Annotated in this window: 48 protein-coding genes (1 of these 48 only partly in view); 23 read left to right on the top strand and 25 right to left on the bottom strand. The window is 60.3% G+C overall.

Annotation, left to right across the window (positions count from 1 at the left end):
* The first annotated feature begins 163 nt into the window (after positions 1-163).
* The gene (locus ACXAIC_RS05375) at positions 164-1,345 is read left to right on the top strand and encodes a YbfB/YjiJ family MFS transporter (RefSeq protein WP_475174438.1); all 1,182 of its coding nucleotides are present in this window, start codon (positions 164-166) and stop codon (positions 1,343-1,345) included.
* A gap of 31 nt (positions 1,346-1,376) precedes the next feature.
* Here the strand turns inward: ACXAIC_RS05375 and ACXAIC_RS05370 are convergent, their stop codons facing one another.
* Positions 1,377-2,234 carry a branched-chain amino acid aminotransferase gene (locus tag ACXAIC_RS05370; RefSeq protein WP_475174435.1) on the bottom strand — a complete coding sequence of 286 codons (858 nt, stop codon included), beginning with the start codon at positions 2,232-2,234 and terminating at the stop codon, positions 1,377-1,379.
* Between the two features lie 384 nt (positions 2,235-2,618).
* Between ACXAIC_RS05370 and ACXAIC_RS05365 the strand changes: the two genes are divergently transcribed.
* Together ACXAIC_RS05365 and ACXAIC_RS05360 are read left to right on the top strand one after the other, a co-directional pair.
* The gene (locus tag ACXAIC_RS05365) at positions 2,619-3,035 is read left to right on the top strand and encodes a VOC family protein (protein WP_475174433.1); all 417 of its coding nucleotides are present in this window, start codon (positions 2,619-2,621) and stop codon (positions 3,033-3,035) included.
* Between the two features lie 140 nt (positions 3,036-3,175).
* On the top strand, positions 3,176-3,838 hold the full coding sequence (locus tag ACXAIC_RS05360) for a haloacid dehalogenase type II (RefSeq protein WP_475174431.1): 663 nt from the start codon (positions 3,176-3,178) through the stop codon (positions 3,836-3,838).
* A gap of 82 nt (positions 3,839-3,920) precedes the next feature.
* On the opposite strand, the gene ACXAIC_RS05355 is transcribed toward ACXAIC_RS05360, so the two are convergent.
* Entirely contained in the window at positions 3,921-4,532 is a 612-nt protein-coding gene (locus ACXAIC_RS05355; protein ID WP_475174428.1) for an outer membrane protein, read from the bottom strand.
* 341 nt (positions 4,533-4,873) lie between these two features.
* Here ACXAIC_RS05355 and ACXAIC_RS05350 point away from each other — a divergent pair, with 341 nt between their 5' ends.
* A complete protein-coding gene (locus ACXAIC_RS05350) occupies positions 4,874-5,452 on the top strand; it encodes a DUF2975 domain-containing protein (RefSeq protein ID WP_475174425.1) in 579 nt (192 codons plus the stop codon).
* A 53-nt stretch (positions 5,453-5,505) separates the two neighbouring features.
* Positions 5,506-5,727, top strand: a complete 222-nt coding sequence (locus tag ACXAIC_RS05345; RefSeq protein ID WP_475174424.1) for a helix-turn-helix domain-containing protein — start codon at positions 5,506-5,508, stop codon at positions 5,725-5,727.
* 33 nt (positions 5,728-5,760) lie between these two features.
* On the opposite strand, the gene scpA is transcribed toward ACXAIC_RS05345, so the two are convergent.
* Both scpA and ACXAIC_RS05335 read right to left on the bottom strand, forming a co-directional pair.
* Positions 5,761-7,926, bottom strand: a complete 2,166-nt coding sequence (gene scpA / locus ACXAIC_RS05340) for a methylmalonyl-CoA mutase (RefSeq protein ID WP_475174422.1) — start codon at positions 7,924-7,926, stop codon at positions 5,761-5,763.
* On the bottom strand, positions 7,923-9,935 hold the full coding sequence (locus ACXAIC_RS05335; RefSeq protein ID WP_475174420.1) for a methylmalonyl-CoA mutase family protein: 2,013 nt from the start codon (positions 9,933-9,935) through the stop codon (positions 7,923-7,925). The genes scpA and ACXAIC_RS05335 overlap by 4 nt, the downstream gene beginning before the upstream one ends.
* Before the next feature lie 703 nt (positions 9,936-10,638).
* Between ACXAIC_RS05335 and ACXAIC_RS05330 the strand changes: the two genes are divergently transcribed.
* Complete coding sequence (locus ACXAIC_RS05330) at positions 10,639-11,340, top strand: LuxR C-terminal-related transcriptional regulator (protein WP_475174418.1); 702 nt, start codon at positions 10,639-10,641, stop codon at positions 11,338-11,340.
* Positions 11,341-11,522: 182 nt separating this feature from the next.
* Here the strand turns inward: ACXAIC_RS05330 and ACXAIC_RS05325 are convergent, their stop codons facing one another.
* The gene (locus ACXAIC_RS05325; protein WP_475174416.1) at positions 11,523-11,930 is read right to left on the bottom strand and encodes a DUF4332 domain-containing protein; all 408 of its coding nucleotides are present in this window, start codon (positions 11,928-11,930) and stop codon (positions 11,523-11,525) included.
* A 45-nt stretch (positions 11,931-11,975) separates the two neighbouring features.
* Positions 11,976-12,368, bottom strand: a complete 393-nt coding sequence (locus ACXAIC_RS05320; protein ID WP_475174415.1) for a DUF2267 domain-containing protein — start codon at positions 12,366-12,368, stop codon at positions 11,976-11,978.
* A gap of 209 nt (positions 12,369-12,577) precedes the next feature.
* On the opposite strand from ACXAIC_RS05320, the gene ACXAIC_RS05315 reads away from it, so the two are divergent.
* From ACXAIC_RS05315 to ACXAIC_RS05290, 6 genes are all read left to right on the top strand, one after another.
* Positions 12,578-14,137, top strand: coding sequence for a helicase HerA-like domain-containing protein (locus tag ACXAIC_RS05315; RefSeq protein WP_475174413.1), 1,560 nt, complete (start codon positions 12,578-12,580; stop codon positions 14,135-14,137).
* 6 nt (positions 14,138-14,143) lie between these two features.
* Positions 14,144-15,091, top strand: a complete 948-nt coding sequence (locus tag ACXAIC_RS05310; protein ID WP_475174411.1) for a cation efflux transmembrane domain-containing protein — start codon at positions 14,144-14,146, stop codon at positions 15,089-15,091.
* A gap of 134 nt (positions 15,092-15,225) precedes the next feature.
* On the top strand, positions 15,226-17,142 hold the full coding sequence (locus tag ACXAIC_RS05305; protein ID WP_475174409.1) for a mechanosensitive ion channel family protein: 1,917 nt from the start codon (positions 15,226-15,228) through the stop codon (positions 17,140-17,142).
* A 250-nt stretch (positions 17,143-17,392) separates the two neighbouring features.
* Positions 17,393-18,781 carry a dipeptidase gene (locus ACXAIC_RS05300; protein WP_475174407.1) on the top strand — a complete coding sequence of 463 codons (1,389 nt, stop codon included), beginning with the start codon at positions 17,393-17,395 and terminating at the stop codon, positions 18,779-18,781.
* 71 nt (positions 18,782-18,852) lie between these two features.
* The gene (locus ACXAIC_RS05295; RefSeq protein ID WP_475174405.1) at positions 18,853-19,434 is read left to right on the top strand and encodes an LOG family protein; all 582 of its coding nucleotides are present in this window, start codon (positions 18,853-18,855) and stop codon (positions 19,432-19,434) included.
* 261 nt (positions 19,435-19,695) lie between these two features.
* Positions 19,696-20,289 carry a DUF1131 family protein gene (locus ACXAIC_RS05290; RefSeq protein WP_475174403.1) on the top strand — a complete coding sequence of 198 codons (594 nt, stop codon included), beginning with the start codon at positions 19,696-19,698 and terminating at the stop codon, positions 20,287-20,289.
* Between the two features lie 145 nt (positions 20,290-20,434).
* Here the strand turns inward: ACXAIC_RS05290 and ACXAIC_RS05285 are convergent, their stop codons facing one another.
* Positions 20,435-21,685 carry a serine hydrolase domain-containing protein gene (locus ACXAIC_RS05285; RefSeq protein WP_475174402.1) on the bottom strand — a complete coding sequence of 417 codons (1,251 nt, stop codon included), beginning with the start codon at positions 21,683-21,685 and terminating at the stop codon, positions 20,435-20,437.
* Between the two features lie 299 nt (positions 21,686-21,984).
* Between ACXAIC_RS05285 and meaB the strand changes: the two genes are divergently transcribed.
* From meaB to ACXAIC_RS05270, 3 genes are all read left to right on the top strand, one after another.
* Complete coding sequence (gene meaB / locus ACXAIC_RS05280; protein ID WP_475174401.1) at positions 21,985-22,983, top strand: methylmalonyl Co-A mutase-associated GTPase MeaB; 999 nt, start codon at positions 21,985-21,987, stop codon at positions 22,981-22,983.
* The gene (locus tag ACXAIC_RS05275) at positions 22,980-23,585 is read left to right on the top strand and encodes a pyroglutamyl-peptidase I (RefSeq protein WP_475174399.1); all 606 of its coding nucleotides are present in this window, start codon (positions 22,980-22,982) and stop codon (positions 23,583-23,585) included. Before meaB ends, ACXAIC_RS05275 begins: the two co-directional genes overlap by 4 nt.
* A gap of 172 nt (positions 23,586-23,757) precedes the next feature.
* A complete protein-coding gene (locus ACXAIC_RS05270) occupies positions 23,758-25,116 on the top strand; it encodes a TIGR03808 family TAT-translocated repetitive protein (RefSeq protein WP_475174396.1) in 1,359 nt (452 codons plus the stop codon).
* A gap of 129 nt (positions 25,117-25,245) precedes the next feature.
* On the opposite strand, the gene ACXAIC_RS05265 is transcribed toward ACXAIC_RS05270, so the two are convergent.
* Together ACXAIC_RS05265 and ACXAIC_RS05260 are read right to left on the bottom strand one after the other, a co-directional pair.
* On the bottom strand, positions 25,246-26,274 hold the full coding sequence (locus ACXAIC_RS05265) for an asparaginase (RefSeq protein ID WP_475174393.1): 1,029 nt from the start codon (positions 26,272-26,274) through the stop codon (positions 25,246-25,248).
* A 99-nt stretch (positions 26,275-26,373) separates the two neighbouring features.
* Positions 26,374-27,552, bottom strand: coding sequence for an aminotransferase (locus ACXAIC_RS05260; protein ID WP_475174391.1), 1,179 nt, complete (start codon positions 27,550-27,552; stop codon positions 26,374-26,376).
* Positions 27,553-28,029: 477 nt separating this feature from the next.
* On the opposite strand from ACXAIC_RS05260, the gene ACXAIC_RS05255 reads away from it, so the two are divergent.
* The gene (locus tag ACXAIC_RS05255; RefSeq protein WP_475174388.1) at positions 28,030-29,613 is read left to right on the top strand and encodes a SulP family inorganic anion transporter; all 1,584 of its coding nucleotides are present in this window, start codon (positions 28,030-28,032) and stop codon (positions 29,611-29,613) included.
* A gap of 85 nt (positions 29,614-29,698) precedes the next feature.
* Positions 29,699-31,513, top strand: coding sequence for an adenylate/guanylate cyclase domain-containing protein (locus ACXAIC_RS05250; RefSeq protein ID WP_475174386.1), 1,815 nt, complete (start codon positions 29,699-29,701; stop codon positions 31,511-31,513).
* A gap of 73 nt (positions 31,514-31,586) precedes the next feature.
* Here ACXAIC_RS05250 and ACXAIC_RS05245 read toward each other — a convergent pair whose 3' ends face one another.
* Positions 31,587-31,895: a phosphopantetheine-binding protein gene (locus ACXAIC_RS05245; protein WP_475174383.1), complete on the bottom strand. Its 309-nt coding sequence runs from the start codon at positions 31,893-31,895 to the stop codon at positions 31,587-31,589.
* A 724-nt stretch (positions 31,896-32,619) separates the two neighbouring features.
* Between ACXAIC_RS05245 and ACXAIC_RS05240 the strand changes: the two genes are divergently transcribed.
* Positions 32,620-34,113, top strand: coding sequence for a peroxidase family protein (locus ACXAIC_RS05240; protein ID WP_475174381.1), 1,494 nt, complete (start codon positions 32,620-32,622; stop codon positions 34,111-34,113).
* 217 nt (positions 34,114-34,330) lie between these two features.
* On the opposite strand, the gene ACXAIC_RS05235 is transcribed toward ACXAIC_RS05240, so the two are convergent.
* The 6 genes from ACXAIC_RS05235 to ACXAIC_RS05210 all read right to left on the bottom strand — a co-directional run bounded on the left by ACXAIC_RS05235 (position 34,331) and on the right by ACXAIC_RS05210 (position 42,485).
* Positions 34,331-36,265, bottom strand: coding sequence for a pentapeptide repeat-containing protein (locus ACXAIC_RS05235; protein WP_475174380.1), 1,935 nt, complete (start codon positions 36,263-36,265; stop codon positions 34,331-34,333).
* 32 nt (positions 36,266-36,297) lie between these two features.
* A complete protein-coding gene (locus tag ACXAIC_RS05230; protein WP_475174377.1) occupies positions 36,298-36,957 on the bottom strand; it encodes a hypothetical protein in 660 nt (219 codons plus the stop codon).
* Positions 36,958-37,084: 127 nt separating this feature from the next.
* The gene (locus ACXAIC_RS05225; RefSeq protein ID WP_475174374.1) at positions 37,085-37,687 is read right to left on the bottom strand and encodes a hypothetical protein; all 603 of its coding nucleotides are present in this window, start codon (positions 37,685-37,687) and stop codon (positions 37,085-37,087) included.
* Positions 37,662-38,843, bottom strand: coding sequence for a hypothetical protein (locus tag ACXAIC_RS05220; protein WP_475174371.1), 1,182 nt, complete (start codon positions 38,841-38,843; stop codon positions 37,662-37,664). Before ACXAIC_RS05220 ends, ACXAIC_RS05225 begins: the two co-directional genes overlap by 26 nt.
* Before the next feature lie 348 nt (positions 38,844-39,191).
* Positions 39,192-40,577, bottom strand: a complete 1,386-nt coding sequence (locus ACXAIC_RS05215) for a homospermidine synthase (RefSeq protein WP_475174604.1) — start codon at positions 40,575-40,577, stop codon at positions 39,192-39,194.
* Between the two features lie 777 nt (positions 40,578-41,354).
* Entirely contained in the window at positions 41,355-42,485 is a 1,131-nt protein-coding gene (locus ACXAIC_RS05210; RefSeq protein ID WP_475174368.1) for a type III PLP-dependent enzyme, read from the bottom strand.
* A 630-nt stretch (positions 42,486-43,115) separates the two neighbouring features.
* Between ACXAIC_RS05210 and ACXAIC_RS05205 the strand changes: the two genes are divergently transcribed.
* On the top strand, positions 43,116-43,667 hold the full coding sequence (locus ACXAIC_RS05205) for a thioredoxin family protein (protein ID WP_475174601.1): 552 nt from the start codon (positions 43,116-43,118) through the stop codon (positions 43,665-43,667).
* 67 nt (positions 43,668-43,734) lie between these two features.
* Here ACXAIC_RS05205 and ACXAIC_RS05200 read toward each other — a convergent pair whose 3' ends face one another.
* Complete coding sequence (locus ACXAIC_RS05200; protein WP_475174365.1) at positions 43,735-44,736, bottom strand: hypothetical protein; 1,002 nt, start codon at positions 44,734-44,736, stop codon at positions 43,735-43,737.
* A gap of 155 nt (positions 44,737-44,891) precedes the next feature.
* On the bottom strand, positions 44,892-45,890 hold the full coding sequence (locus tag ACXAIC_RS05195) for an EF-hand domain-containing protein (RefSeq protein ID WP_475174362.1): 999 nt from the start codon (positions 45,888-45,890) through the stop codon (positions 44,892-44,894).
* Positions 45,891-46,156: 266 nt separating this feature from the next.
* Between ACXAIC_RS05195 and ACXAIC_RS05190 the strand changes: the two genes are divergently transcribed.
* Complete coding sequence (locus ACXAIC_RS05190; RefSeq protein WP_475174360.1) at positions 46,157-46,885, top strand: response regulator; 729 nt, start codon at positions 46,157-46,159, stop codon at positions 46,883-46,885.
* Positions 46,882-48,330: an ATP-binding protein gene (locus ACXAIC_RS05185; RefSeq protein WP_475174358.1), complete on the top strand. Its 1,449-nt coding sequence runs from the start codon at positions 46,882-46,884 to the stop codon at positions 48,328-48,330. Before ACXAIC_RS05190 ends, ACXAIC_RS05185 begins: the two co-directional genes overlap by 4 nt.
* A 12-nt stretch (positions 48,331-48,342) precedes the next feature.
* Here the strand turns inward: ACXAIC_RS05185 and ACXAIC_RS05180 are convergent, their stop codons facing one another.
* The 3 genes from ACXAIC_RS05180 to ACXAIC_RS05170 form a co-directional block, all read right to left on the bottom strand.
* Positions 48,343-48,753: a (R)-mandelonitrile lyase gene (locus ACXAIC_RS05180; RefSeq protein ID WP_475174356.1), complete on the bottom strand. Its 411-nt coding sequence runs from the start codon at positions 48,751-48,753 to the stop codon at positions 48,343-48,345.
* Positions 48,754-48,936: 183 nt separating this feature from the next.
* Complete coding sequence (locus tag ACXAIC_RS05175; RefSeq protein ID WP_475174355.1) at positions 48,937-49,281, bottom strand: antibiotic biosynthesis monooxygenase family protein; 345 nt, start codon at positions 49,279-49,281, stop codon at positions 48,937-48,939.
* Positions 49,278-49,610 (bottom strand): NIPSNAP family protein, encoded by a 333-nt coding sequence (locus ACXAIC_RS05170; RefSeq protein ID WP_475174352.1) that lies wholly within the window; start codon positions 49,608-49,610, stop codon positions 49,278-49,280. Before ACXAIC_RS05170 ends, ACXAIC_RS05175 begins: the two co-directional genes overlap by 4 nt.
* An 81-nt stretch (positions 49,611-49,691) precedes the next feature.
* Between ACXAIC_RS05170 and ACXAIC_RS05165 the strand changes: the two genes are divergently transcribed.
* A complete protein-coding gene (locus ACXAIC_RS05165; protein WP_475174350.1) occupies positions 49,692-50,381 on the top strand; it encodes an ArsR/SmtB family transcription factor in 690 nt (229 codons plus the stop codon).
* A gap of 156 nt (positions 50,382-50,537) precedes the next feature.
* Here the strand turns inward: ACXAIC_RS05165 and ACXAIC_RS05160 are convergent, their stop codons facing one another.
* The 4 genes from ACXAIC_RS05160 to ACXAIC_RS05145 all read right to left on the bottom strand — a co-directional run bounded on the left by ACXAIC_RS05160 (position 50,538) and on the right by ACXAIC_RS05145 (position 57,236).
* The gene (locus tag ACXAIC_RS05160; RefSeq protein WP_475174348.1) at positions 50,538-50,672 is read right to left on the bottom strand and encodes a hypothetical protein; all 135 of its coding nucleotides are present in this window, start codon (positions 50,670-50,672) and stop codon (positions 50,538-50,540) included.
* A gap of 751 nt (positions 50,673-51,423) precedes the next feature.
* The gene (metH, locus tag ACXAIC_RS05155) at positions 51,424-55,158 is read right to left on the bottom strand and encodes a methionine synthase (protein WP_475174346.1); all 3,735 of its coding nucleotides are present in this window, start codon (positions 55,156-55,158) and stop codon (positions 51,424-51,426) included.
* A gap of 154 nt (positions 55,159-55,312) precedes the next feature.
* Positions 55,313-56,224: a methylenetetrahydrofolate reductase [NAD(P)H] gene (gene metF, locus ACXAIC_RS05150; RefSeq protein ID WP_475174344.1), complete on the bottom strand. Its 912-nt coding sequence runs from the start codon at positions 56,222-56,224 to the stop codon at positions 55,313-55,315.
* Position 56,225: 1 nt separating this feature from the next.
* Positions 56,226-57,236, bottom strand: a complete 1,011-nt coding sequence (locus tag ACXAIC_RS05145; RefSeq protein WP_475174341.1) for an ArsR/SmtB family transcription factor — start codon at positions 57,234-57,236, stop codon at positions 56,226-56,228.
* Between the two features lie 204 nt (positions 57,237-57,440).
* On the opposite strand from ACXAIC_RS05145, the gene ACXAIC_RS05140 reads away from it, so the two are divergent.
* Positions 57,441-57,671, top strand: partial view of a response regulator transcription factor gene (locus ACXAIC_RS05140; protein ID WP_475174338.1) — the beginning only. It continues 447 nt past the right edge of the window; the window shows 231 of its 678 coding nt (coding positions 1-231); the start codon lies at positions 57,441-57,443; its stop codon lies beyond the right edge, outside the window.

Here is a 57,671-nt window from a genome sequence, read left to right as displayed (position 1 = left end):
TCTGTCCTGCAGTCCGGGCCCGCCCCAAAGTGTCCACCCCGGCGGTTCAACCTCTGTCCGCCTCCAATTGCCCGAGCGTTCAACGGGTTGTAGCTTCCTTTCAAGGGGGAACGGCCCACCCGCCTGTTCCACCCCTGCCTGCGCCGTCTTTCCAAGGATCATCATGTCAGATACAGACCGCTCCATGACCCTGCTTGCCTTTGGCGGGCTGCTATCCCTGGCCGCGGCCATGGGGATCGGGCGCTTTGTCTACACGCCGATCCTGCCTTTCATGGCCGAGGGGCTGCATCTTCCGGCCGAACAGGCCGGGCTGATTGCCTCCGCCAATTTTCTGGGATACCTGGCAGGCGCCCTCGCCGGAGCCGCCAGGTCTTTGCCGGGCGCGCCCAGAACCTGGTTTCTCGGCGGTCTGGCCGTCAGTGCGCTGACCAGCGCCGCCATGGCACTGACAACGCTCGTGCCCGCCTTTCTGGTCATCCGGTTTGCAAGCGGTGTCGCCAGCGCTTTCGTACTGGTCTTTTCCACCAGCCTGATCCTGGAGAGGCTGACTGCTGCCGGGCGGGGCGGCCTGTCAGCACTGCATTTCGCAGGCGTTGGCTGCGGCATCGCCTTTTCCGCGGTTCTGATTGCCGTCCTGGCCCAGGTCGGCACCGGCTGGCGCGGATTGTGGCTGGCGAGCGCGTGTGCCACACTTCTGGTTCTGGCCCTTGCAGCCCGCCTTGTGCCCACCCCTGACCCAAAAAGCCCTGCTCCGGCCACCGGCAGCACCCATCCTGAAGCGGCCAGTCCGGCCCCGGACCTGACCCCGGGTCTCAAACGGCTGATCGCCGCTTATGGTCTGTTCGGTTTTGGCTATGTCATCACCGCCACCTTTGTCTCCACCATCGCCCGGGCCGAACCTGCCCTGCAGGTGAGCGAGCCGTATGTCTGGCTGGCCGTCGGCCTTTCCGCCGCGCCTTCCATCTATGTCTGGAACAAAATTTCCGCCAGGCTCAGCGCCCGGCAAGCCTTCGCAGCCGCCTGTCTTATCGAAGCTGCCGGTGTGGCCCTGACCGCCGTCACCGTCCAGCCGGCGCTTTTCCTTTTGGGGGCAGCCCTTCTGGGTGGAACATTCATGGGCATCACTGCGCTCGGTCTGATGGAGGCCAGGCGGCAGACCCTGTCAGGCGGGCCGCCCGCGACGCGCCGTATGCTGGCGGTGCTCACAGCCAGTTTCGGCCTTGGACAGATGGCCGGGCCCTTTTTTGCGGGCAAACTGCATGAAGTGACCGGATCGTTTCAGGCGCCGTCTCTTGCAGCTGCAGCGGCTTTGGTCATTGCCGCCGCGCTGGTCATCCGGTCCTGAAGACTGTTTCTCCGGCCTGCACAGGTCGGTCTCAGGCGTGGGAAAAATCCCAGTAAAGTTCGCGCGCCTTGGCGGCAATCGGCCCCGGCTGCAGGTCACGGTCCTCGATCCGCTTGACTGGCGATACCTTGTTGTAGTTGCCGGTGGAGAAGATCTCGTCCGCTTCCAGAAACTCTTCATATTGCAAAGTGCGCTCAAACACCTCGTAGCCGGACGTGCGCAGCAAATGGATGATCCGCTGGCGGGTGATGCCGTTCAAGAAGGTGCCATTCGGCTCGGGCGTGTGCACCTTGCCGTCCTTGGCCATGAAGATGTTGGCCGAGGTCAGCTCCGCCACATTGCCGAGCATGTCCCGCACAACCGCATTGTCAAAGCCCCGCCCCTTGGCTTCCATCATCGCCCGGGCATTGTTGGGGTATAGGCACCCGGCCTTGGCATTGACCGGCATGCAGTCCATGGTCGGGCGGCGGAAGGGCGACAGGGTAATGCTGGAAGCCGCATCTTTCGGGGCCATTGGCGCATCAAACAGGCACAGGCAGAACCGGGTGCTGTCCGGATCTGCGGTTATCACACCGGGACCATCGCCTTCCGCCCAATACATGGGTTTGATATAGATCTGCTGGCCGCTGCCGAATTTGGCGCAGCCTTCCTTGGTCAATTCGACAATCTCGCCCACTTTCATGGTCGGTTTCATGCCGAGCGCCAGGGCAGAATCGTTCACACGCTGGCTGTGCAGGTCGATATCGGGCATCACCCCGTCAAAGAACCTCGCCCCGTCGAACACGCTTGAGCCGAGCCAGGCGGCATGCGTACGGGGCCCCATGATCGGCGGATTGCCTTCATGCCAGGCACCATCAAACCATGTCCACGTATCACTCATTCCGCTCATTGTGTGTCCCTTTGCCTATCAGGTCTTGTAGTCTGCTGCCGACACAACACCCGCCGCCCGGTCAGGTCAATAGCTTACCGTCCTCCTCCTGAAAGAGGCTGTTTTTCTTCCAATTTCTCCACCTGACTGAAAGGTTTCAACCCACAATCATCTGATTTACGAAAAAATATTGCGCGAACGCGGACCATCTTCTTCGCAGACCGCCCCCATTGTCCTGCCCTGCTCCAAAGTCCCGAAAAAGAAGCGCTCCCAACGTTGCAGGAATTTGCCCCATTGACAGGCCCTGCCATTTGTTCCCTATATGTTCCTGCGCGCACTTCAAGACATTCACCTGCGGGCACCGCCAAAGAGCAAGAGGACAAGATTGTGGACCAGCGCATATCAATGACAACCCTGGCCGTACCTGATGTGACGCAGGCCCGGCGCTTCTTCGAAGACGGACTGGGCTGGCAGGTGAACGCGGCTCCCTCCCCCGAGGTCGTGTTCTTCCAGATTGTAGGCGGGGTGTTTGCACTCTACAGCCGGGACGCTCTGGCCCGGGAAATCGGCCAGGATGTTACGTCAGAGACAACCGGCGCCGTCACTCTGGCCTGGAATGGCCGCTCGGAAGCGGAGGTCGACGCGACCTTTCAAGAGGCGGTCTTGGCAGGTGCCAAACCCGTCAAGGAGCCTGAAAGGGCCTTTTGGGGCGGCTATTCTTCCTATGTGGAAGTGCCCGGCGGGCATTTGCTGGAAATTGCCTACAATCCCTTCTGGACCCTTGAAGACGATGGTGCGGTCACCTTGCCGCCCGCCCAATAGGGTCTCTTTGCCGTAAAAGGGCCTTTGGAACGCACCGATTAGGGTGTATGTCAGCCGAATTCGCCCATTGGACCGCTTGACGCCTGCCAAGGCGCACGCTTTTCTGCGGCCGTCTTGAAATCCCTTGAAGGAACCCGGTCATGGCTCATGCCGCTTTTGTTTTCGACGCCTATGGAACGCTCTTCGACGTTCATGCGGCCGTGCGCAAACATGCCGCGAAGCTGGGGCCGGATGCCCAAAGGCTATCCTCTCTCTGGCGGGAAAAGCAGCTGGAATATTCCTGGGTCCGGGCGCTGATGGGACAATATAAAGACTTCTGGGAGTTGACCTGCCAGGGTCTCGACACCGCCTTTGCCCTTGTGCCATCTGCCGACAGGAGCCTGCGGGACGATCTTCTGAGCGCCTATTGGGAACTGGATTGCTATCCGGAAGTGCCGGAAGTGCTCACCGAACTGAAGGCAACCGGGGCCAAGATCGCGATCTTGTCCAACGGCTCGCCCGCCATGCTGGACGCGGCCGCCAAGGCCGCCGGGCTGACGGAACTCTTTGACGAGATCTTTTCGGTCGATGACCTGAGAACCTTCAAGACCGACCCACAGGTCTATGAGATGGTCACCACCCATTTCCGGATCTACCCGGAAGAGGTCTCCTTCCAGTCGTCCAACCGCTGGGACATTGCCGGGGCCACCGCCTTCGGCTTCCGGACCGTGTGGATGAACCGGATGGGCATGCCGGACGAATATCCGGATCTGGCGCCCAAGGCGGTTCTGGCAGACCTGACCGGCCTCACCACACTTGGCTGAAGATCACAGCCACCGTTAAAATAGGATCAATCCAAACAGGCCGCCCCGGACAGGTCCGGGGCGGCCTTTGCATAAGCGCCTGTCAGAACGAGCGGGACAGGCCGATCATGAGGCGGTGATTGCCCGATGCCCTGTTCACATTCGAAGATCCGAATCTGGATGTCTTATCGAGAATGCCCGTTAGCGAATAGTCCGCCCGCAGACGCCAGTCATCTTTGACGGCAACTTCCAGCCCCGCCCCGAAGACCGGCCCCAAGGCCACCGAGGTCTCCTCATGGCCATTTGCTTTCAGACTGTGTTCTGTCGCTGCAAGCCCCAGGCTCAGATAGGGCATGAAATTGCCAATGGGCATACCAGCCCGCGCCTTTGCCGCAACGCTCCATTTGGCACCCGTTTCGACCGCACCAAGCACCGGATGAGTGCCCTTTTCCCGCCCGCCGAGATAGGTGGCCGAGCCTTCGAGCCCGAGCACAACCCTGGACACATGCCAATTGTAGCCGCCAAAGAGGCCAAAGGCCCCATCAATGCGGGAATAGTCGCGGCTCGTCCCGCGTGCCTTCACTCCCGTCACCGTTTGCGAGGCCCCACCCTCCAGACCAAGGTAAGCCCCGGACCAGGGAGACGGCTTCGCACGGTCCGGCACCTCGAACGCATCTGTTCCGGACCCAAGATCAGCCGCGCGGGCGCCAGTCACAAGGACGGCCAGCACGGCACACAAAACAAGAGGTTTGATCAGCCAGACGGCAGATTCAGCGCATAGGGCAATTCCTGGCCGGCAGGCTGGGGGCAACGCCTGTCTCCACTCCGGACGCACAGGACTGGACCTGGAAAATCCATAATAAAATAAAGAGCTTACCATTTCGTCTCTCGTTTCATTCATGATACTTTCTCATGTGTGATTTCATAATTTTTTATCGCTAAACGATAATTTAAAAAATGTACGCAATAATTTTTTTGTCAATAGCAATATTTTTATTGCGGTTTTTCAGGCTCTGCCGTACGAAGCAAGAAAGGCGCGGCCAATCGGAGACAGACATGACTGAGCTTGAACAAAAAGAGCGCAAACGGCGCCTCGTCCGCATCCGCCAGGTGTCGACCGCCATGAAGTGGTTCATCACCGTGGTTCTCGTCACCATCGCCGTGTCAGGCGCGCTTGTGGTCGCAATGATCCTGCTGCCCGCCCTTTTGGACGTGACCACCGAGACCCTGGAACTGACCGAAGTCGAGCGTGCGCTGGGGGACATTCCCGTTGCCCAGCGCATCGGACTGAGCCTTGTGGCCGTTACGGCTTTCGCCCTCTTGCTGGCCATCTGCTGGAATGTGCGACAGCTCTTCGATCAGTTCCGCAAGGCGGCATTCTTCGCGCCCGAGACACTGTCACGCATGGTCCGCATCGGTATCTGGCTGCTGACCTATGGCGCCTTTGAGGTCCTGAGCAATCCGATCGTCTCGGTGCTGCTGACCATCGATTTTCCAGAAGGCCAGCGTCAGATCGATATGGAGCTGGACGGTGACGAGTTCTTCTTTATTGTCTTTGGCGCCCTGATGCTTGTCTTCGGCTGGATCATGCGCGAAGCCGCCACAATTGATGAGGAAAACCGGCAATTTGTCTGACATGCCCCCCCTTTTGCCATTCACCTGGCCCCTCAAGCTCTCATGGCCCGGACATGCCGATAATCATTGAACTTGATGTGATGCTTGCCCGGCGCAAGATGCGCTCCAAGGAGCTGGCCGAACGCATTGGCATCACGGAACAGAATGTGTCGTTGCTGAAATCCGGCAAGGTGAAGGGCGTGCGCTTCGACACGCTGGAGAAAATCTGCGAAGCGCTCGACTGCCAGCCGGGCGACATTCTGATCTTTGAGGATGCATCAAAGAAAGACGGCTGACAAAATAGCCAGCCATCCCTTCGGTCCGAACGTCTATTCCGCCGCTTGCGCCGGACCGTAGCCCAGCTGCTCGTTCAGCTTGCCAATGAGACCAATAGCCGCCTCGGCAATGACGGTGCCCGGCGGGAAAATGGCCGCAGCGCCGGACTGGTAGAGCGCCTCATAATCCTGGGGCGGAACCACACCTCCCACCACGATCATGATGTCTTCCCGCCCCTCTTGTGCGAGAGCCGTTTTCAAGGCCGGAACCAGCGTCAGGTGACCGGCGGCAAGGGACGAGACGCCCACAACGTGAACGTCGTTCTCCACTGCCTGGCGGGCCGCTTCTTCCGGGGTCTGGAACAGCGGGCCAATATCCACGTCAAAGCCCAGATCGGCGAAGGCCGAGGCAATCACCTTCTGGCCCCGGTCGTGGCCGTCCTGGCCCATCTTGGCGACCAGAATACGCGGGCGGCGGCCGTCGTTTTCCTCAAAAACCTCGACCAGCTTCTGCACCTTTTCAAGGGTCCCGGACATGGCTCGTGCCTCCCGTTTGTAGACACCGGCAATGGACTTGATTTCCGCCTTGTGCCGGTCAAAGACCTTTTCCATGGCGAGCGAAATTTCCCCCACCGTTGCCTTGGCCCGCGCAGCCTTGACGGACAGGTCCAGAAGATTGCCTTCGCCGGTCTGGGCGCACCGGGTCAAGGCCTCAAGCGCAGCCTGAGTGTCCGCCTCGTTCCGTTCCGCCCGCAGCCGCTTCAACTTGTCGATCTGGGCGGCCCTGACCTGGGCATTGTCGACTTTCAGAACGTCAATCGCCTCTTCACTATCCGGTTTGAACTTGTTGACGCCCACCACGGTCTGGGTGCCGCTGTCGATCCGGGCCTGGGTTTTCGCCGCCGCCTCTTCGATCCGCAGCTTCGGAATGCCCTTCTCGATCGCTTTGGCCATGCCGCCAAGACCCTCGACCTCACGGATATGCGCCATGGCCTTTTCGGCCAGATCCGCCGTCAGCTTCTCCACATAATAGGAGCCGCCCCAGGGGTCGATCACCTTGGTCGTCCCGCTTTCCTGCTGCAGGAACAGCTGGGTGTTGCGGGCAATCCGGGCCGAGAAATCCGTCGGCAGGGCCAGCGCCTCATCCAGCGCATTGGTGTGCAGCGACTGGGTATGGCCCTGCGTGGCCGCCATCGCCTCCACGCAGGTGCGCATCACATTGTTGAAAACGTCCTGGGCGGTTAGGGACCAGCCAGATGTTTGGGAATGGGTTCGAAGTGACAGGGACTTGGGGTTCTTGGGCTGGAAATTCTCTTCCATCAGGGTTGCCCAGATCAGGCGGGCGGCCCGGAGCTTGGCCACTTCCATGAAGAAATTCATGCCGATGGCCCAGAAGAAAGACAGGCGCGGCGCAAACCGGTCGATATCCATACCGGCAGCCACCCCGGCGCGGGCATATTCAATGCCGTCCGCAATGGTATAGGCCAGCTCCAGATCCGCCGTCGCCCCGGCTTCCTGCATGTGATAGCCGGAAATCGAGATCGAGTTGAACCGGGGCATGTTCTGGGAGGTGAACTTGAAGATGTCGGAAATGATCCGCATCGACGGCTGGGGCGGATAGATATAGGTGTTGCGGACCATGAATTCCTTCAGAATGTCATTCTGAATGGTCCCGGACAGATCCGCCTGGGCAACGCCCTGTTCCTCCGCAGCCACAATATAGAGCGCCAGCACCGGCAGGACGGCACCGTTCATGGTCATGGAAACACTCATCTTGTCGAGCGGAATGCCCGAAAAGAGCGTGCGCATGTCATAGATGGAGTCAATGGCCACCCCGGCCATACCCACATCCCCGGCGACACGCGGGTGGTCGCTGTCATAACCCCGGTGGGTAGCCAGATCGAAAGCCACCGAAAGCCCCTTTTGCCCGGCGGCCAGATTGCGCCGGTAGAAAGCGTTGGAATCTTCCGCCGTCGAGAAGCCCGCATATTGGCGCACGGTCCAGGGCTGCTGCACATACATGGTCGGATAGGGCCCGCGCAGGAACGGGGCCAGCCCCGGCCACGTGTCCAGATGGGCGAACCCTTCCAGATCCGGGGCGCCATAGGCGGGCGCTACATCAATCCCTTCCGGGGTGTGCCAAGTGTCCGCGCCTCCGGTTTCTGCCGCCTGCAGCCTGTTGCGGAACGGCTTTTCGGAAAAATTCGGGATCCTGCTCATGCCGGAACCTCCAGATCGGTTGGGGTCAGTCCATGCGCGCGCGCGAAACTGGTTTGCGCCTCTGCCAGCAGCGCCAGCAGATCGCCCCCGGCATATAGAAATGTGTCGACGCCTGCCGCTGTCCAGCCCGCTTCCTGCTCTCCCGGACGGCCAGCCAGATATAAATGATGCGCTCCGGCGGCCTTGAGGGCTCGGGCGGCCGGGACCGCCTCGTCCTTGTAAACCGCATCGGAAGACACCAGGCAGGCCAGAACCGCCCCGCTTTCCTGAAAAGCTGCCACCAGGTCGTCCAGACTGGCATAAACGGCCGCCTCGACACTGCCAAGGCCGCCGGCAGCAAAGGCATTGGCCGTCCATGTGGCCCGTGCAGTAAACTGCGACAGGGGACCCAGGCTCGCCAGAAACACGACCGGCCTCCGGGCGGTTTTCTCTTCAAGCTGCTTGGCAGACCGACGCAGCGTTTCAAAGGGCTCAGCCAGCCGCATGGGGGACAGGCTGTGCTGATCAAGTGCCACAGACTTTGGCCCGAACGCCACTTGACCAAGCCCCGGCATCGCCTTGCCGTCCAGAGCGGCCGCCACCAGCGCCTGTGTCCACGCGCCTTTGCCCGGCGGCGGCAGGTCTACAGGCACCGGTTTCCCGTCTCCCTCCCCCGCGCTGCCGCCGGTCTCAAGGACCGCCACCGGCTTTTCGCTCAGGTTCGGAAACTCGCTAACCCCGGTAACCGCCCGTTTGCGGGTGGCAATCTTGAGCGCCAGATCTGCCTTCGCCGCCTCAAGACGTGTCTGCACCAGCCCCTGCCGCACCGCCTGGGCCAGACCGCCCGCCGCCTCAATCTCCTGAAACACCTCCCAAGCGGCAGCGCACAAGGTTTCTGTCCGGTCCTCCACCGCCCCGGCTCCGGCAGCCGGATCCATGACCTTGGCCAGGCTGCTTTCTTCCAGAAGGATCGCCTGGGTGTTGCGGGCCAGCCGCCGCGCCAGACCCTCCGGAAGCCCGACGGCATAGGTATGGGGCAGCACACACACGCTGTCCGCCCCTCCAACCCCGGCGGCAAACACTGCGACCGTGTTCCTGAGAAGATTGACCCAAGGATCTTTCTGGGTGAGCATCCTAAAGGATGTGGTCATATGCAGATAGGCGGGTGCCTGAGGCAGGCCCGCTCCGTCCAGAACGCTGGACCAAAGAGCACGCAGTGCCCGAGCCTTGGCAATCGTGCCGAACTGGTCCGCATCCGCCGCAAGACTGAAGGAAATCTGCCCGGCCCAGTCCTGTGGTGCGAAAGGCGTCTGTTCCAGAGTACGCATCTGTGCAGTTGCGGAGGCCAGAACAAGACCCAGCTCCTGGGCCGGTGTAGCCCCGGCCGAATGCCAGACAATGCCGTCCGCCGCCAGGGCACGCACGCATGCACGCCGGTCCCGGGCCGCAAGCGCCGTATCAATGGCAGCTTCCATCTCTTTATGCGGGCCGGACGCGGAAGAGTGGGATCTGGCCAGAAACTCAAACGGATCACGCGCGGCACTGATGGCCACTGCTGCCGGGTCGGTCCCGATCTTGTCCAGATGCGCCAGCAAAAGGGCGATTGCTTGCCAGGTCGCCGAACCACCATCGACCCGGATCCGGATCAGGTTCGGCAGAACACCGGCCAGCAACGTCTCAAGCCCGTCCAGATCCGCAACCTGAAGCCCCCCTGAGGCCGCAGCGCCAGCAAAAACAAGCTCAAGTCCGTTTGCCCCACCTTCCAGGTCGTCCAGGATCTGCCGGTTTGCCTGCGCCGGGCCGGGAATATCGATCCGCTGGGAAATGGTCCAGCCATGCCTGTCTTGCCGGAGTTGCCGGGCGGGCGTGTCCCGCCGGCCCGCATAAAGCGGAGCGATCTGAAACCCGTCTTCGGTTGCTGAATAGAGCTTTTCCCGCGCCATGCCCTTGAGCGCTTTATCCACAGCCGCCCACCAGGCCTCTTCATCGGCGGAAAAAAAGCTGTCTGGTCCGGTAAAACTGAGTGGCATCGCACGCCTCCCTCGCGTGGCATTGTAACGTCGGGCTCATGATAAAACAGCCCTCAGACCGCCCGCGCTCTGAAAGGTCTGTGCGTTTTGAGCGCCTGCAGCCACCTGACCTGGCCAGAACCACTCCTTATAATAAGCGCACAGGAGGCGCAGCTTGCGGGTCATCCTTGTTGGCTCATGGTCATAATCCCGCCCAGAATGCTTGGCAACTCAGCACAAAGGGTAACGTTTCACTGCGGCCTCATTTTGATGCAGCGTCTGCTCAACAACCCGGCAGCACAGACCCGCATGAGACAGGCAACGGCGGAGCGTGGCCAGGTCTTTCACGTCACCAGTGGATATCCGGACGCACCAGCGCCTTGAAAAGAAAGCAAAGCGCAACAATCGCGCTTCTTTGAAAGAAACGCCGTCGGAACAACAACCTATGCGAAAAGTTCAAAATTTCACAATTTGATAAAAAATCAAATATTTGGCGGATTTCGCAAACTTTGTGTGTTTTCCCTATTGGTATGATCATCAATTATATTGTAGCGTTATCTTGCTGACGCATGGGAATTTGTACCCTCTATAAAATGCGCAGCGTCAGGTTCGTATCTTTGTCAGGAGAGTCGAAGATATGACCTTTCGTTACCCATCAGCGGCCACGGCCTTCAATGGCCCTGTCCGCAAACGAGCGGGAAGTGAACCGCCAAGGATGTGCACAATGCTTGATCAAAGCGAATTGAAAAGCAAACTGAGAGCAATTTCGGAAGCAAATGCGGCCCACCACGTTTTGGATATCCTGGAATCCAATCTGCGCCGCATGGGGGCAACTCACATTCTGATTACCGGTCTGCCGATGCCGAACCGGCCCATCGACAATCTGGTTCAGCGCTTCCGGTGGCCCGATCAGCGCAATGACGGGATCGAAAGCACGTCATTGTCCGCCAATGACAGCGCCCTGATGCTTGGCCTCGGCTCAAACCGGGCTCGCGTGTGGACCATCTCCGCTGGCGATATGGAACATTCCGATCTTCTGGCCTCTGCCGGGGAAGGCAGCCAGATCGTCGTGGTTCCGGTGACCGAGCTTTACCCGTTCCAGGCTTTCGTCTTTGCCAGCGGCCCCTCCCTTCAGGTCAACAAGTATGACCTGTCCAACCTGGAGGTTCTGTCGGCAGCCGCGTTCTCGCGGCTTCGGGAGCTGGGGATTGTGTCCGGACAGCGTCCCGGTGCCCTGTCGACCCGCGAACGCCGGGTTCTTGAACTGACAGCCTATGGCAAGACGGCCGGCGAAATTGCGGATGTTCTGGACATTTCCCAGCGGACCGTCCACGCCCATCTGCAAAATGCCAGCGTCAAGCTGAACGCATCCAACAAGACCCACACGGTCGTGGAAGCCCTGCGTTACGGACAGATCAGCGTCTGACCCCAAAGGCACAAGTTCACCTTGAAATCAAAGGCCCGCCGGTAAGGCGGGCCTTTTTAATTTGGGCCGGAAAGAACGCTTCCAGCGCAAGCTGCGGTCCTCCGGATTGAAGCTGTTTTGGCTTTCGCCTTGAAATCTCTGATGTCAGGCAACGGCAGGCAAATCCGAAAACGCGCTATGCTCTAATAGGTCATCATCGGGGCAAGTTCCTTGGCCTGCTCCACCCATTTGGTCACCTGGCTCTCGCTCGGCACCTGACGCACGAGGCTCTTTTCCTCGTTCACTTCCTTCATTTTTTCGGCCAGATTGGCAGCGTTACGGTGCTTCAGCTCCTTCACGGTATCCACACCGGCCGCTTCCAGCAGCTCCGAATATTCCTCGCCCACACCGCTGATGCGCATCAGGTCGGCCATATTCGCCCATTTGAGGATGCGTTTGCCGTCAATGCCGGTTTCGTCCTCCAGGGCCTTGCGGCCTTTCGGGTCCTTTGCGCGCTCAAGATAAGCGTCCGTTGTCTTGATACCCACTTCGCCCAGCTTTGCTGCGTAAGTCGGGCCAATGCCCTCGATTTCATCGATCGAATAAGACATGCGCACTGAACTCCCTGTATGACCGGCGGTAGAACCTTAAGGCACTCAGAGGACTTGGCTCAGCCCCGGAATTTTTGAAACCACTTCATCAACAACGTCGTCCCCTGCCTTTTCCTTAGCATAAGAAATGAGTTCTTTGGCAACACTTTGCACACCACCCATATCAAGTCCGGCACTGTTCAGTTCGCTCAAGGCAGCCATGGCGCCCATGCCACCGCCCATCATGCTGCCAAGCCCTCCCAGAAGACCGCCGCCGGACCCAGCTTCCGCACGGGCTGCCACAAGCTCGGCCGCACCAGGCAGCGCATCGAAAATCATCTGCATCTTGTCCTCGGGGCCTTCCTTGTCCAGAAAGCCGAGAATGATCCCAACCGCGTTTCTCGCCAGGTCTTCATCGATCCCGGCCGCTGCGATAATCCGGTTGATGAGCTCATCCATGTCATTCTCCAGGTTTTAATGCTTTTCACCATGACGGTCTTAAAATTGACCGCGCGTTTCTATACCTCCCTTTGCCCCGCCCCGTCGATGGCCAGCTCTTCAGAGGACGGGCCTTTTTTGTGCGCAGCCCGCACATCCTTTGCGGTTCAATTGCGCAGAGAAAGGTTCTAGGTTTGGAACAAAACAGGTGGTGAGATTCGGGGGTATCCGTGACGGACATAGACAGCATTTTCATCGGCGCCAGCACCAAGGACGAGACGCTGGCACTGAAACTTGCCAACCGGCACGGATTGATCGCAGGTGCCACGGGCACAGGCAAAACCGTCTCCCTTCAGATCCTGGCAGAAGGCTTTTCGAAAGCCGGGGTGCCGGTCTTTTGCGCCGATATCAAGGGGGATCTCTCCGGTCTGGCGGCCGACGGGGTGTCCAAGGACTTTCTGGAAAAGCGCGCTGAAGAGGTCGGGCTCGCAAAAGACTACTCCTACAACGCGTTTCCGGCCGTCTTCTGGGACCTTTTGGGGGAACAGGGCCATCCGATCCGCACCACTATATCGGAGATCGGCCCCCTGCTTCTGTCCAGCCTTCTGGAACTGAATGATACCCAGGAAGGGGTGCTGAATGTCCTTTTTGAGCTGGCCGATGACGAAGGGCTGCTGCTTCTGGACCTGAAGGACCTGAGGGCCATGCTCGCCCATGTGGCCGAACGCGCTTCCGAACTGTCCACCCTTTATGGCAATGTTTCCAAAGCCTCTGTCGGCGCGATCCAGCGGCGGCTGCTGGTTCTGGAGCGCCAGGGCGGCGAGAACTTCTTCGGAGAGCCCTCCCTCGACATCCGGGATTTCATCCGCACGGCCCCGGACGGGCGCGGGCTCGTCAACATTCTGGCGGCCGACAAGCTGATGACCTCCCCCAGGCTCTATGCCGTCTTCCTGCTGTGGCTGCTGTCGGAGCTGTTTGAGGAACTGCCGGAAGTCGGCGACCCGAAAAAACCAAAGCTGGTCTTCTTTTTCGACGAAGCTCATCTGCTCTTTTCCGGCGCTCCCAAGGCCCTGGTGGAGAAGGTGGAACAGGTTGTCCGCCTGATCCGCTCCAAAGGCGTCGGCGTCTATTTTGTCACCCAGAATCCGCTCGACATCCCCGAAACCGTTCTGGCCCAGCTTGGAAACCGCATCCAACACGCCCTGCGCGCCTTCACACCGCGCGATCAAAAGGCGGTGCGGGCGGCGGCCGAAACCTTCCGTCCCAATCCGGATCTGGACACGGAGCGGGTGATCACAGAGCTGGGTGTCGGAGAGGCTCTGGTCTCGACCCTGGAAGGAAAAGGCATTCCCTCCGTGGTACAGCGGACGCTGATCCGCCCGCCATCTTCCCGGCTCGGTCCGGTGTCCCAGGCCGAGCGGCGCACCCTGATCCAGTCCAGCCCGGTCTTCGGCCTTTATGAGCGTGCCAAGGACCGCACCTCCGCCTATGAGGTGCTGATGGCCCGAGCGGAAGAAGCCCAGCGCCAGGAGCACCGCCAACAGGAGAAGGAAGACAGCCACGCCCGCAAGCACGGCACCCCGAGACGCGGCCGCTCCGGCTTTCAGCTGCCGGATTTCGGCCGGGACGACCGGCCCCGCCGGGACAGTGTGGACCGGCGCAACAAACGCAAGAGCCAGAGGGACACCGTGCTGGAGGCCGGATTGAAATCGGCCGCCAGAAGTCTCGGCTCCTCCCTGGGCCGGGCCCTGGTACGCGGCCTTCTGGGATCGCTCAAGCGGGGCAACTAGACGGCAATGCCCGCATCAGCCGGCCACCGGGAGACCGAGCACCGCGCCCTTGCCATCGGAAAATGGGCCAATCTTTTCATGGCTTTCGCAGGTCTTGTGACCGCTTGGCTGTCCCGTTCCGATGCCATGCTGGTGGACGGTCTTTATTCGGCGGTCAATTTCCTCTCCGCGATTGCCGCCGCCCGCATCGGCGCAAGGGTGGCCCAGCCGCCAAGCCGCCGCCATCCCTGGGGCCACGATTTTGAGGAAGTGCTCTATGTCACCTTCCGCAGCCTGATCCTTGTGGGCATCCTGGTATTCGCTGCCATTGTCTCGGGCGCCAAGATCTGGACCTTCCTAAGCGGAGGCACCGTTCCGGACCTCATCTTCGGCCCGATCGTGGTCTATATGACTGTGATCATTGTCATCTGTTTTGCTCTTTCCTTCGTCTACTACCGCGCCTTCCGCAAAACCGGCGGACGCAGCGCCCTTTTGAAGACCGAGGCCCAGGCCGCCCTGATCGATGGTGCCCTCAGCGTGGGCGCGGGCGCCGCCCTGCTGTCGCTGCCTTATCTGAAAGACACGTTTCTCGCCCCCTATTTACCGATTGGGGATGCGGTCATCGTCCTTGTCCTGATTTCGGTGATCGTCTGGCAACCGCTTGGCGCGTTCCGCACAACCCTTGCGGATCTGGCAGGGGTCAGCGCCCCGGGCGGTACCCATGCCAAAGTTTTGCGCAGCGCGCGGGACCTGTGCCGGGAAAACGGCTTCAAGCTGCAGCGCTCTGCTGTTCTCCAGGCTGGCCGCATGCATTATGCAGCCATCTACACCGATCCCGGACGGCCGGTGCGGGCCGAAGAGATCGACGGGTTTCAGGCAGAGATGTCAGACCGGCTGGAAGAGGTCCTCGGCCCGGTGCGGGTTGAGATCATCGTGACCGCAAAAGGCCCGCTGACAAGATCTGCCGGGATCTGATCCTCCACATCCGTGGCCGCTGCCTGCCATGTCCCCCAGGGGGCATACGGCACAAACATCCCTCCAATCCTGCTAACCAGATAATTACCTATCAGACGTATTCTTACGGGACCTTCCAAGACACGGATTGCAGGATGCCGTTTCAGACCATCTTTTCCCGCTGCTTCATCATGGCCCTCTTAAGAGGCGCCCGACGCCACGGCCTGGTGGTGTTGGTCCTTGCCGGTGCTGCGCTTTCGCTGTCCGCAGCCAGTGTCCGGGCAGAGGCGGATGCCAAAAGCCTCAACAAGCAGAGTACGGTGCTCGACCCAGCCCGGCTGGAGCAGGCCCACGCATTTTTGCGCGACAATCCAATTTCCCCGCCCGACACGGCCAGCCCCCGCGCCACGCTGGAAAGCTTCCGGTTCATCATGGGGGAAGTCAGCGTCCTGTGGCAGAACGTGCGCAAATCCTATGAAGACGGCAGCGATATCTTCCTGACAGACGCGCAGAAAGATCAGGTTGTCCTGATTGATGCGCTGATGGAAAAAGCAGAACGCACCTTGGATCTGTCGGAGCTTCCCCAGACAACCCGGGCCCGGGCGGGGATAGAACTGGTACTGCAGCTGCAGGAAATTCTGGACCGGATTCCGTCCATTGATCTGACCGCGGTTCCAGGTGAAACCGCCGGCACCTTCCGCACCCCCTTCAAAGGGGACAACCTTCCCGAGCAATGGACAATTCCAGGCACCAGCTTGCGTCTTGTCCGGCAGACCCAGGGCGAGCGCCAGGGGCACTATCTCTTTTCCGATGACTCCGTCGCCCGGATTCCTGAAGATTATGCGATCGTCAAGGAACTGCCCTTGCGCGCGGACAGAGGGGAGGATCTATTTGCCTATTACATCTACACCCCCGGGAATCTGATCGCACCGCGCTGGTACAGCCTTTTGAAAGCCGGGCCCGCCTGGCTGCACAACCAGTTCGCCGACCAGGCCTATTGGCAATGGCTGGGCCTGTGTCTGGTCAGCCTGTTTTATCTGGGGTCCGTCAGTATGTACCTGCGCTGGAAACGGTGGCGGCCGGTGTCCGTTTCCGAGCGCGCCCGCGCTCTTCAGGCACTGTTGCGGCCTGCTGCGGTGATCGGCGGGGCGATGCTGTTCCGTTATCTTTGCGAAAACCAGATCAATATTAGCGGCATGCCCTTGCAGATGATCAGCACAGCCACCACCGCCCTGGTCTGGTCCGCAACCGCATGGCTGGTCTACAGGGCCCTGGAACTCATTTATGTCTGGTTCGTGCAGGCCCCTGGCGCTGCAAGGGCAAGCCTGGATGCCAGCCTGATGCGCACAGGTTTCCGGGTTGGTTCTCTCGCCATTTCCCTGTTCGTGCTCGGCTATGGAGCCACTCAGATCGGCATTCCCATCTATGGTGTGATCGCCGGTCTCGGGGTCGGAGGCCTGGCTATCGCCCTGGCGGCCCAGCCAACAATCGAAAACCTGATCGGCGGGATCATTCTTTATGCGGACCGCATGGTACGTGTCGGGGAATATTGCGAATTTGACGGCCTGTCGGGCACGGTGGAAGCGATCGGTATCCGCTCAACCCGAATCCGTGCCCTGGACCGGACGTTGATCACCATTTCCAACGCGGATCTCGCCAAGCGCAAGATCGTGAATTACAGCTACCGGGACAAATTCCATTTCCGCCACAAGATCGGCCTGCGCTACGAAACCTCGCCTGAGGTGATGAGAACGCTGCTGGACCGGATCTGCGCCAATCTCACGGCCCATGAGAAAGTCGAGGAAACGCCCTTGCGCGTGCGGCTCGTCAGCTTTGATGACTATGCCCAGACCATCGACATCTATGCGTATGTGACTGCCCCCGCGATGGATGCCTATCTGGAAATCCAGGAAGAGCTGCTGTTTGCAATTCATGACATCGTCGCAGACTGCGGCTCCGACTTTGCCTTTCCGTCCTCCACCGTTTATCTGGGCAAGGATGGGGGATTGCCGGGCCCGGAACCACTGGCGCAGCCCGGGCACACGGAAAACCCGCGCACGCAAGCCGCCTAGAACAAATCGGCTTTGTTTTGGAAGTGTCTTTCGCTGCCGGATATCAAAGATTTCAGCGGAAAAGACAAAACTGGTTGAACCCGAAGGACCGCGACACGCACACCGGTGGCCAGGCCTTTCTCCCGCCCCTTGTTGCGGGGGATGGCGTAACTTACCAATTGCGATTTTTGCTACGATATGGCCTGTTAGGTGTCTTCTGTAAGGCCGTTGTTAAGCACGGCCGCTTTCGAATAAAATTCAAGGACCCATCATGAGTTCCATCGACAAGGTCTTGGCGCGTGTGGACGCCAATTTCGACGCCAGCCTCGACCGACTGTTCGACCTCCTCAAGATCAAGAGCATTTCCACCGACCCCGCCTATGCTGCGCCCTGCCGGGAAGCCGCAGAGTGGCTTGCCGCAGAGCTGAACAGCATCGGCATTGACGCCTCCGTGCGTGACACGGCCGGCCACCCCATGGTCGTTGGCCACCGCAAATCGGGCAAGACGGGACCGCATGTTCTGTTTTACGGCCACTATGACGTCCAGCCCGTCGACCCTCTTGAGCTTTGGGACCAGGACCCGTTCGAGCCCAGCATCAAGACCCGCGAAGACGGCAGCAAGATCATCGTTGCCCGCGGCTCTTCCGACGACAAGGGCCAATTGATGACCTTTGTCGAGGCGGCCCGGGCCTATATTGAGGAAACCGGCGATCTGCCGATTGATGTCTCCATCCTGTTCGAGGGGGAGGAGGAATCCGGCTCGCCGTCCCTGCATCCCTTCCTGACCGCCAACAAGGACGAGCTGACCTGCGACCTCGCCCTGGTCTGCGACACGGGCATGTGGAACGCGGAAACACCGGCAATCTCCGTCATGCTGCGCGGCATGGTCGGGGACGAAATCATCGTGCGGGCCGCCAGCCGGGACCTGCATTCGGGCATGTATGGCGGCTCAGCCCAGAACCCGAACCACATTGTCGCCAATGTCATTGCCGGCCTTCATGACGAGACCGGCCGGATCACCCTGCCCGGCTTTTATGACGACGTGATCGAGCTGCCCGAAGATGTCAGCAAAATGTGGGATGGCCTCGGCTTTTCCGTTGAGGATTTCCTCGGAGACGTTGGCCTGAAATACCCGCGTGGGGAAACCGGCCGCAAGCCGCTTGAACATATCTGGTCCCGCCCGACCGTTGAAGTGAACGGCATGTGGGGCGGCTATCAGGGCGCAGGCTCCAAAACTGTCATTCCTGCAGAAGCCCATGCCAAATTCACATTCCGCCTTGTAGGCGATCAGGATCCGGACAAGATTCAGGAAAGTTTCCGGGCCTATGTGCGTTCAAAAATCCCGGCGGATTGTTCGGTGGAGTTCATCGCCAAGGAAGGCAGCCCGGCCCTGCGGCTTGATTTCGCCATGCCCGCTCTGGCAAAGGGGGCCACCGCGCTGAAAAACGAATGGGGCAAGGAAGCCGCGTTGACCGGCATGGGCGGGTCCATCCCGATTGTGGGCGACTTCAAGCGCATGCTTGGCATGGACACGCTGATGATTGGCTTTGGCCTGGAAGACGACCAGATCCATTCACCCAATGAGAAATACAATCTGACCAGCTTCCAGAAGGGCATCCGCTCCTGGGCCCGGGTGCTGGACGAATTGTCCAAAACGTGAGGCCCATTGCGGCGGACCTCTGGCCGGTCCGCCTGCCCGAAGCAGACCCTGTGTGCAAAAGAAGGATTGACATGAAATCCATCTGTGTATTTTGCGGCTCCAGCTATGGGGCGCTTGAAACCTATTCAACGGTGGCCAGCAACACCGGGCGCATGCTCGCCGAAAACGGCTACAAGCTTGTTTATGGCGGCGCCAAGGTGGGGCTGATGGGCACCGTTGCCGATGCGGCGCTCGCCGCTGGCGGCGAGGTGATCGGGGTTCTGCCCCACTCGCTGAAGGAGAAGGAAATCGGCCACGAGGGCTTGAGCGAATTGCATCTGGTGGGCTCCATGCATGAGCGCAAGGCGATGATGGCCGATCTCTCCGACGGTTTCATTGCGCTTCCGGGCGGTGTCGGCACCCTGGAGGAAATCTTCGAGGTCTGGACCTGGGGCCAGCTTGGCTATCACCAGAAACCCTGCGGTTTTTTGAACATTGAAGGCTATTACGACCAGCTGATCGCGTTTCTGGACCACCAGACCCGGGAAGGATTCACCAAACCTGCTATGCGCAACATGGCCCAGATTGCCGCGACCCCGGAGGCCCTGCTCGATCTCTTCAAAGCCTATGAACCGCCCCAAACGCCGAAATGGATTGCCCGGTCCGACATCTAGAACAAATCGCGTTTCATCGGATTTGCCTTTCTCTGCCTGACTTGAGAAGCGTCGGCGCGCAAGACAAATTGGTTTGATCCCGGAGGAAGGCGACACGTTCTGGCCGCCTTTCTTTGGCAGCAGACTTCTTTTCATCCACCGGACAAGCCGGAGCCTTTTCCACAGCAGCGGTTTGACCAATTGCAAATTCATCCCGGGCCGTTAAACACGTGTTGAAACAGCGCCTGAAACGCGGCCCCTTTCATATACTTGTGTGTGTCCATGCGTCTTTGTCTTTCCCTTGCCCCCGTTCTTTTCGCAGCTCTTGCCGCTGCAGCCTGCTCGCCGACGGCCGATTTTGACAGCAAACCCAACAGTCTGGTGCAGACATCGAATGTGACCCTGGTTCAGATCACTGAAGACAGTGTCGGCGGCATCACCCCGGAAACCGCTTATGGGCCGAAATCTATTGAAACCGCCCTGCCTGGCTTTACCGCTGAAGGTATTCAGACCGCCGAGGAAGACCGGACCGAATGGGCCCTGGCCGCCTTCAATTCCGACGGGTTCCAAGTGCTGCAGGTCTTCAAGGGCAAGGACGGCAAGGTGCGGTCGGTCCATGGGGTCACCCACCATCTGCAGGGCCCCAATGGCGAGCGGATCGGCATGACCTTCTCCGAAATCGGCAGCGCCAGCGCTGACTGCCGGGTGGGCAAGAACCTGTGGCGCGGCATGGCGATCTGCAAATCAACCGGCCACCCGAATGTGGAACTGGTCTATGCCATTCCGGGCTACAAGGGCCCGTTCGACCGTCTGCCGCCGTCCAAGGAGCTCTTCGACGCGGAACTTCAGCGCATTTTATGGACGCCTAAGACCTGACCCTTTTTGCCGGGGCCCTCTATTGGGAGACCCGCACTGGACGGCCGCGTGCCTGATCAGCTCAGAAAGCCCCGGCACCCGCCGGGGCTTTCACTGTGTCTCAGCGAATATTTTCCGGAGTGCGCGCCCTGGAGCGCGACTTGCCTTAGTTGCCGGTCAGAGTGCCGGAAGCAGCCGCGACAGCCGCGTTATAGGCGTCGCGTATGACCAGATGGCGTTTCCAGGTGGTGCCTTCGCGCGGAAACGAATTGGTCGCAATCACCGCCGTATACCCGCTTGAAAAAGCCATGGCATGCGCCCCCAGGTGGCCGCCCTGTTTGGTCGAGGCCCCGGCCTTGAAATACATGCGCCCATCCGTGGTCGCCCGGCTGCCGTTCCAGCCGAGAACATCGTCATCCGTACGCGACAGATGATTGCGGAACTGCCGCTTGCGGATCACCTTGCCCGTGTTGGCAAGGGCATGGGTGAAGACGCTCATGTCCCGAAGGCTCATGACAATGCCGCCGGAGGTGCAATTGGGCGTATCCACGGGATTGGGCTTGTATCCGGTTTCATCCGCACCGTCGCCCTGCTTGTAGTTATAAAGCAGAACGTGGTCCGGCCCGGCAAAATCCACGGCCGCGCAAGCCCCTCGAATGCCCAGCGGATCATAGACCTGATTTTTCAGGTAGTCGGTCCAGATGCCCCGCGTTGCGGTAAACATGACCGCATCATAAGAGGCCTGCGGCCCGTCATAGGCGTTATCGATCCGGCGCATCCGCCCTTCCGCGAAAAAAGCGCCCATATAGTTCCACACTCCGAAATTCTCATTGCTGTATTTGCGCTCTCCCACGGGGCGCTCGGTCGTCCCGCTTTGAAAACGGATACTGTAAGGCGTGTTCACCGAGCCCCGGAACCCGCCCTGATAGGCAAGCAAATGCCGGATTTTGACATCGCGCCAGCAATCACCGGAGCCGTCACAGCCCGGCTGCCATCTCAAGGGCAGATAATCGGCCATGCGGTCGTCCAGCGTTTTGCTGCCGAACCGCCTGATCTTGTTGAGAACCGCTGCCGTGGTCACCATTTTGGTAACGCTGCCCCAGGGGGTGACCGTGTTGAGGCCGAAGGGCCGCCCGCCAGTGGTTTCACAAGGCGACTGGGCCCAGCCATGGGTCACATGGGCCACTATCCGGCCCTCCGGGTCCCTTAAGATGACCCCATACCCCATTACATCATCGCCGAGCGTCCCGGCCACAGTGTCCACAAAGGTTTGTGCCGACAGGCCCGCCGCCAGCGCATGACCCCGTTCATGGGGGCGGTCAGCGGGCAAGCTGCAGGCCAGCGCAAGGACGCTGGAGCCGGACAGGGCGCACAGGCCCAAAATGGCATGGCTCGAAAACCGGAAAAAGTTGAACATGACTTTCAATCCTTGATGAAATGATGTTGAGGCCGCCGGAAAAACGGGGCGGCCGGCTCCCAAAGGCCTTGCAAATGCGGGCCTCCGGCCCCGGCTGGCACGAAAATCATGCACCTGCCTTCACCGGTCCTTTGTCAGGAGCACAAAGGATAAGACCGTTCCGCAGAACCGTCTTGAGTGGAGACACTCAGATTTCGGCGAAGGCGCTCTCAGGTTTGGGACAGGCACCATCGACAATCGGCTGCCCTACCCTCAAAAGCCCGGGTGACCTTTGCCGAATCCTGGTTTAAGCCTTGGGAATGACTTCAACGGCAAACATTCGGGATCCGAAACGGCTGACGGCGGATCTGACGGCGGGCAATCGCGCCGCTTTGGCGCGGGCGATCACGCTTGTGGAATCCAAAAAAGCCGACCATCGCCAGCTGGCCCAGCGCCTGATTCAGGACGTGCTGCCCCTGACCGGCAAGGCTTTGCGTCTGGGCATCACCGGGGTGCCCGGCGTTGGCAAGTCGACCACCATCGACACGCTCGGTTCCAACCTGACCGCCAGCGGCCACAAGGTGGCCGTGCTCGCCGTTGATCCTTCATCCACACGCACCGGCGGATCGATCCTCGGCGACAAGACCCGGATGGCCCGCCTCGCGACTGATCCGGACGCTTTCATCCGCCCGTCCCCCTCTGCCGGCACGCTTGGCGGAGTTGCCGCCAAGACCCGCGAAACCATGCTTTTATGCGAGGCCGCCGGGTTCGACGTCATTCTGGTGGAGACTGTCGGCATCGGCCAGTCGGAGACGACCGTGGCCGACATGGTCGACTTTTTCCTCGTTCTGATGCTTCCCGGCGCCGGGGACGAGCTTCAGGGCATCAAGAAAGGCGTTCTGGAAATTGCGGATATGATCGCGGTCAACAAGGCGGATGGGGACGGTACTCTCAAAGCCCGTTCAGCCGCCTCCGATTACCGCGCCGCGTTGCATATTCTTGCCCCCAAATCCCCCAACTGGACACCGCCCGTGCTCACAATCTCCGGCCTGGCCAATGAAGGGCTCGATGCGCTCTGGCAGCAGATCGGTATCTATCAGGAGCGCATGCAGGCCAGCGGCGAGTGGCAGGACAAGCGCAGCCGCCAGCAGGTGGCCTGGATGTGGGAGCTCCTGCAGCAGCGCATGACAGCCGCCCTGAAGACCAACCGCAAGACGGCGGTCCGCCTGAAAACCCTCGAAGACAATGTCCGCTCAGGCACCACGGCCGTTTCGCTCGCCGTGGAAGAACTCGCCGGGCTGATGGGACTGGACGAATGACACCTCCTTCCAAAACTGTTCTTGTGACCGGATTTTCACCCTTTCCCGGCGCACCGGTCAATCCAACCCAGTATCTGATGCAGCGCCTGCCGAAACGGCTGGGCCATCTCAGCTCAGGGGTGGCGTTTTCCTTCCATGTCCTGCCGACCACCTGGGCTGGGCGGCAAACGGTAACAGACAAACTGCGGCGCAAGATCACGCCGGATGCCATTGTGCATTTTGGCGTCGACGGCACCCGCCGCACCCTCAATATCGAAACCCGCGCGGTCAACCGGGCCATTCGCGTGCGCCCGGATGCGGCTGGACGGGCGCCTGACAGGCCGGAATTGTTGATTGGCGGGGAAAGAGCCAGATACACCCCGCTGCCTGCCCACGCTCTGCGCGATGCGGCCCGCAGCGCGGGCACGCCCGCGCATCTGTCAACCGATGCGGGCACCTATCTTTGCAACGCCACTTTGTGGGATTCCCTCGGCTCGGGCATCCCCAGCGTCTTTGTCCATGTACCGGCCCTGCCCAGGGGCCCCAGGGACACACGGCCCGCCTATCCGGTGATCGAAGAGGCCGCCCTTCGCCTGCTGCAGGAACTCGCCCGGCGCCTGTGAGGCCAATACGAATAACCTGTCACGCCTGAACGACGCGCAAGCGACGCTTCACCTGCCTGTACCGTCGGACAAAAGCCATCCGGCACACCCTTTGCTGATCAGATCCTGAAGATCCGAGACTGATCCCATCCCGGGACGGTCACAGCAAATGGCACTGCGAATGACGGGTGATATGTCAAAACCGAGCCGCCGGGCGTTCCTCGCCGGGACAGTCCTGTGCCTTTCCGGCACAGCGGCCGCTGCGCAGATGAAGGTCGCCGATCTTCGGGGGGCGATTGATTCCGCTGACCTTGGCCTGATCCCGAACGCACCGGATGATCAAACCGCCCAGTTTCAGAACGCCGTGAACCGGGCTGTGGAGCGCGGCCGCGCCCTGTTTCTGCCCGCCGGCACCTATCCGGTTGCCAATCTGCGCCTGCCCTCCGGCAGCCTGATTGTCGGGGTGCCGGGCCGCACACGGCTGGTCTATCAGGGCGGTGGCGGCCAGTTGATCCGCGCTGAAGGGGTCAGCAATATCGGCCTTCAGGGCCTCACCTTTGACGGCGCCAACCGCTCGATCGGCGATTTCACCGAAGGGCTTCTGCATTTCATTGGCGTGCGCAATCTGGCGTTCGACAATTGCGACATTGCCGGATCGGCGAAAATGGGCATTGTGCTCGACCGCTGTTCCGGCCGGGTCGAGAATTGCCGGATCTATGGCGCCGCCGAAGCGGGCCTACGCTCCAACGAGGCGGACGGTCTGACCATCACCGGCAACGTGGTCAGCGACTGCGCCAATGGCGGTATCTGGATCCACCGCTGGCGGGAGGGCGAGGACGGCACTCTGGTGTCCGGCAACCGGATCGAACGGATCGGCGCACGCTATGGCGGCACCGGCCAGTTCGGCAACGGCATCAACGTGTTCCGCGCCCACGGGGTGATGGTGTCAAACAACCGCATCACCGATTGCGCCTTTTCCGCCATCCGCTCCAACACGGGCTCGAATGTGCAGATCCTGGGCAATTCCTGTCTGCGCTCCGGCGAGACGGGGATTTATTCGGAATTCAATTTCAAAGGGGCCGTGATCGCCAACAACATTGTCGACGGCGCCACCACCGGGATTTCGATCGCCAATTTCATGGATGGCGGGCGCCTCTCGGTCTGTTCCGGCAATCTGATCCGCAACATTTCCAAGGACGGCCCCTATCCGCCGGAAGTCTCCGGATTCGGCATCGGCATCGCGGCCGAAGCCGACACCACCTTGACCGGCAACGTTATTGAAGGGGCGCCGCGCTTCGGCATGCTGCTGGGCTGGGGGCCTTACATGCGCAACATCTCGGCGGCGCAAAACGTGCTGCGCGACTGCACCACCGGCATCGCCATCACGGTGGTGGAGGGCGCGGGTCCGGCCACGATCACGAACAACATCGTGCAGGGCTCCGCTCTCGGAGCCATCCGGGGCTACCGCTGGCTGGAACCGGCCACGGGCGAACTGAACGGCACCACAAGCTTTGCCAATCTGACTGTCATGGGCAACCAGATCAGCGCATGAGACGGCGTGCGCTCATAAACGGCGCACCGGATTCCGGCCGGACCCTCCCGGGGCATTTCCCCGAAAACTTAAATCGTAACATTAAAAAGAACTTATAAAATCATGATATAAAACAAGTATTTTATCCATTCAAGCGAAGGCGGTCTTCAAGGCCGACAGGAACGCGTCCGTTGGCCGGATCTTCCCGGCCTGGAAGCCGCGCCGGGTCAGGACCGGAGGATTGATGAGACTATCCAGCAGCTCCGCTTCGTCTTCATTCAGATCCAGCAGCGCTTCCAGAATGGTCGCCATCATCACTTCGGCCGCCCGGGTGGCACCGTCATCGCATTTCAGGGCAACACCGAACCCAAGCTCCGGCAGGGAGGCACAGAAGACGCCCTCTGCCCCGGTCTTGACAAAGACCCGGCCCCGGAACGTTTCCATGACCTTGGAACAGAACCGGCCCGCGCCTGCGACCATGTAAGGCTCGTTGATGCAGGCATCATAGATCTGCCGGGCCGCATCGGCACGCAACGGCTCCAAACCAACCCCGGTGCCGAAGACGGCAAAGGCTTTGGCAAAGCTCTTAAGGGGCGAGGCATAGGTCGGGATCGAGCAGCCATCGGTGCCGCAAATATCCTCCTTCAGCGTGTCACCCGTCATCTGCTCCATCACCAGACGCACTTCCCGCTGGACCGGATGACCGGCCTCAACGTAGCCCTTGGTCGCAACCCCCAACGTTTTGGCCAGGCCCAGGAAGCCGGCATGTTTGCCGGAGCAATTGTTGTGCAGGCCGCACGGGGTTTGGTCGGCCAGGATCAGCTTGGCGGCATCTTCCATACGCTGCGGCCATTGAGGCCCGCATTCCAGGTCCTCTTCGCTCAAACCAGCCTTCAGAAGCATCACCCGCGCCGCGTTGGCGTGAACCTCCTCACCATTGTGGGAGGCACAGGCGAGCGACAATTCCGCATCAGTCAGATCAAGCGCCTCCGCAGCCCCCGATTCCACCAGCGGCAGGGCCTGAAGGGCCTTGATGGCGGAGCGGGGAAAGACCCGGGCCTCTGCATCGCCGACACCACAGACCAGTTTGCCGTCCGTATCAACAATCGCCAAACTGCCCCGGTGCCGGCTTTCACTCAGCACGCCACGGGTCACATCCACCAGAACCGGATTGGTCATGACGGTCTTCTTCCTTGTTTCAAATTCAAGTCCAGGGCGTACCCGTCCGTCAGCGCGCCCGGCCATCCGGTCAAACCGGCAGCAAACTCCCGCCCAACGCTATGCGGATTCGCTTCTCGCCGCAGTCAAAAAGGCTGACAGCCGCGCTATGGCCTCGTCAATCACCCAGTCCTTCTTGCAGAAGCAGAACCGGATATAGCCGGTAGGCGCATCGGAGCCATAAAACGCAGAGACCGGCACCGCCGCCACGCCCGCCTCCCGCACCAGCCGTTCACAGGCTTCCACATCGGTGTCCCCAAGACCCAGACCGTCAATGGCGCAGGTCAAAAAATAGGTCGCCGCGCAGGGAAGCACCGTGAAACCCAGCCCCGTCAGTCCCTTCGCCATACGGTCCCGCTTGGCCATCAGGTCGCTGGACAGCCCGTCATAATAGTCGTCGCCCTTGTTCAGGCCGAAGGCAACCGCCTTTTGAAGATTGGGCGGTGTGGTGAAGGTCACCCACTGGTGCGCCTTGGCAATCGGGTCGATCAGATGGGCCGGACCGGTCACATAGCCGACCTTCCAGCCGGTCAGGGAAAAAGTCTTGCCCGCCGAGCCGATGCGCACCGTGCGCGCGCGCATCCCCTCAAGGCCCATCAGGGGGCGGTGCTCTGCGCCGTCAAAAACCAGATGCTCATAGACTTCGTCGCAAATCGCATAGGCATCATGGGTTTGGCAGAGACCCGCAATAAGCTGCAGCTCCGCTTCAGAAAACACCTTGGCGGTCGGATTCATGGGGTTGTTGATCAAAACCGCCTTGGTCCGCTCCGAAAAAGCTGCCCGCAGCGCATTTTCATCCAGCGACCAGTCCGGCGGCTTCACCCGCACCCGCACAGGAATGCCTCCGGCCCGGCGCACCAGCGGCAAATAACAATCATAAAGCGGCTCAATCAGAACCACCTCATCGCCGGGCGAAACCAGCGCCATTAGGCAATCGGCGAGCGCTTCTGTCGCCCCGGAGGTGACAAGCACCTCCGTGTGCGGGTCGATCTCCAGCCCGTAGAAACGCTTGTTGGCGGCGGCCACCGCTTCACGCAGCTCTGGCAGGCCGAGCATCGGAGGATACTGGTTGGGCCCGTCCTGCAGCGCCTGGGCTGCCAATGCGCGGATATCCTCCGGGCCGTCCACATCCGGAAAACCCTGCCCGAGATTGACTGCCTGATGGGCAGCTGCAAGACGGGACATGGTCTCAAAAACGGTGGTGTTGATGCCGGTGAACACCGGATTGGTAGGCTTCATGATGTCTCCGGACCTGTTTTGGCTGGTTCTAGCCCCCCAGGCTGCGCCCGTCGAGCCTTTTTGGCCCGCATCCCCTGCCCGGCCAGACGGCAGCCCTGGCAGCTCCCGGAATGCAGGCGTCCCGTTCTGCGGCACTGAGGTCCTGTCTTTGTCCCCAGAGAATTATGGCTCCGTAGACTGCAGATCAAAAAACAGCACAAAATGCATTTGAAAGGAACGCATACAATATTCTTCCAGCTTTCCAGAAGGATATTGGCTTTCGAATGACTTGACTCTCTGCAATCAGCTCGGACAAAAAGAGGTTTGACAGTCAACACGCCTGACTTACCTGCTCGGCTGCATGGCTGGTATTCCCGCTTTTTCTTGCTGCGATGCAGCAAATCAATTAGAACGCCCTCAATTGATTTAGATCAACCAATTTGCGTCCTCCCCTCTTGGGCAACGGCCGCATTTAAGAACCAAAAATCGGAGCCCATCTTGTCCGCACGCGCCCAGGCCGCAGAGCCTGCTTCCTCAACAAAGCTCGATGCCGCCCGCATCAAGACCGAGCTGCTGGCCGGCCTGACAGTTGCCCTGGCGCTTGTCCCGGAGGCTGTAGCCTTTGCCTTTGTCGCCGGGGTGAACCCGCTGGTCGGCCTTTACGCCGCCTTTTTCATCGGCCTGATCACCGCCTGCATCGGCGGCCGCCCGGGCATGATTTCCGGTGCCACCGGCGCGCTGGCCGTAGTGATGGTTTCTCTTGTGGCCCAGCATGGGGTTGAATATCTCTTCGCCACCGTCGTCCTCATGGGCATTCTTCAGATCGGCGTCGGCGTTCTGAAATGGGGCAAGTTCATCCGCATGGTGCCCCACCCGGTCATGCTTGGCTTCGTCAATGGACTGGCCATAGTCATTTTTCTGGCCCAGCTTGGCCAGTTCAAAGTGCCTGATGGCAGCGGCAGCCTCACCTGGATGGGCGGCTCGGAGCTTTACCTGATGCTCGGCCTTGTGGCGCTGACCATGGCCGTGATCTGGTTCCTGCCCAAGATCACCACCGCGTTCCCGGCCCCGCTGGCAGGCATTCTTGTCGTGTCCGCCCTCGTGCTCGGCTTCAATCTGGACACCCGCTCCGTCGGGGATCTGGCGTCCATCGCGGGCGGATTGCCAACCTTCCACATTCCCATGGTGCCGCTGACCCTGGAAACGCTGGAAATCATCCTGCCCTATGCGGTGATCCTGGCCGCCATCGGCCTGATCGAATCCCTGTTGACGCTGAATCTGGTGGCGGACATGACCAACACCAAGGGGGGGGCCTCCAAGGAATGCGTCGCCCAGGGCACGGCCAACATCGTGACCGGCTTTTTCGGCGGCATGGGGGGCTGTGCCATGATCGGCCAGTCCATGATCAATGTGAAGTCCGGCGCCCGCACCCGCATTTCCGGCATTGCCGCGGCCCTGTTCCTGCTCTCCTTCATCGTCATCGCCTCGCCCTTGATCGAACAGATCCCGGTGGCGGCCCTTGTCGGTGTCATGTTCATGGTGGTGATCGGCACATTTGCCTGGACCAGCCTGAAAATCGTGCACAAGATCCCCCTGATCGACGCGCTGGTGATGGTGATCGTGACCTGTGTGACCGTTTATGCGGATCTGGCGGTGGCCGTGGTGGTTGGTGTCATCATCTCCGCGCTGGCCTATGCCTGGAACGCGGCGGCCCGCATCAGCGCCCGGATCGGCACCAGCAAGGAAGGCTGGAAAGTGTACCGCCTGTCCGGCCCGCTGTTTTTCGGCTCCACAACCGGCTTCACGGACCTGTTTGATCTGCAAAATGACCCGGAAGACGTGGTGGTCGACTTCATCGACAGCCGGGTGGTCGACCATTCCGGTCTGGAAGCCATCGACGCGCTCGCCTCCAAATATGAAGCCGCAGGCAAACGGCTGCATCTGCGCCACCTGTCTCCGGACTGCCAGAAGCTCCTGGACAAGGCCGGAAGTCTGGTCGAGGTCTCCGTTCTGGAAGATCCGGACTACGAGATTGCGGTCGACTACGGACGCAAGTTCGACACGCCGGAAAAAGCCTCCTGACGCAGCTGTATCAAGGCACTTGAACAAAGACCCCGAACACGCAAAGTTTCGGGGTCTTTTTTGTCCGCCTGCTGGGGCCTGTCCCGTGATTCGACGCAACAAGCTTTTCATTACACCCACCCTGGCAACAGTGATCGGAACCTTTGTGGTGCTCACCGCAGCATCAATCCTGATCATCCAGGCCTTTACCTCGCAAAGAGTGATCCGGGAACTGGGCGGCGGGCTTGTGGATTTGGGGATCGATTCCGCAGAAGCCGCCTTTGCCGAACAGCTTCAGGCCGTTCTGGAGACCGGCGACTACACCAAGGCAAGCTGGGCGGCCCGGGAACTGGCCTTTGAGGAACCCGGCCTCATGATCACCTATCTATATGGAGCCCTAGCGCCCCAGGACCGGGTATCCTTTCTGGTGCTCGTGAACGAGACCGGCCACGGCGTCGATGTCGACCGGGGGGACGCGGACGGAGATCTTTTGGGAGATGAACTGGATCTGGCAGAGGAATACGCAAGCCTCCTACCGCTCACAGAGAAAGCTGGCCGCCAGCAGCAGCCTTTCTGGAGCCCCCCGCTCTATATGCCGGAACGGGGGCACACCTATTTCGTCTATACCCAGCCACTCTACCGGGGCAGCACCTACAAGGGCAGTTTCATGGTCGGCATGTCACTGGAGCGGATCTCGGAAATCACCTGGCACATCTCCACCGACGACATCACTGTCTTCCTGATGGAAAAGGGCTCCCGCAACATTGTCGCCCACCCGCAACTTCACGAGAGCTTCGAGCATCTGAGCGCGGACAAGCCGCTTCTTCATGTCAGCCAGATCACCGACCTGTTTCTGGCCAACTATGACGAGATGAAGCGCATCCCCAACAAGGCCTATGATCTGGACGATACGCTGGAGCTGCGCAGCGGTTATGACCGGACCGGCAGCCGCAGGTTCATCATTGTCAGCAACAACGACAAGCCCCTGCTTGGCCTCCCGGCCCGGCTGGGGGTGCATTTTCCCTCTGAATTCCTGGACCAGCCGATCCACCAGCTGCTGTTTGCCCTTGTGATCGGGCTTTGCCTTCTCGTGCTCTCGCTGGGCGGAGCCGTGCTTCTGGCCCGCAGGATTGCAAGACCTGTGCAGCGGGCTTCAACGGCGGCAAAGGCAGTCGCCGGACTGAATTTGGACGATGTGAAACCCCTTCCCGCCTCCGTCATCCGGGAACTGGACGACCTCGCCCAGGGCTTCAACGCAATGGTGGGCGGCCTGACCGCTTTCAACCGCTATGTGCCGCACACTCTGGTGCGCAAACTGTTGCGAGAAGGCCGGGCCGAGGCCCCGCCGGAAGAACGCACCGTTGCGGTGCTCTTTACCGACATTGCCGGGTTCACGCCGGCCAGTGAAGGCATGTCCGCCAGCGAGACTGCGGACTTCCTGAACCATCACCTCTCCCTGCTCGGGGCCGAAATCACGAAGCAGAACGGCACAATCGACAAATATATCGGCGACAGCGTCATGGCCTTCTGGGGCGCTCCGGAACGTCTTGACGATCCGGCCCTGCCAGCCGCCAGGGCTGCCCTCGGCATGGCCACCGCCATCCGCGCGGACAATCAGGCCAGACAGGCGCGCGGCGCGCCGCCCGTCCGCATCCGCATCGGGCTTCATATGGGACCGCTGGTAGTAGGTGATATCGGGGCGCCCGAACGGGTCAACTACACGGTGATCGGCGATACGGTGAATGCGGCCGCCCGGCTGGAAAGCCTGGGCAAGGAAATCGACGCAGCTGCCGATATCGTCATTCTGGCCTCAGAGCAGATTGCCAGATCCTTGGGACCGGAGATCGCACAGGAACCGATTGGCCCGCAGCATGTCAAGGGCAAGGCCGCGGCGATCAATGTGGTCCGCCTCCTGATCTAGCGCGGACCGCTCTCATCCGGCGGCAAATCCGTTTGATTGCGGCCTGCCCTAAAGGACGGAAGCACCTGTCCGGTCAGGCGGGCTGAAGCACCTCTTCCACCTGCGGGCGGGCAGAAACGCTCCCCTGATCCGGGCTTACAAAACTCTCTAGGGCCTGGACAAATCGGCCGAAGGTCCATTCCCCATCCGGCAAATCCTGAGAGCGGAACGCGTCGTTGGGCAGGCAGATCCCAAGCTCCCGTTCCACAGCCATGATCAGGCCGATGGCATCCAGATCATCCGCCCCCAAACGCCCCAATGGCGTATCCGGCGTGATCACCCATGTCGCAAGGTTAAGATCCCGCGTAATAATACTTCTAATTTTCTCTGAAAATTCAGACATTTAATATCCACTACACTTTACTACGTATTCATTGTAAATACAGAAATCATCTAGCATCCCGCTTTGAAAAGCGCAATCCTGAGGGCTCTTCCGCCCGCCCAATCCCGCAAAGGAATGCGGCTATGGTTAAGGCGCTAAAGCCCTTTCCAGACGGATACGCCACCGAACCATATCAGGTGCAGACTTAATTAATACAATTTATTCTAGAATCTTACGCATTCATCCGTAGTCAAACTGTTATGTCGTTCGCGTTGAAATCTTTGATGTGAGACAATGAAAAACAAATCCAATCAAATACGATTTGCTTTCCAGAACTTTGGACGCAACCCTTCACGTCCCTCGTTCAGGTTTTGTGGGACACTGCCCAGCGGGCGGGATCGTCAAATTCAAAGTCAATCCGCAGCCGGCCGCTTGTGTTCTCGATCTGAATGCGCACCCGTTTGAACCGGTGTCCGGACCGCTCCGCGATCTTCTCCTGAAATACATAGCGTCATTCCGGCAGTCCTCTTCCCACAGAATGTTCAGGGTAGTTTTCACTTCAAAACGGGGAACTTATCAAACAAATACCGTATAAAAGACAGGCACTTGGCAATTATATTAAAATTTTACGTAGAGTAAAAAAATGAATTATGATAATTTGGAAGCGTGATTTTGATTGCGCGATTTATTTTCACTCTGAAATACAACCATTTTAATTCTATTCTAGATTTTACGGACGCGACAAATGACCCAAAAACTTAATATGAACCCCCACCACGGTGGTGCGGGACGCCATCCTACGCGCGCTTCTCTGGATACTTTGAGCGGCCATGACGATCCGGGCAAATTTGGACGGATGTTTCCCGGACTGCCCGCGCTCAACGTCGCAGATGAACCGCTGCAGGAACTGGCCCAGGCCATGGTCGACAATGACGAGCTGACCGGTGACAACGCCAACATTCCGGCAGGCTTTACCTATCTTGGCCAGTTTATCGACCATGACATCACCCTGGATCTGACCTCTCTGGGCGAAAAGGCACGCGATCCACAGGCCACGCAGAATTTCCGCAGCCCAAGCCTTGATCTCGACAGCGTCTATGGCAGGGGCCCGGACGGCAGCCCGCATATGTATGCGCGCAATCAGGAGGGCGGGCGCAACAAGAAGCTGCTTTTGGGCCGCACCACGCCCGTTCCCGGACCTGGCACATCCGCTTCTTTGCGCAATGATTTGCCGCGCAACCAGGAAGGCCACGCGCTGATTGGCGATCACCGCAACGATGAAAATCTGCTTGTGGCCCAGACCCATTTGAGTTTCCTGAAATTCCACAATGCGGTCATCGACATGCTCTCCGATGACGGGGTCGCCGAGGAAGACCAGTTCGACGAGGCCCGGCGGCTCGTGACCTGGCACTATCAATGGATCGTCCTGCACGACTTTCTGGGCCGCCTGACCATGCCTGGCATTGTCGACAAGATCCTGCATGACGGCCGCAAGTTCTACCGGTTCAAGAAACTGCCCTATATGCCGGTGGAATTTTCCGGCGCCGCTTACCGCTTAGGCCATTCCATGGTCCGGCAGGTTTACGATCACAACCGGATATTCACGGACACTAGCTTTCATCTCCTGTTCGGTTTCACCGGCCTGTCCGGCCAGATCGTCGGGGAGCTCGCGCCGCAGCCGCCAACCGGTCCGCTGCCCATTGCCAGCCTGCCGAGCAACTGGATCATCGACTGGCGCCGCTTCCATGAGGTGGATGCGGCTCATCCGCCGCAAGCCTCCCGCAAACTGGATGCGTTCCTGGCCAGGGAACTGCACCAGCTGCCGGGAAATGGCGGCAACCTGGCCTTTCGCAACCTCAAGCGCGGGGTCAATCTGGGCCTCCCCTCCGGCCAGATGATCGCGACGGCCATGGGCATTGCCGATCCGATGACGTCAGAGGAGATTGCCAGCGGTCCGGATGGCGCAGCTGCAAGGAAATTCGACCTGCATACCCAAACCCCGCTCTGGTATTACGTGCTCAAGGAAGCGGCCGTCAAAGGAGGCGGCGAACGGCTCGGCCCGGTCGGCTCGACCCTCATTTCCGAAGTTCTGGTCGGGCTGGTTCACGGGGACCATCAGTCCTATCTGTGGCAACGCGGGCCCAACTGGCGCCCAACCCTGCCCTCCCAAAAGCCCGGTGACTTTACCATGGCCGACATGCTCCGGTTCATGGGTGACATCAACCCAATCGGCGACTGACGCCGCCTGGCCTTGCGCCACATACCGCCGCAGCCCCGTCTGCGGCGGTGAGAGCGCATCGCGTTTCATTGAATTCAGACTTTTTCAGATTTCGCGTTCGAGGCACAGCCGAGAGACAGGGAAATCAGAACCCGTTTAAACGCGATTTGCCTATAGACATTTGCCGGTCAAGCCTGCTGTCTCCGCTCAAAACGGACCTGCGGCCTGCCCCTTGCACCTATTCGCCTTCAGCCGGCCCGGACCAGTTGCATCCAGCCGGCGGCGCAATCGGCTCCACCAGCTCGAACCCTTCGGGCGCAACACCTTGGCGCTCCCTATGAGCCCTTCCGTTCCAGAACGTGCGATTGTCTTTCAGGGGCGAACTTTCCAGCCAGCCCCGCCAGCGGGCCCAATAGTCCCGGTCGGACAGAACCTCTCCGGCACTGGCCCATTGGCAGGGTCGCGCCACCCCATCCGGCAAGATCACGGACCCGTCCCCAAAGCTGTTTTTAAAGTCCAGGTTCTTCGTGCCGCTGAAATCCGCATAGCGCAGCGCGGAACCGGGAAAACGGACATTTGAGATCCGGGTGCCGTAAAAGGACAATGGTGCCTCAGCTGTTCCGGCCAGCCGCGTCGCTTTAAACTCGACATCAGACAGACGCGCTTGCAGCCAGCGGGTCTCTGCCAGAGTCGATAGAAAAAAACCAACCTCTTCAAGATGCGCCCCGTCGAAGCGCGCGGCGGTGAAGTCGTCTTGCAAGAGGGAGATATCAAAAAGGTGTGCGCCGGAAAAGTCGGCCTGTTTCAAATGCGCTTCAGCTATGTAGGAGTCCCGCCATGTCACCTGTCGGAAGTTGCCTTCGGACAGCTGGCCGCCATTTATCGACACATCCTCAAGTTCCGCCTTTTGAAACTGAACGCCCCTCATATATGATCCAAAGATCGTGACTCCGGTCATCCGCGCCTCGCTGAAGTCAGCAAGATCCGCTCTCATGCTGGTTATGCGCGTGTCGTCGATCCGCACCCGCCGCAAACTGGCGCCCTGAACTTTCGAATCGCTCAAAAATGCGCGGGACAGATCCGCATCATCAAGGGAGCTGAACCGCAATTTTGCGGCTCCCAAATTGGCCTGCCTGAAGTCCGCCCCGCGCATGTCCGCCCTGTCGAAACGCGCATGCACAAAGTGACCGCCCATCAGGTGTGCGTTGCGCAAGGAGGCTCCGGAAAAGTCCGTTACCCTCTTGGGCCTGTCCAAAAAATACGTTCCTGCAGAGACCAGAATGAGACTGGCGCCATCCAGATGCGCCCGCCGCAGGTCCCGCTCCGTCAAGCGCGGGCGGCCAAAAGCGGCGATCTGCTGGCGCTGAAGGTCCCGCCATTCCGTGTACTTCAGTTTGCCCTCATTGACATCGCTGAAGGGAATCTGGGTCGTTTCACACTTGGAAAGGTTCGCGCACCACATGTCCAGAAAAAGGCCGGCCACCGTTTCAGACGGCAGGGGCCCGTCCGGAACTTTGGTAAAGGTGGCACCATCCAGCTTTGCCCTGGCGGGCCGGATCAGGTCCCAGAACGCGGAGACCTGGTCCCACCCGGCTTGAGAACGCATAGCCACCTCCTCCGTCGCCGCCCCGTCCTCGATCCTCGCCTGAAAGAGATCGTATTCGGTCTTGAGAAGGGAGAGCCCGGCCACCGCAGCCAGAAGGCAGATAGAAAATGCTCTTGAGACTGGCGGCAAGACCTGCCCGGGCAGTTCCCCGTCCCGGTCCGGTGCGTACAGCACCTTCTGGGCAGCGGCACAGGCCAGAACAAAACACACCCCCTGAAGCAGGGTCAGCCACACTTCATGCGCTGGCAGGGACCGCCACCAAAACGCCGCCAGAACCAGAGGCCCAGCGCCCAGGGCCACAGCCTTGAAAGCGCCCTTACAGTCTGCCAGTCCTGGCACCACCCCCGCATAGGACACAAGAACAGCCAGCGGCGCCAGCGCAAAGAAAAGGAAAACCATGACTTCGACAGAAAAGAGCGGCAAGCGGAAGGACGATCCAAAGACAAAAAACGACGCATCGCTCACTCCGGCAAGCGCAAAGCAGCTTCCTGCCAGGATGAGCCCATGCAGCGCCGCCAGCACTGGAAAGAGACGCTTGTGGCGGAAGAAAGGCCTACTTATGAACATAAAGTCTTCCCATTCCCAGACCTTGCAGCTCCTCAAAACCTAGGCCGCAAACGCTCCCGCATCGCCTTCAGATTTGCCGAAGTCACCGCCCAGCGTTTCGGGTCCTCAAACTCGAAGTCAATCCGGATCTGTCCGGGCTCTTCCCCCATCTGCAGAAGCAGCTGGCAAAAGCTCTGGCCGAGAGTCTCCACCATGTTGGTACTCAATTTGCGGACTTTGCCAGACAGCAGTTTCGGGTTTTCGGACAGGCGCGCAGAAAACGCCTGGACAGTGCCGTCCTTGTAAAGAAATCCGGAATTGGCAAGGCTCCCGCCGTCGATATCAAAGACGAGCGCCAGGCTCTCCCACCCGTCCAGTTTCCTGTCGGCACAGATGCGCACCGCCTCTGCAATCGTGGTAACAAGATCATCGCCGGAGCCGTGCTGTATGCTTTTTTCAGGGCGGCTGCCTCCGCCAGGGCCGGGGCGCTCCCCAAAGCCTGTGCCGGTTTCAGTGTTTGCGCCAGCAGGGGAGCCTGCGTCTGCGCCATGGCCAGCGTCAGGTCCAGCATCAAGGCCAATGTCTCCGTCAGTCACATTCCCAGTCTCGTCACCAGTCCCGTTTCTGGCGTCAGCGTCGGCCTCCTGCAGGCTCCGGGCCCCGACGTCTGCCCGCGTTCCGCGTTTCTTTGAAAAGGGCAATCTGAAAGCCATATGACTGTGTCCTCGGTCAGAATTGAAAAGAAATACCGCACCTGTCTTTGGACAGAGGCCCCCGGTCCACATCCACGGAGCTGATCCATGGAGCGCATCACAGCGGGCTGGAACCGCGGCGCTTCCGTCAAAAGACAGGCCTCAGCGTTTCGCGCATTTTCCGCAAGTTGCGTGGATTGATGGACCACCTGTCCCGATCATCAAACTCGAAATCAATGCGGATCCGCTTGGAGCTCCGCTCCATCTGGATCAGAAGCTGCAGGAAAGTATTGCTGGTCGCAGTGGTCAAAAACTCTCTGAATTCGACAACCTTGTTATCCAGCCACAGAGGAGCTTCGGACAATTCAGCTGAGAATGCCGCAATCATTTCGCCGTGATAGAGATATCCTTGGTTGCTCAAAAAGCCATCTCCGACGGTGTAAACTTGGGCCAGACTGTCCCAGCTCTCCAGTCCCCGCTCAGTGCATTTGCGGTCGGCACAGATGAACAGCGCCTCGCCGATGGCGTTGACATACGCATCTCCTGGCTCAAGCTCCGGCTTTGCTGAGGCCCCCTTGTCTGCACCCGGCTCCATAGCGCCAGGTCGCGTGCCGCCACCAGACGCCTTGCGGTTCCTGAAAAACGGAAATTTGAATGGCATTCCTGAACCTCCCCTGAAAGACAATTGACAGTTTGAGGCCATCCCCCTCAAGAGGACCGGCCGCTCACTCAAGTTCGCGGCCGCCGACATAGGTCTTGCCCAGATACCGGTAGATCAGGCGCGGCGCGATGGGCTTGCCCTCCAGGGCGGTGAAGCGGATGAGGCCATTCTGGACGGTGTAGGTTCCTGCATTGGCGCTCTTGCCGCCACCTGCAAACCCTCCGCCGCCGGCAAACGCCCCGCTGGTGCTGAGGGCCGTATTGGAGGTGTAGCTGCCGTTTTCAAACAACCGGATGGCCGAAGAGGCAGCCGTGGCGCCGGAGACACCGGAACCGGGGGTAAATCCGCCGAACATCATGCTGGAGGCAACCCCCGCAACCTTGCTGCCATCGGGCAGCACCTCGGCCTTGATCATATCCCGCTTCCCGAGCTTCCAGCCACCACCGGACAAGGGTGTCATCTCCTCGGTTCGCCCGCTCGCATAGGTCAACAGGACAGTGCGCCCGCGCTCCTCATAAACGCCAAAACGGGTCACCCCCTGCGCCAGCAGCCGGTCCGGGTCCAGCGGTGCCAGTCCCGCTGGCGGCGTGCCGTCGAAAAAATGGCCATCCTGCCAGAACACCAGCGTCTTGTAATTGGGGACCAGGGTCCCGGTGCCCCCTGCCCCAACACCAACTCCCATGGAATAGCCACGGAAGACACCGGAGAGCGATCCGGAGCGCGCGTCCGCCAACAGGGACGCAGCGCCCTCGCTGACAAATTGAAGGCTCCGCGTGAAAGGCTCGAAATAGCGCGTGGCCTTGTCGGCAGAGCCCGGCCCGGACCAGGTGACCCGGAAGGCGGCAAACTCATAGCGTTGCCGCAGCTCGACCGCGACGCCCACATAAATCTTCCGTCCGACGCTCCAGGCCGCCAGAAGCCCCGGGAACCCGGCGGTTTTCTCCGGTTTCGGCCCCACCTTGATCTCAAGCTCTGCCCGGTCTTCTTCGCTCAGCATTCCAGAAATCTTTTGCCGGAAAAAGGCTTCGAGACTGCCTTCTTTTGCCTGTCCGACACCAAGGTAAATCCGGCAGCTCCTGCAGTCCTTCAGCCGAGCCCGTGGCAGCAGAACCTTGGTGCCTCGCTCAACTTTGCCCCCAGTCCAATTCTCCGGCATTTCATAAAGAACATTGCCGAACTGAAGCTGTTCCGCCTGGACGGGCAGGGAAAAACACAGGAAAAAAAGACAATACAAAATCGGTTTCATATTTCGATCCGAATGTGACACGGGACATTCGGCATCGATTGCGGAAAAGCGAGGCTAATTTGTGCCGATTGAAATTTTTGACAATCAACTTTTCTCGAGCAGACGGTTCGACACATCCGCCTGAAGCCCCCCTGACGGTTTTACCGGTTTGATCCGGAGCGCACGGCGCGATCAAAGACCATAGATTTCAAACGGTTAGATGGAATTTTGAGTTTCCAGATAAAGTCAGAGTATTCCGGAAAAAACAAACCCACCGCCAGCAGAGCCAGCAGTGGGAAACCAGTCCATTCGCAATCAGATACACCTGTAGCCATCCAGGTCCGGAGGACACTTTGAGGATGCTGTCCCCTACCGCACCAGTATATTGCGGAATTGCCAAGGGTCTTTCTTGTCCAGATCTTCCTTGAAGAAGCCCGGACGGCCGTCCAGCGGTGTCCAGCCGGTGTAATAGCCTTTCACCGGCCCAAGATACGGCATCTGGATTTCAAGGCAGCGCTTGTAATCCATCTCGTCGGTCTCAACGATCCCGGCCTCCGGGTTCTCCAGCGCCCAGACCATTCCGGCCAGAACCGCAGAGGTCACCTGAAGACCGGTCGCGTTCTGGCAAGGCGCCAGTTTGCGGGCGTCTTCCACCGACAGCTGCGACCCATACCAGTAGGCATTTTTCTTGTGGCCGTAGAGCAGAACCCCCAGCTCATCAATCCCGTCACGGATCTCCGCCTCGTCCAGCACATGCAGCGTATCCTGAACTTTTCCGGCGGCCCCGAACAACTCATCCAGAGACAGAACCGCATCATCGGAGGGGTGATAGGCATAGTGGCAGGTTGGCCGGTAAGTAACCTTCTTGCCGTCTTCGAGCGTGAAATAGTCGGCAATGGAGATGGCCTCGTTGTGGGTCACCAGAAAACCGAACTGGGCCCCCGGGGTCGGACACCAGGTCCGCACGCGCGTGGCGGCCCCGGCCTGTTCCAGATAGATCGCCGCGTTGCAACCCTTCTTGTGGCTCTTGGCGTTGGCCGGTTTCCATTTTTCATGGGTGCCCCAGCCAAGTTCCGCCGGCTGGAAGCCTTCCGACAGGAACCCTTCCACAGACCAGGTGTTGCGGAAGACGTTGGCCGGTTTGGGGTCCTTTGCCCGCTGGGTGTCGCGCTCGGCAATGTGAATGCCCTTGACGCCGGTCTTCTTCATCAGCTTGGCCCAGCCCTTGCGGTCAGACGGCTCCTTGAATGTCACGCCGGTTTCTGTGGCCACATCCACCAGCGCCTTTTTGACAAACCAGGACACCATGCCCGGATTGGCCCCGCAGCAAGAGACTGCCGTCGTGCCGCCGGGCTTCTTTTTCTTCTCCTTGCGCACCGCTTCACGCAGGGCGTAGTTGGTCCGCTCGGCCGCCGAGGCCTTACCGTCGAAATAAAAGCCCGGCCAGGGTTCCACCACCGTGTCGATGTAAAGAACGCCAAGTTTGCGGCACAGTTTCATCAGGTCGAGAGAGGACGTGTCCACGGACAGATTGACCACAAAGCCCTGCCCTTCCCCTTCGCTCAAAAGCGGGGTCAGGATATCCTTGTAATTGTCCGGAGTGAGCGCAGCTTTTTCAAATTTATAGCCTTTACCGGTCACCAGTTCGGCGTCCGTGGCCACCGGATCAATCACCGTGACCCGGGTCTTGTCGAACTTGAAATGGCGTTCGATCAGCGGCAGCGTCCCCTTGCCGATGGAGCCAAAGCCGATCATCACGATCGGACCGGTGATCGTGCCGTGGACCGGATAGGCGGGCTTTTTGGCTGCAGGTCTGGCAGCAGAGGGTTTGGCAGAAGAGGGTTTGGCAGCGGCCGACTTGGCGGTTGCAGGCTTGGCGGGGGCAGGCTTCGCAGCAGCCGGTTTCTTCGCCGCAGCAGATTTGGAAGCAGCAGGTTTGGAAGCAGCCGGTTTTGCCACCGCAGGCTTGACTGAGGCTTTGGCCCTGGCTGGCTTTGCCACAGATGGCTTAGCTGCGGCCGGTTTCGGAGCAGAGGCCTTGGGCGCTGCAGATTTGGGCGCTGCCGCCTTTGTAGCAGACGGCTTGGGGGCAGCAGGTTTGGCCGCCTGTGGTTTGGTGGCCGCCGGCTTCGCGGATGCGGGCTTTGCGGCAGCCGGTTTTGCCGTAGCTTTCGCCGAAACCGGTTTGGCGGCTGGCGGTTTGGCAGCCGCCGTCTTCGTTGCTGCAGATTTCGCCGCTGCCGGTTTGGCTGCCGCAGGTTTCCGTTTTGCAGGCGCTTTTGGGGCCGGTTTTTTCGGCGTGCCGCCGTTGCTGCCGTCGGTCATCTTGTCGTCTCCGGTCTCTGCGCCGCCCTTCAAACGCCAAGGGTCCGGCAGGTCTTGTTCTCTTGCACAGAGGCGCACTTGTTGCGCCTTTCGCTAGAAGTGACCGGTTTTCCGACAGATTTCAAGCCCTGCTGCCTTTTTTTTACGGCACCGGGGTCTCCGGCGCCGCAACGCGGCTTTTTGCCGAGCTCAACGGATAGCATTCGATCAGATCACAAAGGATTCCAGCGGGGCGAATCCGTTGAAGCCGACAGACGAATAGGTCGTCGTATAGGCGCCGCAGGCTTCGATCAGCACCTTGTCGCCAATCGCCAGACTAACCGGCAACTCGTAAGGCGTCTTTTCGTAGAGCACATCAACACTGTCGCAGGTTGGGCCCGCCAGCACACAGGGCGCAGTACGATCCCCATCCCGGGGGGTGCGGATCGGATAGCGGATGGCCTCGTCCATGGTCTCGGCCAGACCGTGGAACTTGCCGATATCCAGATAGACCCAGCGGGTTTCTTCTCCCGTGGATTTTCTGGAGATCAGCACCACTTCGGCTTCAATCATGCCCGCATTGCCGACCATGCCCCGGCCCGGCTCTATGATGGTCGCAGGCAGCCGGTTGCCGAAATGACGGCACAGGGCCTGGAAGATTGCCTCACCATAGGTGGGCACGCCTGGCACGTCTTTCAGGTAGCGGGCGGGAAACCCGCCCCCCATATTGACCATTTTCAACGTGATGCCGCGTCGCGCGGTTTCTTGAAAGACCCCTGCCGCCATGGCGAGAGCGTGATCCCATGCGTCGAGGTTGGCTTGCTGGGAGCCGACGTGGAAGGACACCCCGTGAGCTGCAAGGCCGAGACGGTGGGCGTGTTCCAGGACGTCGGATGCCATGTCCGCATCGCAGCCGAATTTGCGCGATAGCGGCCATTCGGCCCCCGCACCGTCACACAGGACCCGGCAGAAGACACTTGCTCCAGGCGCTGCGCGGGCGATCTTTTCCACTTCTTCAATGCAGTCGACTGCAAAGAGCCGGACGCCATAGTCAAAGGCACGCGCAATGTCTTTTTCCTTCTTGATCGTATTGCCATAGGAAATCCGGCTTGCAGCCGCGCCGGTTGCCAGAACCAGTTCGATTTCACCCACGGAGGCACAGTCGAACGAGGATCCCAGCCGCTCCAGCAGCGCCAGGATTTCCGGGGCCGGGTTGGCCTTGACCGCGTAATAGACGGATGTGTCAGGCAGGGATTTGGCAAAGGCCTGAAAGTTCTCGCGCACAATGTCGAGATCGACCACCACGCAGGGGCCGTCCCCCTCCCGCTGGCGCAGAAAATCACGGATACGTTCACTCATGGGGAAGCCCCCTCTCACATCTGGCCACAGCCACGCGGCTATCGGCTGTCTGGCCGGCGCGCTGCAGGTCTCGTCGCAGGGTGCTGCGCAACGCACCGGGCCTCCCCCGGGATGGAACCGGAAGCCGGGTTGCGCGCAGCGACGGTTGGGCGACAGGGTCTTGATGACAGACCGTTGCGCTTTCCCGCGTCGGGAATGCCGTTGATTGGATCGGAGGAACCGAGCCGCACGTCGGGCAAGGAAGTAACAAGTGCCTCTTCAGTGACGCCGGAGATTGGAACCCCCGGCAGAGACCAAAAAAGCCCTCTTACGTCGTTGCTTTCAGCTGTACGGATCTGCTGCCCGCCCCTTGGCGGTTTGTTCTGGCAACAGCCCCTTAAGACGTGTTTCTCAAAAACACCCCATGAACAGCCACGGGCACGTGCGAATTTGGGCACTTGCTATATGCGCCCCTTCGCACCGGGACGCAAGTCAAAAAACGTCCCCCGGGCTTTTTCAAGAACCGTTGCAAGGGCCCTCGGCACAACTGCCTTGAAACAGCTGCGTTAAAAGCCGACACTGCCCGGGAAAGAAAACGTGGCGCCCAGCTACCTCTGGGGCCGGAAAGCGTTCAAGATCCGGGAGGACCCCATGGCAGCTCTCAACCCGCCTGTCTGCGACTTCGGCTGGCATGCGCCTCAATTCGCCCTGCCCGGAACCGATGGCGGGCACCACACCTTGACGGAACTGGCCGGGGAAAACGGTACATTGGTGATGTTCATCTGCAACCATTGCCCGTTTGTGCTGGCCATTCTCGACAAGATCATCCGAGATGCCCAGGACCTGAAACCCCTTGGGATCGGTGTCGCGGCCATCTGCTCAAATGATGCAGAGGCCTATCCGGCCGACGGCTTTGACAACATGCGGGACATGGCCGAGCGCCATGCTTTTCCGTTCCGCTATCTGCACGATGCGGATCAGAGCGTTGCCAGAAGCTACGGCGCGGTCTGCACGCCGGATTTCTTCGGTTTCAATTCTGCACTTGGCCTGCAATACCGGGGCCGCCTGGATGCCACCCGCATGAACGCCTCTTCACAGAACCTGCGCCGGGACCTTTATGAGGCCATGGTGCAGATTGCCGCAAGTGGACGGGGGCCGGACGAGCAGATCCCGTCCATCGGCTGTTCCATAAAGTGGCGTTAAAGGCAGGTGGCGCTAACGGCCATCCGGGCCGAAAGAGGCAAGAGAAAGCTCCACGCCAAATGCTGTGTCAGTCCAGTTTGTCCAGGAGAGGACGCAAGGCCGGATGGATGTGCGGGCTGTCCTCGCGGATAAAGCGCAGCAAAGCCTTTTCATTTTCGTGTAAGACGCCGTCGCGGCCAATTCGTTCCACAAGCCAGGAGGCCTCGTCTTCGGTTACAACCTCATTTGCGGCAATCTCGGCTGCCATCGCGGCGCCCCGAGCAGCAGATGGGTCCGTGTCCTGCGCATGAGCCTCCCAGACCCCGCGGGCACCGCCACTGAACATGCTGCGGAAAAATCCGCCAAGACCACCTTCAAAGCCGCCGGGTTTGTCCAGCCAATCCTCCCGGGCCAAGGCAACTTCGCGCGCAGGCGGGGTGAACCCGGACAGCGCCATCATGTGATTGGCAACCGCCTTGGTGAACAGCTCCGACCAGGCCGGAGCATTTTCGGCCTCAATGGTCGCATCGTTCAAGTCAAAAAGAATGTCTGCCTCTGCCCGTGACACGGCCAGTCCGCCGCACCCCGCCCCGGCATAAAGCACCCGGCGCAGCAGCTCAACTTCACCATCAGAAATAACACCCGGCTTGAGGTCGGACCCGGCACGGGTGGCGCCCTTGCCCGACAGGACCGACTGGGCCACGGTTTTCAGGGCAAACTGTTCCAGTCGTTCCGGCGCTTGCCGCGCCTTTTCCAGAACATTCAGTACAGCATCCAGTTCCGAACGGACACAGACATGACCGTCTGCCGTGATCTGGCCGATCAGCCACTGCGCATTCTCCTCGGAGACATAGCCTTCCGGCCGCGCCTGATTGACCAGAATATCGGCAATGGCTTCAGGAAAAAGCTCGTACCAGGCCGGAGCATAGGCAAGCCCGGCCGTGTTCAGGCGAAAGAGCGCCGCCCCTTCTTCGAGCGAGACAACCATGTCGCCGTAGATATAGCGGCGAAGCATGATCACATCGTCTTCCCCCACATGCCCGTCGGCAAGTTTCGCTGCGACAAATGCGTTCAGATCCGGCTTGGTCATCCATTCCCCCTGATGACGGGTCCCGTTTGGTCGTTCCGGCGGGCCTTGTAACGGGAAATCCTTGAAATTCCCGTAACGGAACGGTTTGCGGACACACAAAGCCACGGCCCGGGGTCCCCCGGGCCGTGGCAAAACTGTCTCTCAGGTGACCTGGCTCAGCCGCGCTGTTTCCAAGGCGCACCGTCTTTCGGGCCCCCCTTCCGGCCGCCTTTGAAATCGGCCTTGGTGATGACACCGTCGCCGTTCCGGTCGGCCCGTTCCATCATGCGCTCAAGCTGCCGGCCGGCTTCCTCTTCCGTCAGCCCCAGGCTGCCATCGGCATCTGCCCGCTGAAACATATGCACAATGCGCTGATTGTTGAGTTCCAGCCACAGCGGCCCGAAAGTCTCCAGCGTGAAGGAGCCGCTGCCATCGGTGTCCGCAAGGGCAAACAAGTCCGCCCGGCGGGCATCAAATTCCTCCCGCGAGACAGAGCCGGTGCCGTCCGTGTCGAAGAGGGCCATGAACATGCGTGCCGGTCCACCGCGGCCCTGATGCGGGCCACCCCGGCCCATCCGCTTTCCTGCCTCCGCCCGGCGCTCGGGTTTGCCCGCCTTTGCAGGCTGGTCCGGCTTGCCGTCCCGGGCGGCGGCTGCGTCCGCACTGCGCGGCCCGCGCACCCGTTCCACGGCGCCATTGCCATCCTTGTCCAGCCGGCTGAATATCCGGTTCGCAACCTTGTCGGCCTCGGCCTGGGTCACGGAGCCATCGCCATCCCGGTCCAGAAACTGGAAGGCCCGAACCATTCGGTCGCGCGAGCGCTCCAGGAACTGCGCCTTGAATTCTTCCAGGCTGATCTCGCCGTTGCCATCCGTGTCGGCACTGGCAAAGTCCCGGGTCTTGATCTCAAGGATCTCTTCCTTTGTGATAACGCCATCCTGATCGGCGTCGAAACGCTCAAACAGGCGCTCGGCGCGCGCACCACGTCCCGGGCCGCGTTTTCCGCGCCAGTCCCCCATATGAGCAAATGCCGGTGCAAACGCCGGTTCCATCTGCCCGCCCCCGTCCCTGGCTGCAGGCGCGCCCTGGGCCATGGCGGGAAGACCGGCGGTCAGCGCCGTGCCTGCGACACTGGCAGCCAAAGCAGCAATTGCAAACGTCTTGAACGGTTTCATTCCAACAACTCCTCGGTTTGTCTATGCGCTGAAGGTAGGTGGCAATTGTCGCAGGAATACCCGCCAAAAGGACGGGAAGTGTCCCCAACTGTCCCGCTGGGCGCCAACGATACATTTTGATACAAGTTCCCGGCGCAAACGGCTGCTGGAGCGCTTATTCTTGTTGCGGAAACAACGGCCTCGCCTCTGTGCTCGTCACAGCCGGACAGCAGACGCGCAGACCGAATGAAGACGCCCCGTCAAGGGCACGCCGACTGGAGAACCTTGTGAGCGAACCGAGCCCGCATATTCTTGTGGTGGATGACCACCGTGATATCCGCGAAACCCTGGCCCGTTATCTGATCAAGAACGGCCTGCGCGCGACAACGGCCGAAAACGCCGCCCATGCACGCAAGACCCTGAAGGCGGCCGCCATTGATCTGGTCGTACTCGACATCATGATGCCGGGGGAAGATGGCCTGTCCCTATGCCGGCATCTGGTGGAAACCGGATCCCTTCCCGTCATTCTGCTCACCGCCATGGCCGATGACACGGACCGGGTGATCGGGCTGGAGATCGGGGCGGATGACTATGTCACCAAGCCGTTCAACCCCCGCGAATTGCTCGCCAGGATCCGCGCCGTCCTGCGGCGCACCTCGCTGGCACCCAAGGAACGCGATCCGATCGACCAGGATAATCTGTGTTTCGACGGTTGGTCGCTGAATGTCTCCCGGCGCGAACTTGCCGATCCACAAGGGGCCGAGGTGCCCTTGTCCAGTGGCGAATTCCAGCTGCTCTGCGCCTTCTTGAAACGCCCAAAAATGGTCCTGAACCGGGACCAGCTCATGGACCTGACAACGGGCCGGACCCCGGCGGTCTTTGACAGGTCCATCGACAATCAGGTCTCCCGCCTGCGCCGCAAGATCGAGACCGATCCGAAAGACCCCAAACTGATCAAGACCGTCTGGGGCGGCGGCTATATGTTCACCGCCGACGTGAAAGACACCAGCGCATGACACAGGCAGAACTTGCCCCCGCCCCCGGGAACGAATTGTTCGGCAGCCTGTGGCCGCGTTCTCTCGCCTCCCAGCTGAGCATCCTGCTGGTGACCGCGATTTTTGCGGCCCAGGCCTTCAACATCTGGATTTTTCACGACGAGCGCCGGATTGCCCTGGTGGCGGCAGCGCGGGACAATATCCTGGCCCGGGCGGCCTCAATTGCAGAATTGCTGGGGGAAACACCTCCCGGCCTTCAAAACAGGATCCTGGACGCCAGCAGCAGCCGGTTTGCCGCCTTCTGGCTGGGGGACACGCCGCTGGCACAGAAAGCCGGGCAGTCTCGGATCGAAGTCCGGCTTCAGGACCTCATCACAGAGCGGCTCACCCATGGACAGGCGGTCCATATCAATATCCTGTCGGATGAAAAACGCGGGCCGAACCAAACAGCGCCCCGTGCCGAAACCCCGCCAAGCTGGCGCTCCGTGCCGCGCAGCGAGCGGCCGCGCAACCTGCGCCGGATCATGAACAAACCGGAAGACCTGTCCCTGTCTATCCGCATGCAGGACGGCCGCTGGCTGAATGTGGCCACCAGCTACCGTCCGCCCAAGGGCGCCTTCCGTTCGCTGCTTGTGCAACTGGGCGTGACTTGTCTGGTCACGGTGCTGATCATTGTTCTGGCTGTACGGCGGGTAACCCGGCCCCTGAAGGAGCTGGCGGTGTCGGCTGAAAAACTCGGCCGCGGCGAAGAACAGGCGCCGCTGACCCCGAGCGGTCCAGCTGAGATCCGGGCCCTAACGTCTTCCTTCAATGACATGCAGGACCGGCTGACACGGTTCGTGAAGGACCGCACGCGCATGCTGGCGGCGATCAGCCATGACCTGCGCACCCCGATCACCTCCCTGCGCATCCGGGCGGAATTCATCGAGGATGAGGAAAACCGCGACAAGATCATCGAAACGCTCGAGGAAATGGCGGCCATGACCGAGGCAACCTTGCGGTTTGCCAAAGACGAAGCCCACGCGGAAACCGCCGAGGACACGGATCTCGCAGCCATACTGGAGCGTCTGGGTGCGGAGTTTGCCGATCTTGGAGAAGAGTGCGGTATTCCCACCGGCCCGGATCTCACCCTCTCCTGCCGTCCCATGGCACTGAAACGCGCCCTGCGCAACCTGATCGAAAACGGACTCCGCTATGGCCACCGCGTCCAGGTGGAGGGCACCAGAACGGCGGATGACATTCTGATCCGGGTGCTGGATGAAGGCCCCGGCATTCCGCAAGACCGGCTGAAGGATGTGTTTGAGCCCTTTGTGCGGCTGGATGATTCCCGCAATGAAGAAACCGGAGGCATCGGCCTGGGCCTTGCCATCACACGCTCGATCATCCACGCCCATGGCGGCACAATCACCCTGGCCAACCGGCCAGAGGGCGGACTGGTGGCAGAGGTCAAAGTGCCAGTCCGCTGAAATCAGGGGCGATCAGCCGGCCTTGGCATAGGTCGCGTCGTCAACCGCTTCCAGCCAGTCGGCCACCGATCCGTCCGCTTCCTCCTGCATGGCAAGATGCTCCATGGAGGTGGTGGGACCCGCCCCGTGCCAATGTTTTGCTCCCGGAGGGATCCAGATCACATCGCCGGGCAGGATCGGGAGCTTGTCCTGGCCCCAGAGCTGTACAAACCCGGCCCCTTGCAGAACCTGCAGCGTTTGGCCCAGCGGATGGGTGTGCCAATGGGTGCGTGCGCCGGGCTCAAAGGTCACCCGCAAGGCCCTGAGCCTTGCGGGCACTGGCGCTTCGATCACCGGGTCCTGCCAGACTGTGCCGGTGAAATACTCCGGATTGGCCTGCCGGCTAGGCCGGGACCCTGCCTTGTAAACGGTCAGAAAGCTCATGGGATCTCCTTGCCGGTTCATCTTTGGCACACACCGGCTGTTGTTGTCCGGCGTCCCGGTCAGTTGATCAGAACACGGCCCACACTGGCAAGGTAAATTCCGGCAAGGGTTCAGCCACTGCCTCCGCAATTGTCCGGTGCCGCTCAGACAAGCCTCACAGCCGCGCCCGCTTGCGAACATGCGTTATCCGTGCAGCGCCTTGCTGTCTTCCGGGGCTTCCTCGCGGCGCTCCATGCCGTAATCGCGCAGAACATGGGCAACCCGCAGCCGGTAGTCCTTAAAATAACTGCTGCGCCCGGCCTGCTGCGCCTTTCTGTGCGCTGTCAGCCGCCGCCACTCGGCCAGCGCCTCCTCATCGCGGAAAAAGGACAGCGACAGAAGCTTTTCAGGATTGGTCAGGCTCTGAAAGCGCTCGACGGATATAAATCCGTCGATCTGCTCTACGAGCGGGCGCATTTCCGCTGCCATATCCAGATAGTTTTGCTCCATGTCCCCCTTCGGGATCACTTCAAAAATCACGGCAATCACAAACGCTCTCCTCCCCGTCCATGCGGTGCGGAGGCCAGTTTCAAAAAGGTGCGGTCTTCCCGCAAGATGAATTTCTCCTTCTGGGCAAATTCATAATTTTCCCGTCCCAGCGGATCGGCCGCCAACCGGGCCCGATAAGCTTCATAGGCGGCCAGGTTCTCCACCGAATAGACCCCATAGGCCAGCGTCGTGGAGCCTTCATGGGGCGCGAAATAGCCGATAAGATCTGCGCCGCAGCGCGGGATCGCCTGGCCCCAGTTGCGCGCATAGAGCTCAAAGGCGGCTTTTTGGGCCGGGTCGATTTGGTAGCGGATGAAACAGGTGATCATGGCAAGCGTCCTTTTGATTTGCCGGTGAGGCCACCTGTGTGCCATGGTCTGCCTCATGAATGCTTCGATGAGGATCAAACCATGAAGGACGGACCCGATATTGCCCGCCTTGGCGCCCTGATCGGCGATCCGGCCCGGGCCAACATCTTGAGCGCGCTTTTGAGCGGCAAGGCACTGACTGCAACCGAACTGGCGGCGGAGGCCGGGATCACCGGCCCAACCGCCAGTTCCCACCTGAAAAAACTGCAGGATGGCGGGCTGCTGACCCAGGCCAGACAGGGACGGCACCGCTATTTTTCCCTGGCAGGCCCCGAGGTGGGGGTAACGCTGGAAGCGCTGATGGGGCTCGCCGCCCGCAATGGGCATCTGCGCACCCGCACCGGCCCGAAAGACCCGGCCCTGCGCGCTGCCCGGGTCTGCTATGACCATCTGGCGGGCGACATGGCGGTCAGGATCTTTGACAGTTTGCAGGCGCGCGGCTTCCTGATTGCCACCCGGGATACGGGCGGTCTCGGCCTGACCGCAGCGGGAGAAAGCTTCGTGAGCGGCCTTGGCGTAGATCTGGCGGAGCTGAAGAAAGGCCGCCGCCCGCTCTGCCGGGCCTGCCTTGACTGGAGCGAACGGCGCAACCATCTGGCAGGCGCGTTGGGCGCAGCCCTCCTCACCCGCTTTCAGGACCAGGGCTGGCTGAGGCGCGAGGCGGACAGCCGGGCTGTACATATCCTCCCCAAGGGACAGGCAGCTGTAGCAGAGCTGTTTCCGGCCGTGTGACCCGTGTTCTACCGTCCGGCTCCAGACGCAAAAAAACCCGGCACAAGCCGGGTTTTCTTTGAAGGTGGGCGGACACCAGGGGCAAGGGGGTGTCCGGTCTTGCAGAGTGTTCTTCTTCTTGGGGCCTGTTTGGGATTGGCCCGGCCGTCAGGAACCTTAGGAAGGGTCCTGAGTGGTTGGTGAGGCCTCACGCCAGGAGCGGTAAAGCGGTGCGGGCAGCCATGACAGGCGGTCCCGGTGATAATCCTGGCGGTGTTGGACCAGAAAGATTCTGGCGATATGCACAGTCATTGTTTTTCTCCTTGTGTGGTCCGCTGATATTTTTCTACGGCCACTCGATAAAATCAATAATAGCGCACTATGTGCACTTTTCAAGGGTGCACTATGTGCATTTTCACAAACAGAGTTACCGGCGCCAGCAAGCCGTTCAATTTACTCACACAAATCCGCAACACCCCTGTGGGTTATCCACCGCACGGCCTGTGCATAAAGAGGCGCCTGAAGAAACCCCTTGGCCGCCCGCAGGATTTTTCCCCCTGCGAAGGCCCGTATCGAAAGACCGGCCATCGAAACACCGGCCATGGCGTCGGAGCGAGCTGTCCATCCTTAGCGACAGGCCATGCAGCCTTCGTCAGGATGAGGCTGGCCGTGTTGCCTGCGCTGGTGAAAAGACCAATCCCCCCGAGGTATCCACGGCTTAACCGGAGCCCCACTCACTTCCAGAGCTGGTTCTGTTTCCGCCTGCTTAAGCGGCACCGGTAACGCCCCTCAGCGCCGGGGCCCTTCGCGGCCAGAACCTGAATTCGGGCCAACGAGGTCCCGCATCGGGTGCGGGACGGCGCTGAGTTTGCGGTGAAGCTGGCGAGCAACAAGTCAGGCTGGGAGGGATAAGAGAGCAAACATGCTTTGGAAAGGCGCTGACAGTCGTTCCACGTGCCGTCCCGGCCTTGAGCCGGGACCTCGCGCAGGAGAGCCCGCCATCAGTCCTCAGCGATGCACCGGGGCGGCAGGAGAAAAGCCTGTGTCAGGCAGAAAGCAGTTTCTATTCCGCCGCTTCCCGGCGCGCCGGGTCATAATTGAGGATCGGGGCCAGCCAGCGTTCGGCCAGCGCCACATCCCAGCCCTTACGGGCGGCGTAGTCCTCAACCTGATCGCGCTCGATCTTGCCGACGCCAAAATAATGGCTGTCCGCATGGGCAAAATAAAGCCCGGAAACCGAGGACCCCGGTAGCATGGCCCGGCTCTCCGTCAGCTGGATGCCGGTCAGGCGTTCCGCATCCAGCAGCTTGAACAACGTGTCCTTTTCCGTGTGGTCCGGCTGGGCCGGATAGCCGGGTGCCGGGCGGATGCCCTGATAGGTTTCGGCAATAAGCTCTTCGCTGGACAGGGTTTCGTCTGCCGCATAGCCCCACAGATCCTTGCGGACAATCTCGTGGAGCTTTTCGGCAAAGGCCTCGGCCAGCCGGTCGGCAAGGGCCTGGGACAGGATCTTGTTATAGTCATCCCCTTCCAGCGCATAGCGCGCGGCAAGCGCGTCTTCGCCATGCCCGGCCGTGACCGCAAACCCGCCGAGCCAGTCTTTCACGCCGCTGTCCAGCGGTGCCACGAAATCGCTGAGCGCAATATTGGCGCGCCCGCCTGCGGTTCTGGACATCTGCTGGCGCAGGCTGTGGAAGGTCGCCAGTTCCTGATCGCGGCTCTCGTCGGTGAACAGGCGGATATCGTCGCCAACCGCATTGGCTGGCCAGATATTGGCCACGCCGCGCGCGGTCAAAAGCTTCTTTTCGACAATCTCGTCCAGCATTCGCCGGGCATCGTCATAAAGCGCCTTGGCGGCCGGACCATAGCGGTTGTCTGTCAGAACCGCCGGATAGCGGCCCTTGATTTCCCAGGTGGCAAAAAACGGCGTCCAGTCGATCACCGGCACCAGCTCTTCCAGCGGGAAATCGTCAAACACGGTCACGCCCGCCTTTTTCGGGGCGACCGGCGGCTGAGCGGCAAAATCCGGCTTGAAGGCATTGTCCCGGGCCCTGGCGATGGACAGGCGCTGCTGATTGCCCCGGCTGGCCGCGTGCTTCTCGGCAATGTCCCGGTATTCGGTACGGATATCGGCGTAATAGGGCGCGCGGCCACCTTCACTCATCAGCTTGCTGGCCACTCCGACCGCCCGTCCGGCATCAGTCACATAAATGGCCTGGCCCCGCTCGTAATTCGGGTGGATCTTGACCGCCGTGTGCACCTTGGAGGTGGTTGCCCCGCCGATCAACAGCGGCACATCCATGTTTTCGCGCTCCAGTTCAGCCGCCACGTGGCACATTTCGTCGAGAGACGGGGTGATCAGTCCGCTGAGGCCGATCATGTCGACCTTCTCCGCCTTGGCCGTTTCCAGGATCTTGGCCGCCGGGACCATCACACCCAGATCGATCACCTCGAAATTGTTGCACTGAAGCACAACGCCGACAATGTTCTTGCCGATGTCATGCACATCGCCCTTCACCGTTGCCATCAGGATCTTGCCCGCCGAAGAATGGCCAGTCAGTCCCTGCTCCTGTTTTTCCTTCTCCATGAAGGGCATCAGATAGGCGACGGCCTTTTTCATCACCCGGGCGGATTTGACCACCTGGGGCAGGAACATCTGGCCAGAGCCGAACAGGTCGCCCACAACGTTCATGCCATCCATCAGCGGCCCTTCGATCACATGCAGCGGCCGGTCATAGGCCTGACGAGCCTCTTCCGTGTCCTCTTCCACATAATCGGCAATGCCATGGACCAGCGCATGTTCCAGACGCTTGGCAACGCCCCAGGTGCGCCAGGTCAGGTCCGCTTCTCTTTTCTTGCCGCCCTCGCCTTTCCAGCGTTCGGCCGCGTCCAGCATTCGGTCGGTGGCGTCGTCACGCCGGTTCAGAACCACGTCTTCGCACAGCTCGCGCAGTTCCGCGTCGAGATCGTTATAGACCGCCAGCTGCCCCGCATTGACGATGCCCATATCCATGCCGCGCTGAATGGTATGGTAGAGGAACACCGAGTGCATCGCCTCGCGCACCGCCTCATTGCCCCGGAAGGAGAAGGACAGGTTGGAGACCCCGCCCGACACATGGGCATGGGGCAGGTTTTCCCGGATCCAGCCGGTTGCCTCGATGAAATCAACACCATAATTGTTGTGCTCCTCGATCCCGGTCGCAACCGCAAAAATATTCGGATCAAAGATGATGTCTTCCGGCGGAAAGCCGACCTTTTCCGTGAGCACCTTATAGGATCGGGCGCAGATTTCGGTCTTGCGTTCAAATGTGTCTGCCTGGCCGTCTTCGTCAAAGGCCATCACCACAACGGCGGCCCCGTAGCGCCGGATCAGGCGAGCCTGGGCCACAAAAGCGTCTTCGCCTTCTTTCAGGGAGATCGAATTGACGACGCCCTTGCCCTGGATGCATTTGAGACCGGCTTCAATGACACTCCATTTGGAGCTGTCGATCATCACCGGCACCTTGGCAATGTCCGGCTCGGCGGCCACCAGATTCAGGAAGGTGACCATAGCCTCCTGAGAATCCAGCAACCCCTCATCCATGTTCACATCGATGATCTGGGCGCCGTTTTCCACCTGCTGCCGGGCCACCTCCAGCGCGGCCGGATAGTCGTCTTCCTTGATCAGCTTACGGAAACGGGCCGAGCCGGTGACATTGGTCCGCTCCCCCACATTGACGAAGTTGGTTTCCTTCGTCACCACAAAGGGTTCAAGGCCAGACAGGCGCATGTGCCGGTCGACATCAGGGATCACGCGCGGCGCCTTGCCCGCTACGGCCTCGGCAATGGCCTTGATATGGGCCGGGGTTGTACCGCAGCAGCCGCCGACCACATTGACCAGCCCGGCCCCTGCAAATTCCTCAATCAGCCCAGCCATATGCTCCGGGCTTTCGTCATATTCGCCAAATTCATTGGGCAGGCCCGCATTGGGATAAGCGCAAACCAGTGTGTCGGCGATCCGGCTCAGCTCATCCACATGGGCGCGCATTTCCTTCGCCCCAAGGGCACAGTTGAGGCCGATCGTGAGCGGATCTGAATGGCGCACCGAGTTCCAGAAGGCTTCCGGAGTCTGGCCGGACAAAGTGCGGCCCGACAGGTCCGTAATGGTGCCGGAAATCATCACCGGCAGGATCTTGCCGGTTTCCTCAAAAACCTCATCAATGGCAAACAGGGCCGCCTTAGCGTTGAGTGTGTCAAAGATTGTTTCCACCAGCAGGATGTTTGCTCCGCCTGCGATCAAGCCGCGTACGGCCTCCGCATAAGCAATGCGCAAATCATCAAAGGAAACAGCGCGATATCCAGGGTTATTCACATCCGGCGAGATCGAGGCCGTCCGGTTGGTTGGCCCGAGCGCCCCGGCGACAAAACGCGGGCGGGACGGATCTTCGGCGGTCACCAGATCGCAGGCCTGACGCGCCAGTTTCGCGCTTTCGAAATTCAATTCATAGGCCAGCTCTTCCATACCGTAATCGGCCTGGGCAATCGTGGTGGACGAGAAGGTGTTGGTCTCGACAATATCCGCACCGGCTCTCAGGTAATCCACATGGACTTTCCGGATCGCATCGGGCTGAGTCAGGCTCAGAAGATCGTTGTTGCCCTTCACATCGCTTGGCCAGTCAGCAAAGCGCGCTCCGCGAAAATCCGCCTCCTCCAGCTTCAACAACTGCAGCTCGGTGCCCATGGCCCCGTCCAGCACGAGAATTCGGGTCTTGGCAAGATCTCGAAGGGACTCAAAGGCATCGGACTTGATCACGAACATTTCCTAACTTGATACTGTTCAGCCGTTGACCGGCCGGTCGCATGTCTTGTGGTTCACGGAGCCCGGCCTTCTCTTTCGACCGGGTCCTTCATGACTTTGCAGGGACACATTGAGACAAAAGACCTGCGGTCTCCGTCCTGTCCAGTTTCAGGCGTCAGGCCGCCAGGCCTTCCGGCTGCGCCTGCCCCATCCCAAGCATGTGGCAGATGGCAAAGGTCAGGTCCGCCCGGTTCATGGTGTAGAAATGGAAATCGTTGATGCCCCGATCGACCAGATCCATGACCTGTTCACAGGCAATCGCCACCCCGACCAGCTTGCGGGTCTCCGGATCGTTCTGCAGCCCCGCAAAGCGGCGGGCCAGCCATTGCGGAATGGACGTGCCGCATTTGGCCGAGAACACCATGGTCTGCTCGAAATTGTGGATCGGCAGTATGCCCGGAATGACGGGAATGTTGATCCCGGCGGCCGCGATCCGGTCCAGATAGTCGTCAAACAGGTCATTGTCGAAGAAATACTGGGTGATGATCCTGTCCGCGCCCGCATCCACCTTGCGTTTCAGATTTTCGATCTCGCTCTGCCAATTGCCACTTTCCGGGTGCTTTTCCGGATAGCCGGAAACGGAAATGTCGAAATTGGCGATTTTCTTGATGCCGGCCACCAGATCCGTGGCATAGGCATAGCCGTCCGGATGAGGAGCATAGCGGCTGCCGATGCCTTCCAGCGGATCCCCGCGCAAGGCGACAAGACTGCGCACACCCAGGTCCCAATAGTCTTTGATGACCCCGTCCACTTCTTCTCGGGAGGCGCCCACGCAAGTCAGATGGGCCGCCGGGCTCAACTCCGTTTCCTGCAAGATACGCTCAACCGTCTTGTGGGTGCGCTCGCGGGTCGAGCCCCCGGCCCCATAGGTGACGGAGACAAAGGACGGGCCGAGCGGTTCCAGGCGCTGCACCGTGTTCCACAGCGTCGCGGCCATCTTGTCGGATTTCGGCGGAAAGAACTCGAACGATGCCGTGATGGGCGACGGGGCGGCCTGCTGGGAACGGCGGGCGGAGGATTCAGTCATGTCAGGCGACCTCTCGGGACGTGTCGCGCGCAGGCAGATCGGTAATGATCCGCCGGTCGCGCGCAAGCCACAGTGTTACGGTAAGATTAGTGTCGGAGCCATCTCCGGGAACGAGATCTGTGACCTGTTCCAGATCCAGATCAAGCGCTTCAAGCCAGCGTTCCATCTGCTCGCGGGCAAAACCCAGACGGCGGTGCGCGTGGTTGTCGCGCAGGAATTCCAGCCCGTGAGGGGCGAAATCCACAATCATCAGGCGGCCGCCGGGCCGGAGCGCCCGGGCCGCCTCGGCCAGCGCACGGGCCGGCTCATCCAGGAAATGAAGCACCTGATGGATCGCCACCACATCAAAGGACCGGGGCGGCACGTTGAGCGCATAGACATCGCCATGGCGGACCTGGGCCGAGGAGAGATTGGCCTTGGCCAGATTGGCCCGGGCCACCGCCAGCATGTCATGGGAGGCGTCCACCCCGAGGGCCGAGCTGTATAGGTCGGAAAAAACCTCCAGAAGGCGGCCCGTGCCAGTGCCAAGATCCAGAAAGGACTGGAACGGCGTGTCGCCGAGCGCGGTCCGCATGGCTGTCTCCACATCTTCTTCCGAGACATGAAGCGAGCGCTCCCGGTCCCAGGTCAGCGCACGGGCGGCAAAATAGGCTGCCGCCTCATCGGCCTTGGCCTTGCGCACGGCCCGGAACCGGTCCTGATCGGCGGCCAGCACCGGATCATCCAGGGAAATCCTCTCAACGAGCCCGCGGGCCAGCTCCCCTTCCGGGCCATCGGCCAGCCGGTAATAGACCCACGACCCTTCGGGAAAGCGCTGGATCAGATCCGCTTCGGCCAGGAGCTTCAGGTGCCGGGAAATGCGCGGCTGGCTTTGCCCCAGGATCGCGGTGGCATCTTTGACGGTCATCTCGCTTTCCGCCAGAAGTGCAATCAGACGCAGCCGGGTTGTTTCGCCAATTGCCCGGAGGGCGGCAAGTGTGTCTTCCACTGAAAGGGTCGGTTCGTCTGTCATTTGCAGCCACTTACGGTCTTCAAGCATCAATGTCGATATAAAGATATCTTTATATCACAAATTTTATAATTGCAAGCCTGCGCAGGAGTCCGCGTGCGCCCGCTCGGCCGGGGCTGGTTTGTGGTCTGGCCAAAAATCAGGTTTTGTTCCCCGCAGCAGACGCGATAAGGTAGAAGACCATGTCTGTCTTACCGCGAAGTTTTCATGAAAGTTCTGCTTGCCGAGGATGACCCGGTTTCTGCGGAATATGTCCGCAACGGTCTTTTGGAACAGGGATTTGCCGTGGACTGGGTCAGCGATGGCCGCGAGGCCCTGACCTATTGTCTCTACAACACCTGCGATCTGGCGATTGTCGACCGGATGATGCCCGGGCTGGACGGCCTGTCGGTCGTCAAGGCCCTGCGTGCCTCCAACAGCGATCTGCACGTCATCTTT

The organism is Roseibium sp. AWQ4_254 (assembly GCF_056161025.1).
The sequence above is the reverse complement of the archived record's forward strand: the minus strand, read 5'-3'. Positions and strand labels throughout refer to the sequence as shown.

Coding starts and splice junctions, on each gene's coding strand:
- ACXAIC_RS05230 (WP_475174377.1), bottom strand. CDS start 36,957: ATGGCTTTCAGATTGCCCTTTTCAAAGAAACGCGGAACGCGGGCAGAC.
- ACXAIC_RS05300 (WP_475174407.1), top strand. CDS start 17,393: ATGAGTTCCATCGACAAGGTCTTGGCGCGTGTGGACGCCAATTTCGAC.
- ACXAIC_RS05360 (WP_475174431.1), top strand. CDS start 3,176: ATGGCTCATGCCGCTTTTGTTTTCGACGCCTATGGAACGCTCTTCGAC.
- ACXAIC_RS05160 (WP_475174348.1), bottom strand. CDS start 50,672: ATGACTGTGCATATCGCCAGAATCTTTCTGGTCCAACACCGCCAGGAT.
- ACXAIC_RS05165 (WP_475174350.1), top strand. CDS start 49,692: ATGAAGGACGGACCCGATATTGCCCGCCTTGGCGCCCTGATCGGCGAT.
- ACXAIC_RS05215 (WP_475174604.1), bottom strand. CDS start 40,577: ATGATCGGCTTTGGCTCCATCGGCAAGGGGACGCTGCCGCTGATCGAA.
- metF (WP_475174344.1), bottom strand. CDS start 56,224: ATGACTGAATCCTCCGCCCGCCGTTCCCAGCAGGCCGCCCCGTCGCCC.
- ACXAIC_RS05375 (WP_475174438.1), top strand. CDS start 164: ATGTCAGATACAGACCGCTCCATGACCCTGCTTGCCTTTGGCGGGCTG.
- ACXAIC_RS05350 (WP_475174425.1), top strand. CDS start 4,874: ATGACTGAGCTTGAACAAAAAGAGCGCAAACGGCGCCTCGTCCGCATC.
- ACXAIC_RS05290 (WP_475174403.1), top strand. CDS start 19,696: ATGCGTCTTTGTCTTTCCCTTGCCCCCGTTCTTTTCGCAGCTCTTGCC.
- scpA (WP_475174422.1), bottom strand. CDS start 7,926: ATGAGCAGGATCCCGAATTTTTCCGAAAAGCCGTTCCGCAACAGGCTG.
- metH (WP_475174346.1), bottom strand. CDS start 55,158: ATGTTCGTGATCAAGTCCGATGCCTTTGAGTCCCTTCGAGATCTTGCC.
- ACXAIC_RS05240 (WP_475174381.1), top strand. CDS start 32,620: ATGACCCAAAAACTTAATATGAACCCCCACCACGGTGGTGCGGGACGC.
- ACXAIC_RS05180 (WP_475174356.1), bottom strand. CDS start 48,753: ATGAGCTTTCTGACCGTTTACAAGGCAGGGTCCCGGCCTAGCCGGCAG.
- meaB (WP_475174401.1), top strand. CDS start 21,985: ATGACTTCAACGGCAAACATTCGGGATCCGAAACGGCTGACGGCGGAT.
- ACXAIC_RS05370 (WP_475174435.1), bottom strand. CDS start 2,234: ATGAGCGGAATGAGTGATACGTGGACATGGTTTGATGGTGCCTGGCAT.
- ACXAIC_RS05305 (WP_475174409.1), top strand. CDS start 15,226: ATGCCGTTTCAGACCATCTTTTCCCGCTGCTTCATCATGGCCCTCTTA.
- ACXAIC_RS05205 (WP_475174601.1), top strand. CDS start 43,116: ATGGCAGCTCTCAACCCGCCTGTCTGCGACTTCGGCTGGCATGCGCCT.
- ACXAIC_RS05285 (WP_475174402.1), bottom strand. CDS start 21,685: ATGTTCAACTTTTTCCGGTTTTCGAGCCATGCCATTTTGGGCCTGTGC.
- ACXAIC_RS05265 (WP_475174393.1), bottom strand. CDS start 26,274: ATGACCAATCCGGTTCTGGTGGATGTGACCCGTGGCGTGCTGAGTGAA.
- ACXAIC_RS05330 (WP_475174418.1), top strand. CDS start 10,639: ATGCTTGATCAAAGCGAATTGAAAAGCAAACTGAGAGCAATTTCGGAA.
- ACXAIC_RS05225 (WP_475174374.1), bottom strand. CDS start 37,687: ATGTCGGCGGCCGCGAACTTGAGTGAGCGGCCGGTCCTCTTGAGGGGG.
- ACXAIC_RS05220 (WP_475174371.1), bottom strand. CDS start 38,843: ATGAAACCGATTTTGTATTGTCTTTTTTTCCTGTGTTTTTCCCTGCCC.
- ACXAIC_RS05185 (WP_475174358.1), top strand. CDS start 46,882: ATGACACAGGCAGAACTTGCCCCCGCCCCCGGGAACGAATTGTTCGGC.
- ACXAIC_RS05245 (WP_475174383.1), bottom strand. CDS start 31,895: ATGTCTGAATTTTCAGAGAAAATTAGAAGTATTATTACGCGGGATCTT.
- ACXAIC_RS05235 (WP_475174380.1), bottom strand. CDS start 36,265: ATGTTCATAAGTAGGCCTTTCTTCCGCCACAAGCGTCTCTTTCCAGTG.
- ACXAIC_RS05320 (WP_475174415.1), bottom strand. CDS start 12,368: ATGGATGAGCTCATCAACCGGATTATCGCAGCGGCCGGGATCGATGAA.
- ACXAIC_RS05335 (WP_475174420.1), bottom strand. CDS start 9,935: ATGCCACTCAGTTTTACCGGACCAGACAGCTTTTTTTCCGCCGATGAA.
- ACXAIC_RS05210 (WP_475174368.1), bottom strand. CDS start 42,485: ATGAGTGAACGTATCCGTGATTTTCTGCGCCAGCGGGAGGGGGACGGC.
- ACXAIC_RS05270 (WP_475174396.1), top strand. CDS start 23,758: ATGTCAAAACCGAGCCGCCGGGCGTTCCTCGCCGGGACAGTCCTGTGC.
- ACXAIC_RS05195 (WP_475174362.1), bottom strand. CDS start 45,890: ATGAAACCGTTCAAGACGTTTGCAATTGCTGCTTTGGCTGCCAGTGTC.
- ACXAIC_RS05365 (WP_475174433.1), top strand. CDS start 2,619: ATGACAACCCTGGCCGTACCTGATGTGACGCAGGCCCGGCGCTTCTTC.
- ACXAIC_RS05345 (WP_475174424.1), top strand. CDS start 5,506: ATGCCGATAATCATTGAACTTGATGTGATGCTTGCCCGGCGCAAGATG.
- ACXAIC_RS05145 (WP_475174341.1), bottom strand. CDS start 57,236: ATGACAGACGAACCGACCCTTTCAGTGGAAGACACACTTGCCGCCCTC.
- ACXAIC_RS05275 (WP_475174399.1), top strand. CDS start 22,980: ATGACACCTCCTTCCAAAACTGTTCTTGTGACCGGATTTTCACCCTTT.
- ACXAIC_RS05170 (WP_475174352.1), bottom strand. CDS start 49,610: ATGATCACCTGTTTCATCCGCTACCAAATCGACCCGGCCCAAAAAGCC.
- ACXAIC_RS05200 (WP_475174365.1), bottom strand. CDS start 44,736: ATGACCAAGCCGGATCTGAACGCATTTGTCGCAGCGAAACTTGCCGAC.
- ACXAIC_RS05260 (WP_475174391.1), bottom strand. CDS start 27,552: ATGAAGCCTACCAATCCGGTGTTCACCGGCATCAACACCACCGTTTTT.
- ACXAIC_RS05310 (WP_475174411.1), top strand. CDS start 14,144: ATGCCCGCATCAGCCGGCCACCGGGAGACCGAGCACCGCGCCCTTGCC.
- ACXAIC_RS05295 (WP_475174405.1), top strand. CDS start 18,853: ATGAAATCCATCTGTGTATTTTGCGGCTCCAGCTATGGGGCGCTTGAA.
- ACXAIC_RS05325 (WP_475174416.1), bottom strand. CDS start 11,930: ATGTCTTATTCGATCGATGAAATCGAGGGCATTGGCCCGACTTACGCA.